This is a genomic window from Zhihengliuella sp. (assembly GCF_031178195.1).
In the GTDB taxonomy this organism is placed as follows: Bacteria; Actinomycetota; Actinomycetes; order Actinomycetales; family Micrococcaceae; genus Zhihengliuella.
Genome location: NZ_JAPSJL010000004.1, coordinates 57052 through 112968 on the forward strand (window position 1 = coordinate 57052; position 55917 = coordinate 112968).

The 55917-nt window shown below is 70.1% G+C and carries 54 protein-coding genes and 1 pseudogene (2 of these 55 cut by a window edge); 30 read left to right on the forward strand and 25 right to left on the reverse strand.

Annotation, left to right across the window (positions count from 1 at the left end; all coding sequences use genetic code 11):
* The 3 genes from RIN46_RS07595 to RIN46_RS07605 all read right to left on the reverse strand — a co-directional run.
* Window positions 1-320, reverse strand: partial view of a heavy metal translocating P-type ATPase gene (locus tag RIN46_RS07595; protein ID WP_309081524.1) — the 5' end (the start) only. 2083 nt of this gene lie to the left of the window's left edge; 320 of the gene's 2403 nt are visible here — the first part of the coding sequence; it begins with the start codon at window positions 318-320; its stop codon lies off the left edge, out of view.
* 166 nt (window positions 321-486) lie between these two features.
* Window positions 487-717 (reverse strand): heavy-metal-associated domain-containing protein, encoded by a 231-nt coding sequence (locus RIN46_RS07600; RefSeq protein ID WP_309081525.1) that lies wholly within the window; start codon window positions 715-717, stop codon window positions 487-489.
* A gap of 43 nt (window positions 718-760) precedes the next feature.
* On the reverse strand, window positions 761-1111 hold the full coding sequence (locus tag RIN46_RS07605) for a metal-sensitive transcriptional regulator (protein WP_309081526.1): 351 nt from the start codon (window positions 1109-1111) through the stop codon (window positions 761-763).
* A 162-nt stretch (window positions 1112-1273) separates the two neighbouring features.
* Between RIN46_RS07605 and map the strand changes: the two genes are divergently transcribed.
* Complete coding sequence (gene map / locus RIN46_RS07610) at window positions 1274-2059, forward strand: type I methionyl aminopeptidase (RefSeq protein WP_309081527.1); 786 nt, start codon at window positions 1274-1276, stop codon at window positions 2057-2059.
* Window positions 2060-2068: 9 nt separating this feature from the next.
* Here the strand turns inward: map and RIN46_RS07615 are convergent, their stop codons facing one another.
* From RIN46_RS07615 to RIN46_RS07625, 3 genes are read right to left on the reverse strand one after another with little or no spacing between them, the layout of a single operon-like run.
* A complete protein-coding gene (locus tag RIN46_RS07615; RefSeq protein ID WP_309081528.1) occupies window positions 2069-3130 on the reverse strand; it encodes a low specificity L-threonine aldolase in 1062 nt (353 codons plus the stop codon).
* The gene (locus RIN46_RS07620) at window positions 3127-3855 is read right to left on the reverse strand and encodes an SDR family NAD(P)-dependent oxidoreductase (RefSeq protein WP_309081529.1); all 729 of its coding nucleotides are present in this window, start codon (window positions 3853-3855) and stop codon (window positions 3127-3129) included. Before RIN46_RS07620 ends, RIN46_RS07615 begins: the two co-directional genes overlap by 4 nt.
* Window positions 3852-5252, reverse strand: coding sequence for a DUF6421 family protein (locus tag RIN46_RS07625; protein ID WP_309081530.1), 1401 nt, complete (start codon window positions 5250-5252; stop codon window positions 3852-3854). The genes RIN46_RS07620 and RIN46_RS07625 overlap by 4 nt, the downstream gene beginning before the upstream one ends.
* A 150-nt stretch (window positions 5253-5402) precedes the next feature.
* On the opposite strand from RIN46_RS07625, the gene RIN46_RS07630 reads away from it, so the two are divergent.
* Genes RIN46_RS07630 through RIN46_RS07650 form a run of 5 tightly spaced genes read left to right on the forward strand, consistent with a single transcriptional unit; the run spans window position 5403 to window position 9392 of the window.
* Window positions 5403-6566, forward strand: coding sequence for a peptidoglycan bridge formation glycyltransferase FemA/FemB family protein (locus tag RIN46_RS07630; RefSeq protein ID WP_309081531.1), 1164 nt, complete (start codon window positions 5403-5405; stop codon window positions 6564-6566).
* Window positions 6567-6625: 59 nt separating this feature from the next.
* Window positions 6626-7504, forward strand: a complete 879-nt coding sequence (locus RIN46_RS07635; RefSeq protein WP_309081532.1) for a class I SAM-dependent methyltransferase — start codon at window positions 6626-6628, stop codon at window positions 7502-7504.
* A 20-nt stretch (window positions 7505-7524) separates the two neighbouring features.
* Entirely contained in the window at window positions 7525-8331 is an 807-nt protein-coding gene (locus RIN46_RS07640) for a class I SAM-dependent methyltransferase (RefSeq protein ID WP_309081533.1), read from the forward strand.
* Between the two features lie 31 nt (window positions 8332-8362).
* Window positions 8363-8917 (forward strand): helix-turn-helix domain-containing protein, encoded by a 555-nt coding sequence (locus RIN46_RS07645; protein WP_309081534.1) that lies wholly within the window; start codon window positions 8363-8365, stop codon window positions 8915-8917.
* Window positions 8901-9392: an FBP domain-containing protein gene (locus tag RIN46_RS07650; protein ID WP_309081535.1), complete on the forward strand. Its 492-nt coding sequence runs from the start codon at window positions 8901-8903 to the stop codon at window positions 9390-9392. The genes RIN46_RS07645 and RIN46_RS07650 overlap by 17 nt, the downstream gene beginning before the upstream one ends.
* 193 nt (window positions 9393-9585) lie before the next feature.
* Here the strand turns inward: RIN46_RS07650 and RIN46_RS07655 are convergent, their stop codons facing one another.
* The 3 genes from RIN46_RS07655 to RIN46_RS07665 are packed head-to-tail and all read right to left on the reverse strand — an operon-like array spanning window position 9586 to window position 11927.
* The gene (locus RIN46_RS07655; protein WP_309081536.1) at window positions 9586-10017 is read right to left on the reverse strand and encodes a VOC family protein; all 432 of its coding nucleotides are present in this window, start codon (window positions 10015-10017) and stop codon (window positions 9586-9588) included.
* A 20-nt stretch (window positions 10018-10037) separates the two neighbouring features.
* Entirely contained in the window at window positions 10038-10529 is a 492-nt protein-coding gene (locus tag RIN46_RS07660; RefSeq protein ID WP_309081537.1) for a hypothetical protein, read from the reverse strand.
* 27 nt (window positions 10530-10556) lie between these two features.
* Entirely contained in the window at window positions 10557-11927 is a 1371-nt protein-coding gene (locus RIN46_RS07665) for an FAD-dependent oxidoreductase (RefSeq protein WP_309081538.1), read from the reverse strand.
* A gap of 623 nt (window positions 11928-12550) precedes the next feature.
* On the opposite strand from RIN46_RS07665, the gene RIN46_RS07670 reads away from it, so the two are divergent.
* Both RIN46_RS07670 and RIN46_RS07675 read left to right on the forward strand, forming a co-directional pair.
* Window positions 12551-18721: an SdrD B-like domain-containing protein gene (locus tag RIN46_RS07670; protein WP_309081539.1), complete on the forward strand. Its 6171-nt coding sequence runs from the start codon at window positions 12551-12553 to the stop codon at window positions 18719-18721.
* Between the two features lie 182 nt (window positions 18722-18903).
* On the forward strand, window positions 18904-20271 hold the full coding sequence (locus RIN46_RS07675) for a copper amine oxidase (RefSeq protein ID WP_309081540.1): 1368 nt from the start codon (window positions 18904-18906) through the stop codon (window positions 20269-20271).
* Window positions 20272-20300: 29 nt separating this feature from the next.
* Here RIN46_RS07675 and RIN46_RS07680 read toward each other — a convergent pair whose 3' ends face one another.
* Both RIN46_RS07680 and RIN46_RS07685 read right to left on the reverse strand, forming a co-directional pair.
* The gene (locus RIN46_RS07680) at window positions 20301-20936 is read right to left on the reverse strand and encodes an ATP-binding cassette domain-containing protein (RefSeq protein ID WP_309081541.1); all 636 of its coding nucleotides are present in this window, start codon (window positions 20934-20936) and stop codon (window positions 20301-20303) included.
* Complete coding sequence (locus tag RIN46_RS07685) at window positions 20933-22975, reverse strand: hypothetical protein (RefSeq protein ID WP_309081542.1); 2043 nt, start codon at window positions 22973-22975, stop codon at window positions 20933-20935. Before RIN46_RS07685 ends, RIN46_RS07680 begins: the two co-directional genes overlap by 4 nt.
* Window positions 22976-23128: 153 nt before the next feature.
* Between RIN46_RS07685 and RIN46_RS07690 the strand changes: the two genes are divergently transcribed.
* The 4 genes from RIN46_RS07690 to RIN46_RS07705 all read left to right on the forward strand — a co-directional run bounded on the left by RIN46_RS07690 (window position 23129) and on the right by RIN46_RS07705 (window position 26933).
* The gene (locus RIN46_RS07690) at window positions 23129-23443 is read left to right on the forward strand and encodes a CHY zinc finger protein (protein WP_309081543.1); all 315 of its coding nucleotides are present in this window, start codon (window positions 23129-23131) and stop codon (window positions 23441-23443) included.
* 70 nt (window positions 23444-23513) lie between these two features.
* Window positions 23514-24869, forward strand: coding sequence for a GAF domain-containing protein (locus RIN46_RS07695; protein ID WP_309081544.1), 1356 nt, complete (start codon window positions 23514-23516; stop codon window positions 24867-24869).
* 106 nt (window positions 24870-24975) lie between these two features.
* Window positions 24976-26499 carry an aldehyde dehydrogenase gene (gene adh, locus RIN46_RS07700; RefSeq protein WP_309081545.1) on the forward strand — a complete coding sequence of 508 codons (1524 nt, stop codon included), beginning with the start codon at window positions 24976-24978 and terminating at the stop codon, window positions 26497-26499.
* Window positions 26500-26501: 2 nt separating this feature from the next.
* The gene (locus RIN46_RS07705) at window positions 26502-26933 is read left to right on the forward strand and encodes a DUF779 domain-containing protein (RefSeq protein WP_309081546.1); all 432 of its coding nucleotides are present in this window, start codon (window positions 26502-26504) and stop codon (window positions 26931-26933) included.
* Window positions 26934-26940: 7 nt separating this feature from the next.
* Here RIN46_RS07705 and RIN46_RS07710 read toward each other — a convergent pair whose 3' ends face one another.
* On the reverse strand, window positions 26941-27696 hold the full coding sequence (locus tag RIN46_RS07710; RefSeq protein ID WP_309081547.1) for a VOC family protein: 756 nt from the start codon (window positions 27694-27696) through the stop codon (window positions 26941-26943).
* Window positions 27697-27946: 250 nt separating this feature from the next.
* On the opposite strand from RIN46_RS07710, the gene RIN46_RS07715 reads away from it, so the two are divergent.
* The 6 genes from RIN46_RS07715 (at window position 27947) to RIN46_RS07740 (ending at window position 33216) form a co-directional block, all read left to right on the forward strand.
* Window positions 27947-28876 (forward strand): carbohydrate kinase, encoded by a 930-nt coding sequence (locus tag RIN46_RS07715; protein WP_309081548.1) that lies wholly within the window; start codon window positions 27947-27949, stop codon window positions 28874-28876.
* A gap of 207 nt (window positions 28877-29083) precedes the next feature.
* A complete protein-coding gene (locus RIN46_RS07720) occupies window positions 29084-29281 on the forward strand; it encodes a helix-turn-helix domain-containing protein (protein ID WP_309081549.1) in 198 nt (65 codons plus the stop codon).
* On the forward strand, window positions 29278-30489 hold the full coding sequence (locus RIN46_RS07725; RefSeq protein WP_309081550.1) for a HipA domain-containing protein: 1212 nt from the start codon (window positions 29278-29280) through the stop codon (window positions 30487-30489). The genes RIN46_RS07720 and RIN46_RS07725 overlap by 4 nt, the downstream gene beginning before the upstream one ends.
* Window positions 30490-30543: 54 nt before the next feature.
* A complete protein-coding gene (locus RIN46_RS07730; protein ID WP_309081551.1) occupies window positions 30544-31422 on the forward strand; it encodes a sulfurtransferase in 879 nt (292 codons plus the stop codon).
* Window positions 31419-31976 carry an isopentenyl-diphosphate Delta-isomerase gene (idi, locus tag RIN46_RS07735; protein ID WP_309081552.1) on the forward strand — a complete coding sequence of 186 codons (558 nt, stop codon included), beginning with the start codon at window positions 31419-31421 and terminating at the stop codon, window positions 31974-31976. Before RIN46_RS07730 ends, idi begins: the two co-directional genes overlap by 4 nt.
* A gap of 88 nt (window positions 31977-32064) precedes the next feature.
* Window positions 32065-33216, forward strand: coding sequence for a hypothetical protein (locus RIN46_RS07740; protein ID WP_309081553.1), 1152 nt, complete (start codon window positions 32065-32067; stop codon window positions 33214-33216).
* A 13-nt stretch (window positions 33217-33229) separates the two neighbouring features.
* Here the strand turns inward: RIN46_RS07740 and RIN46_RS07745 are convergent, their stop codons facing one another.
* The 7 genes from RIN46_RS07745 to RIN46_RS07775 all read right to left on the reverse strand — a co-directional run bounded on the left by RIN46_RS07745 (window position 33230) and on the right by RIN46_RS07775 (window position 38528).
* On the reverse strand, window positions 33230-33874 hold the full coding sequence (locus RIN46_RS07745; protein WP_309081554.1) for a deaminase: 645 nt from the start codon (window positions 33872-33874) through the stop codon (window positions 33230-33232).
* 180 nt (window positions 33875-34054) lie between these two features.
* Window positions 34055-35170, reverse strand: coding sequence for a hypothetical protein (locus RIN46_RS07750; RefSeq protein WP_309081555.1), 1116 nt, complete (start codon window positions 35168-35170; stop codon window positions 34055-34057).
* Between the two features lie 25 nt (window positions 35171-35195).
* Complete coding sequence (locus RIN46_RS07755; protein WP_309081556.1) at window positions 35196-35825, reverse strand: ATP-binding cassette domain-containing protein; 630 nt, start codon at window positions 35823-35825, stop codon at window positions 35196-35198.
* On the reverse strand, window positions 35822-36889 hold the full coding sequence (locus RIN46_RS07760; protein WP_309081557.1) for a hypothetical protein: 1068 nt from the start codon (window positions 36887-36889) through the stop codon (window positions 35822-35824). Before RIN46_RS07760 ends, RIN46_RS07755 begins: the two co-directional genes overlap by 4 nt.
* Window positions 36889-37458 (reverse strand): hypothetical protein, encoded by a 570-nt coding sequence (locus tag RIN46_RS07765; protein WP_309081558.1) that lies wholly within the window; start codon window positions 37456-37458, stop codon window positions 36889-36891. Before RIN46_RS07765 ends, RIN46_RS07760 begins: the two co-directional genes overlap by 1 nt.
* Window positions 37458-38024, reverse strand: coding sequence for a hypothetical protein (locus tag RIN46_RS07770; protein WP_309081559.1), 567 nt, complete (start codon window positions 38022-38024; stop codon window positions 37458-37460). Before RIN46_RS07770 ends, RIN46_RS07765 begins: the two co-directional genes overlap by 1 nt.
* Window positions 38025-38099: 75 nt before the next feature.
* Entirely contained in the window at window positions 38100-38528 is a 429-nt protein-coding gene (locus RIN46_RS07775) for a hypothetical protein (RefSeq protein ID WP_309081560.1), read from the reverse strand.
* A 332-nt stretch (window positions 38529-38860) separates the two neighbouring features.
* On the opposite strand from RIN46_RS07775, the gene RIN46_RS07780 reads away from it, so the two are divergent.
* Window positions 38861-39316 carry an Hsp20/alpha crystallin family protein gene (locus RIN46_RS07780; RefSeq protein ID WP_309081561.1) on the forward strand — a complete coding sequence of 152 codons (456 nt, stop codon included), beginning with the start codon at window positions 38861-38863 and terminating at the stop codon, window positions 39314-39316.
* 81 nt (window positions 39317-39397) lie between these two features.
* Here RIN46_RS07780 and RIN46_RS07785 read toward each other — a convergent pair whose 3' ends face one another.
* Window positions 39398-40603, reverse strand: coding sequence for a Fic/DOC family N-terminal domain-containing protein (locus RIN46_RS07785; protein ID WP_309081562.1), 1206 nt, complete (start codon window positions 40601-40603; stop codon window positions 39398-39400).
* 229 nt (window positions 40604-40832) lie between these two features.
* On the opposite strand from RIN46_RS07785, the gene rlmN reads away from it, so the two are divergent.
* Window positions 40833-42056, forward strand: coding sequence for a 23S rRNA (adenine(2503)-C(2))-methyltransferase RlmN (rlmN, locus tag RIN46_RS07790; protein ID WP_309081563.1), 1224 nt, complete (start codon window positions 40833-40835; stop codon window positions 42054-42056).
* Between the two features lie 63 nt (window positions 42057-42119).
* Here the strand turns inward: rlmN and RIN46_RS07795 are convergent, their stop codons facing one another.
* The 3 genes from RIN46_RS07795 to RIN46_RS07805 form a co-directional block, all read right to left on the reverse strand.
* Window positions 42120-42335 (reverse strand): hypothetical protein, encoded by a 216-nt coding sequence (locus tag RIN46_RS07795; RefSeq protein ID WP_309081564.1) that lies wholly within the window; start codon window positions 42333-42335, stop codon window positions 42120-42122.
* Between the two features lie 613 nt (window positions 42336-42948).
* Window positions 42949-43278 (reverse strand): AzlD domain-containing protein, encoded by a 330-nt coding sequence (locus RIN46_RS07800; protein WP_309081565.1) that lies wholly within the window; start codon window positions 43276-43278, stop codon window positions 42949-42951.
* Window positions 43271-44002, reverse strand: a complete 732-nt coding sequence (locus RIN46_RS07805; protein ID WP_375141877.1) for an AzlC family ABC transporter permease — start codon at window positions 44000-44002, stop codon at window positions 43271-43273. The genes RIN46_RS07800 and RIN46_RS07805 overlap by 8 nt, the downstream gene beginning before the upstream one ends.
* A 62-nt stretch (window positions 44003-44064) precedes the next feature.
* Here RIN46_RS07805 and RIN46_RS07810 point away from each other — a divergent pair.
* Window positions 44065-44211, forward strand: a pseudogene (locus RIN46_RS07810) (Lrp/AsnC family transcriptional regulator); the annotation flags it as partial.
* 6 nt (window positions 44212-44217) lie between these two features.
* Window positions 44218-44523, forward strand: coding sequence for an Lrp/AsnC family transcriptional regulator (locus tag RIN46_RS07815; protein ID WP_309081678.1), 306 nt, complete (start codon window positions 44218-44220; stop codon window positions 44521-44523).
* A gap of 108 nt (window positions 44524-44631) precedes the next feature.
* On the opposite strand, the gene RIN46_RS07820 is transcribed toward RIN46_RS07815, so the two are convergent.
* Window positions 44632-45567, reverse strand: coding sequence for a sugar phosphate isomerase/epimerase (locus RIN46_RS07820; RefSeq protein ID WP_309081566.1), 936 nt, complete (start codon window positions 45565-45567; stop codon window positions 44632-44634).
* Window positions 45568-45709: 142 nt separating this feature from the next.
* Entirely contained in the window at window positions 45710-46915 is a 1206-nt protein-coding gene (locus RIN46_RS07825) for an ROK family transcriptional regulator (RefSeq protein ID WP_309081567.1), read from the reverse strand.
* 331 nt (window positions 46916-47246) lie between these two features.
* On the opposite strand from RIN46_RS07825, the gene RIN46_RS07830 reads away from it, so the two are divergent.
* The 8 genes from RIN46_RS07830 to RIN46_RS07865 form a co-directional block, all read left to right on the forward strand.
* Window positions 47247-48200 carry a sugar phosphate isomerase/epimerase gene (locus RIN46_RS07830; protein WP_309081568.1) on the forward strand — a complete coding sequence of 318 codons (954 nt, stop codon included), beginning with the start codon at window positions 47247-47249 and terminating at the stop codon, window positions 48198-48200.
* Between the two features lie 64 nt (window positions 48201-48264).
* Window positions 48265-49536: an inositol-3-phosphate synthase gene (locus RIN46_RS07835; RefSeq protein ID WP_309081569.1), complete on the forward strand. Its 1272-nt coding sequence runs from the start codon at window positions 48265-48267 to the stop codon at window positions 49534-49536.
* Entirely contained in the window at window positions 49533-50438 is a 906-nt protein-coding gene (locus tag RIN46_RS07840; RefSeq protein WP_309081570.1) for an SCO3242 family prenyltransferase, read from the forward strand. Before RIN46_RS07835 ends, RIN46_RS07840 begins: the two co-directional genes overlap by 4 nt.
* A complete protein-coding gene (locus tag RIN46_RS07845) occupies window positions 50435-52003 on the forward strand; it encodes an EboA domain-containing protein (RefSeq protein ID WP_309081571.1) in 1569 nt (522 codons plus the stop codon). Before RIN46_RS07840 ends, RIN46_RS07845 begins: the two co-directional genes overlap by 4 nt.
* 11 nt (window positions 52004-52014) lie before the next feature.
* Window positions 52015-52893: a TatD family hydrolase gene (locus tag RIN46_RS07850; RefSeq protein ID WP_309081572.1), complete on the forward strand. Its 879-nt coding sequence runs from the start codon at window positions 52015-52017 to the stop codon at window positions 52891-52893.
* Entirely contained in the window at window positions 52893-54026 is a 1134-nt protein-coding gene (gene eboE / locus RIN46_RS07855) for a metabolite traffic protein EboE (protein ID WP_309081573.1), read from the forward strand. Before RIN46_RS07850 ends, eboE begins: the two co-directional genes overlap by 1 nt.
* 59 nt (window positions 54027-54085) lie before the next feature.
* Window positions 54086-55513, forward strand: a complete 1428-nt coding sequence (locus RIN46_RS07860) for an alkaline phosphatase family protein (protein ID WP_309081574.1) — start codon at window positions 54086-54088, stop codon at window positions 55511-55513.
* A 235-nt stretch (window positions 55514-55748) separates the two neighbouring features.
* On the forward strand, window positions 55749-55917 hold the beginning of the coding sequence (locus RIN46_RS07865) for a PQQ-dependent sugar dehydrogenase (RefSeq protein WP_309081575.1). Its footprint extends 2030 nt past the window's final position; 169 of the gene's 2199 nt are visible here — the first part of the coding sequence; it begins with the start codon at window positions 55749-55751; its stop codon lies off the right edge, out of view.

Genomic DNA, 55917 nt, shown 5'->3' on the forward strand with positions numbered 1-55917 from the left:
AGGACGTCGGCGGGGAGGTCCTCGTGCTGGTGGCCGTGGCCGTGCTCGTGCTTGACCTCCTCGGCCTGGTAGCCGGCCGATTCGACGGCGCGGATGAGCTCGTCGGTGCTCATGCCGGCGGGGGCGGTCACCCGCGCGGATTCGAGAGGCAGGTTGACGGTGGCCTCGACGCCGTCGAGCTTCCCGAGCTTCCGCTCCACGCGGCGTACGCAGGAGGCGCAGGTCATCCCGTCGATCGAGAGCTCGACGACGCGGGTCTCGGCGCCGTGCGCGGAGTGGTCGGCAGCGGGGCTGCCGTGGGCGGTGTGGTGGCTGGTCATGATGGCTCCCGAATGGGCAGAGGGGTATCCACGAGCGGAGGGGTGGAGCGGTGCGGACCGACGGCGAGCCGGCCCGCACCGTGCGAGCGGAGCCGGGGGCTCCGGCCCGATGGAGGGGGAGGCGGTGGCCGGACGGTGCCCGAACGGCGCCGGCCGGCCCCCGCGGTCAGCCGTTGTTGCTGACCAGGGTGTAGCCGGCCTCGGCGACGGCCTCCCCGACCTGGGCCTCAGTGAGCTCGCGGGCAGAGGTGATGCGGGCCGTGGACACGCCGCCGGCGTTGAGGTCGATGTCGACGGACTCGACGCCGGCGATCGACTCGATCTCCTCCGTCACGGAGGCGACGCAGTGGCCGCAGGTCATGCCGGCGATGTCGACGGTGAGGGTGGTGGTGCTCATAGGGTTCTCCTCGGGGGTGGTGGTGTCGGTGGTTCGGAGCGGGTCAGCGCAGGAGACGGCCGATGGCCGCGGAGGCCTCCTTGACCTTCGCGTCGACGATGCTGGGGTCGCCGGTGGCCTGCGAGCGCTCGGCGGCGCCCACCACGCAGTGGCCGATGTGGTCCTCGACGAGGTTCAGCGACACCTTGTGCAGGGCGGCGTTGACCGCGGCGACCTGGGTGAGGACGTCGATGCAGTACGTGTCCTCCTCGACCATGCGTGCGATCCCGCGCACCTGCCCCTCGATGCGGCGCAGCCGCTTGAGCAGCGCCTCCTTGTCGGCCGAGTAGCCGTGAGGTCCGGTGTCCGGGGCCGTGCCGTGGGGTGCGGTGGGGTGCGGGCTCGTCGTCTCCATGACCGCAAACATACCCCTCAGGGGTATCGCCGTCAAGTACCCCCTGGGGGTATTTTTCGTCGGTCTGCGCGAGCCGTCGAGCCGAGCGGCAGCCTGGCAGAGGGAATCCCGGGGGAAGATAGGCTGGCGGGGACCGAAGGCCGCCTGTTGGAGGAGCACTGCGTGATCGAGATCCTGAACCCCGCCGAGCTGGCGCGCGCCCGGGTCACCGGCCGCCTCGTCGCCGACATCCTGCAGTCCGTGCGGGACCGGGCGGCGGTGGGCACCAATCTCCTGGAGATCGACCGCTGGGTGAAGGACATGATCGTCGCCGCCGACGCGCGCTCCTGCTACGTGGACTACGAGCCGTCCTTCGGCCGGGGGCCGTTCGGCCACTACGTCTGCACCGCCGTGAACGACGCCGTGCTGCACGGCCTGCCGCACGACTACGCCCTCGCCGACGGCGACCTGCTGACGCTCGACCTCGCGGTGGTGCTGGACGGGGTCGCGGCGGACTCCGCCATCAGCTTCTTGGTGGGGGAGGCGCGACCGCCGGAGAGCGTGGCCCTGATCGAGGCGACCGAGCGCGCGCTGGAGGCGGGCATCGCGGCCGCGCGGCCCGGAGCCCGGATCGGCGACATCTCCCACGCGATCGGCACGGTCCTCGGCGACGCCGGCTACCCGGTCAACACCGAGTTCGGCGGCCACGGCATCGGCTCCACCATGCACCAGGACCCGCACGTGCCGAACACCGGCCGCCCCGGCCGGGGCTACACGCTCCGGCCCGGACTGATGCTCGCCCTCGAGCCCTGGGCCATGGTGGACACGGCCCGGCTCGTCACCGACCCCGACGGCTGGACGCTGCGCAGCGCCACCGGCTGCCGGACCGCGCACAGCGAGCACACGGTCGCCATCACGGACGACGGCGCCGAGATCCTCACGATCCCGACGCCGCCGACCATGGCCTAGGGCGGTTCGCTAACCGGCGACGGCCGCCCTCACGGCGGCGATCAGGCCGTCGATGTCCTCCTCGGTGGTGTCCCAGGAGCACATGAGGCGGACCTCCCCGGTGGCCTGGTCCCAGTCGTAGAACCGGTACGACTCGCGCACGCGGTCCGCGGCGCCGTCGGGCAGGACGGCGAAGACGCCGTTGGACTGGGTCGGCTGCGTCAGCGTGACGGCGTCGAGGCCCGCCAGGCCCTCGCGGAGCCGCTGCGCCATCCGGTTCGCGTGCCCGGCCGAGCGCAGCCACAGGTCGCCCTCGTACAGGGCGATCAGCTGGGCCGAGAGGAAGCGCATCTTCGAGGCGAGCTGCATGTCCATCTTGCGCAGGTACTGCAGGCCCGGGTCATCCTCCCCGAGCCAGACCACGGCCTCGCCGAACAGCATGCCGTTCTTGGTCCCGCCCATGCTCACGACGTCGACCCCGGCGTCCGTGGTGAACGCGCGCAGCGGCACGCCCAGGTGGGCCGCCGCATTGGACAGGCGCGCACCGTCCAGGTGCAGGCGCATGCCGCGGGCGTGCACGTGGTCCGCGATCGCGCGGATCTCCTCCGGCGTGTAGCAGGTGCCGAGCTCAGTGGTCTGCGTGATGGACACGGCCAGCGGCTGGGCGCGGTGCTCGTCGCCCCAGCCCCAGGCCTCGCGGTCGATCAGGTCCGGCGTGAGCTTGCCGTCCGGGGTCGGCACGGACAGCAGCTTCATGCCGCCCATGCGCTCCGGCGCGCCGTTCTCGTCCACGTTGATGTGGGCGGTGGTGGCGCAGACGACGGCGCCCCAGCGGGGCAGCAGCGCCTGCAGCGAGAGGACGTTGGCGCCGGTGCCGTTGAAGACCGGGAAGGCCTGCGCCCGCTCGCCGAAGTGGCCGCGGACCACGTCCTGCAGGCGGGCCGTCCAGCCGTCCTCGCCGTAGGCGGTCGCGTGGCCCGAGTTCGCCGCGGCGACGGCCGCGAGGACCTCCGGGTGGGCACCGGCGTAGTTGTCGGAGGCGAACCCGCGCGGCTGGGCGAGCACGGCGGGTTCCGTGGCGGTCGAGGTCATGCGAAGACTCCTGTCTCGGAAGGGTGGTCCGTCGACAACGATGTTCCCAGACGCAGGCGCCGTCCGTTGATCTCGGCGGCGTCGCGCTCGAACAGCTGCACCGCTGCCGCGCCGAGGACCTCGACGTCGGTGAAGCCGGGGAAGCGCCGCTCCGGCTGGGCCGCGCGCATGCCCGCGTCCACCAGCGCCTTGACCACCAGGACGACGGCGGCCGCGCGCCCGCCGTCGTACCCCTGGGCCATCGCGAGGGTCCAGGTCTCCGCGGCGGCCTTCACGGCGGCGTAGTTCGCCCCGCCCGCGGTGGGCGCGGCGGCGGACTCGGCGGAGACGATCGCCGCCCGGCCGGCCTCGGAGGCGGCGAGGTCGGCGTCGAACGCGCGCGTGGTGTTGCGCAGCGTGGTCAGCACGCGGCGGTGCAGGAAGTCCCAGTCCTCGTCCGACTGGTCCGCCAGCGTCTTGCCGCCCCGCCAGCCGCCCACCAGGTGGATCAGCCCGTCGACGGGCCCGAGGTCGGCGCGCACGGCGTCGGCCAGGCCGGCGACGGCGTCGCGGTCGGCGAGGTCGCACGCGTACCCGGTGATCTGCGGGTGCAGGGCCGCGACGGGCTCGACCCGCTCGGCGCTGCTGCCCACCGCCGCCACACGCATCCCGGCCTCGGCCAGGGCGGTGGCGACGGCGACGCCGGAGGCGCTGGTCGCGCCCGCGACCACCACGGTGCGGCTCACGCGGACTCCTTCGCTGCGTCGTCGTCCAGCTCCGGGGACGCACCGGTGATGCCGGACGTGGACTCGATGACCGGGCGGATTTTGCGCTCCAGCGCCTCGTAGAACATGGAGAGCGGGAACTCGTCGTCGAGCACCTGGTCGGTGAGGCCGCGCGGAGGGCCGTCCAGCGGGAGGGCGTCGGGGCCCTTCGCCCAGACCGACGCCGGGTTCGGGGCCAGGGTCTCGGAGATCATCTCGTAGGCGGCGAGCCAGTGGGCCGTCTTGGGGCGGTCGATCGAGCGCCAGTACAGGTCCTCGATCCGGGCGCCGAGCTCGACGACGACGCCGGCCGCCTCGTCCCAGTCGATGCTCAGCTTGCCGTCGGTCCAGTGCAGGACGTGGTGCTGGTGCATCCACGCGAACAGCAGCTGCCCGCCCAGGCCGTCGTAGTTGCGCACCCGGCTGCCGGTGACGGCGAAGCGGAAGATGCGGTCGAAGATCACCGCGTACTGCACCAGCTTGGCGTAGCGGCGCGTGGCGTCGTCGCGCTTCTCGTCGTGCTCGATCCGGACCGACTCGCGGAACGCGGTCAGGTCGCAGCGGAGCTCCTCGAGCGAGTACAGGAAGTACGGCATGCGCTGCTTGATCATGAACGGGTCGAACGGCAGGTCGCCGCGCATGTGGGTGCGGTCGTGGATCAGGTCCCACATGACGAACGTCTTCTCCGCCAGGTGCTGGTCCTCGGCGAGCTCGTCCGCGCCCGGCGGCAGCTCCAGGGACGTGATGTCCGCGGCGGCCTTGAGCACGCGGCGGAAGCGGGCGGCCTCGCGGTCGGCGAAGATGCCGCCCCAGGTGAACGCCGGGGTGCTGCGGACGGCGACGCTCTCGGGGAACAGGACGGCCGAATTGGTGTCGTAGCCGGGTGTGAAGTCGAGGAACCGGATCGGCACGAACAGCTTGTTCGAGTAGTCGCCGGCCTCCAGGTCGGCGATGAACTCCGGCCAGATGACCTGCACCAGGACCGCCTCGACGAAGCGGTTGGTGCTGCCGTTCTGCGTGTACATCGGGAAGAGGACCAGGTGCGGCAGGCCGTCCACGCGGGCCTGCTCCGGGTGGAACGCCACCAGCGAGTCGAGGAAGTCGGGGACGCCGAAGCCGTCCTGCTCCCAGCGGCGCAGGTCCTGCTGCACCAGCCGCAGGTACTCGTCGTCGTGCGGCAGGTGGGTGCGCAGCTCCTCGAGCGACTCGACGATCGTCTCGACGCAGGCCCGGGCGGTGGCGTGGTCCGCGGCCTCCGGGATGGAGCCGTCCTTGATCTGGACCTGCTGCAGGGCGGTGGCCGCCGTCTTGAGGTCCTTCCAGGCCGGCAGCGCCGGCAGTTCCTGGGCGGGGATGCGGGTGGTGTCCGTGGTCAACATCGTTGTTCCCTTCGGGTCGTATCGTCGCGGCTTCGCGGTGGACGCTGCGTCCGAGGTGCTAGTGCAACCTTTTACACCAGCGTAGCTACTTCAGTGCACTAAGGCTAGGGGGTCCCGGCCGGAAGTTGTGCCCGGGCTATGCTGAATGCCGTGCCTGCCACCCAGCTCTCCGTCCGTCCGATCACCGCCGACGAGCACCGCGCATTCCTCGCCGAACGGCCCGGGGCCAGCTTCCTGCAGCTGCCGGCGTGGGCGCGTGTGAAGCGCGAGTGGCGGCCCGAGTACCTCGGCTGGTTCGCGTCCGGGCAGCAGGTCGGCAGCGCCCAGGTGCTGCACCGCCCCCTGCCCGTCCTCAAGCGCACGCTCGCCTATCTCCCCGAGGGGCCCGTCCTCGACTGGGCCGCCCACACGACGGCGGAGGTCACGGAGCCGCTGCTGGCGCACCTCAGGCGCCACGGCGCATTCCTGGTCCGCATGGGCGTCCCCGGCGTCCGCAACGTGTGGCGCGCCGCCGACGTCCGCAAGGCCCTCTCCGGCAAGAAGGGCGAGGACGGCCCCGCCCACGCCCTCATGAGCGACCTGCCGCCGCTCCGGAGCGACCAGCAGGCGGAGTTCACCGCCTCCCGGCTGGCCGCCGCCGGCTGGACCAAGCCCGAGGTCAGCGAGGACTTCACCGCCGGCCAGCCCGAGTTCCAGGCCCGGATCCCGCTGCGCGACGCCGCCGGCGAGCCGCTCGACGTCGACGGGGTCCTCGCCAGCATGAACCAGAACGCCCGCCGCGAGACCCGCAAGGCGGCCTCGGGGCCCCTGGAGGTCCAGGTGGGCGGGGCGGACGACGTCGACCGCTTCCACGCGCTGTACCGGGAGACGGCCGAGCGGGACGGCTTCACCGGCCGTCCGGCACAGTACTTCACCACCATGTACAACGAGCTGAACGCCCACGCCCCGGGCACCTGCACCCTGTACTTCGCGGTGCACGAGGGGCGCGACCTCGCCTCCGCGATCCGCGTGCAGTCCGGCGAGGGGTCCTGGTACGTCTACGGGGCGTCCTCGTCGCAGGAGCGGAAACTGTTCGCGCCCAAGGCGCTCATCCACCGCATGATCGTCGACTCCCTGGCCGCGGGGTGCGCGTTCCTCGACCACGGCGGCGTCTCCGCCACCCTGGACAGGGAGCACCATCTGGCCGGGCTGACGCTCTTCAAGACCACGCTGGGGTGCGACGTCGTGCAGACCCTCGGCGAGTGGGACTACCCGCTGAACAAGCCGCTCGCCAAGGCCTTCGACCTCTACATGAAGGCGCGCGACCGACACTAGACGGCACAGGCACAGGCACAGGCGCGAGGCCGCAGACGCCGGCCGGGCAGGAGCATTCGATGGGCATCGACTTCGCAGACCCGGGGAACCGGCGCACCTATGCCGCGCGGAGGGCCAACACGGCCTGGGCTGACTTCGTCGGCGGCCTGGTGGAGCTGCCCGGCGCGCGCGTGGCGGACATCGGCTGCGGCGGGGGCATCTACTCCACGGCGCTGCTCGATGCCGGGGCCGCTGCGGTCGTCGGGGTCGATGGCTCGGCGGGCATGGTCTCCGGCGCCCGCGAGCGCGCGGCAGGCCGCGGCCTGCGGGCCGGGCGCGGCGGGACCCTCGACTTCGCCGTCGCGGATGCCGCGGACACCGGACTGGAGGCCGGCTCCTTCGACGTGGTGCTCCAGCGCGCGCTCATCCACCACGTGGAGGACCTGCGGGCGGTCTTCGTCGAGGCCCGGCGGATCCTCCGGCCGGACGGGATGCTGATCGTCCAGGATCGGACCATGGACGACGTCGCCCGGCCGGGGTCGCCCGAGCACCCGCGCGGCTACTTCTTCGAGCGCTACCCGCGACTGCTGGAGGTCGAGCGGGCGCGGCGCCCGGCCCCGGGCGAGGTGGAGGCCGCCCTCTCCGCGGCCGGATTCGACGACGTCCTGGCGCGCCCGTTCCAGGAGGTCCGCCGGGAGTACGCGTCCGTGGCGGAACTGGCTGCGGACCTCCGGTCCCGGACCGGGCGGTCGATCCTCCACGAGCTCGACGACGCCGAGCTGGACGACCTGGTCGATTTCATCGCTGCGGAGTACGGGGAGGCCGGCCGTCCCGGCGGGGCGGGCCGCCCGAGCCGGGCTCCGATCTCCGAGCAGGACCACTGGACCGTCTGGACGGCGTGCAACCTCGCGCCCGAGGCCGCCTCGGGGGCGGGCGACGCCGGGCCGGGCCACGCGTAGCGGGCGACGAGGAGCACACGATGGCTGGACGGAACTGGTTCGAGACCGGCGGCGAGGCGTACGCGGCCTACCGCCCCGAGTACCCGCAGGCGCTCGCCGACTGGCTGGCCGAGTCGACGGCGGACGCCGGGGGCGCCCGCGAGCTCGCCGTCGACGTCGGCTGCGGCAGCGGGCAGCTGACCGCGCTGCTGGCCGAGCGGTTCGAGCGGGTGATCGGCGTCGACCCGAGCTCCGGCCAGATCGCCAGCGCTCGCCGGCGGGAGGGGGTGGAGTACCGCGTGGGGCCGGCGGAAGCGCTGCCGGTGCCGGACGGGGCCGCCGGCCTCATCACGGCGGCCCAGGCGGCGCATTGGTTCGACCTGGACCGGTTCTACGCGGAAGCCCGGCGCATCGCCGCACCGGGCGCGCTGGTGGCGCTGATCGGGTACGGCCTCATGCGCTTCGACCACGACGGGGACGATCCCGCCGCGCCGGACGCGGTGGAACGACGCCTGGCCGAGCGGTTCGACCGCTTCTACGCCGAGGAGATGGGTCCGTATTGGCCGCCGGAGCGGAGAATCGTGGAGGCCGGTTACACCACCGTCGACTTCCCCTTCCAGGAGATCGACGGGCCACGACTGCGGATCGAGCTGCGCGTCGCCCTGGACGCCTTCCTCGGCTACCTCTCCACGTGGTCCGCGGTCGCCCGCGCCCGCGAGGCGGGTGAGGAGGATCTGCTGGCGGCGTTCCGCGGAGAGCTCGCCGAACTCTGGGGCGAGCGCGCCCGGACGCGGCCGATCTCGTGGCCGCTGCACCTGCGCGTCGGGAGCGTCGGCTCCGGATCCTGAGCCTCTTTGATTATCAGCTACGATAATCAACATGCAGGAGCGAACGAGTCCCACGGAACTGGTCATGCACCCCGTCCGCCTCCAGATCCTGCGGTCCTTCCTGGGTGGTCGCGAGCTCACGACGGGCGAGCTGCGTGCGCGGCTGCCGGACGTGCCGCCGGCGAGCCTCTACCGGCACGTGGCGGCCCTGCACGACGGCGGAGCGCTGGCCGTCGCCCGAGAGCGCCCCGTCCGCGGAGGGGTCGAACGGACCTATCGTCTGGGCCCCGAGGCCGCGCTCCTCTCGGAGGACGGCATGCGCGGCCTGCAGCCCGGCCAGCGGCGCGCGCTCTTCACGGCATTCCTCGCCGACGTGGCGGCGCGTGTGGACGACCGGATCGAGCACCTGGACGCCGACGAGGTCAGCTTCGGGCACGTCGCCTTCCGGGCCACGGACGAGGAGCTGCGCGAGCTCAGTCGGCGGATCCAGGCGCTGATCGCGGAGGTCGACGACCGGTCCGCTGGCACCGCGCGCCCCCGCAGGTCGCTGGCGACCGTCCTCTACACCGATCCGCTCGAGGAGAGCACCGATGAATCCGCTCAGTGATCACGAGATCCGTACCTCCTTCGTTAACTGCTCGCGCAAGGACGCGGCCAGGCTCTCGCTGCCGCCCGGGCTGCGGCAGTTGGACTGGTCTCGCCGGGAGTACCTTGGCTGGAGGGATCGCCAGGATCCCCGGCGCGGCTTCGCCGTCGTCCCCACGCCCGACGGGCCCGTGGGCTTCGTCCTGCAGACGGGAGCGGTGCCCGGAGGCAGCCCCCGGGCGGCGATGTGCGCGTGGTGCGAGGACGTCTACCTGGCGGACCCCGCCGTCCTGTACGTGGCACGACGAGCCGGTCAGGCGGGTCGCGATGGCTCCACCGTGGGCACGCTGATCTGCGAGAACTTCCAGTGCTCGGCCAACGTGCGGAAACGGCCGCCGCTGCCCTACAAGGGCTTCGACCTGGACGCCTTCGTCGCGGAGCGCGTCGAGGGACTCCGGCACCGGGTCGCCGGCTTCGCCGCCTCCGTGCTCCGATGACCGGGGCCTGGCCCGATGCGGAGGGCGCGGCCCGGCGGACGACGGCGGGCGGGGCCTGACAGTGGGAGGCGCCGCTGAGAGCATGACGAAGGCCCCCAGCCGATGGCTGGGGGCCTTCACTCATCACTCGCACCTTCATGAGGTGTCTACGACTCTAGGCGGTGATGCTGGGACCGAGCTGGGGCTCGGGTGCTCATTGGCTGTCCGTCTGGCCGGCCTGCATCGCGGCCATATCCATCCACGCCAGTTCCCACACGTGCCCGTCCGGATCGGCGAACGCCGCCCCGTACATCCCGGGGATCTCCTCGGTGGCCGGCCGGTACACCGACCCGCCGCCGTTCACGGCACGGGCGACGGTCTCGTCCACGTCCTCGCGGCTCTCGGCGGAGAGCGCGGTCAGGACCTGCTGGTGGCCCTCTCCGCTGCCCGGCTTGTCCCCGTTGCGCAGGAACGTGGCGAAGTAGTTCTCCTTGAGGACCATCAGGAAGATGTTCTCGTCGATGATCCACCCGCTGGCGTTCTCGTCAGAGAAGTCGGTGTTCTTGGTGAGGCCGAGCGTCTCGTAGAAGTGGTCCGAGCGGGCGAGGTCGGCGGTCGGCAGATTGACAAAGATCATGCGGCTCATGGGGGCTACTATGGCACCGGTCATGCGCTCCCGCTAGACCTTCCGGCGGACTCGTCCTCCGGTGGCAGGGCCTCGTGGTGCCGCCGTCCGTGCGTCCGGCGCGCCTCCTTCATCTCCGCCTCGTACAGGTGCCGCTTGCCGTCCGCCAGCTCCTGGCGCGCATCCCGCTCCACCGCCTTGAACGCCGCATAGTAGTTGTCGTCGTAGTCCTCGACGATCTGGAAGGTCCACCGCCCGCGGATGACGTTGCGCCCCAGCACCTCCGTCTCCACGCGCTCGGCCATCTCGTGGTGGCCGGCCTCCCGGAACAGCCGGACGGCGTCGTCCAGTGCCAGGTCGGCCGTCCCGGTGAGCCGGTGGAACCCGTACAGGAGGCCCCGGGCATGCTCCACGACCTCCAGCGCCTCGGAGAGCTTCCCGAGCGCCTCCACGGTCGCGTCGTCGACCCCGGCTCCGCGTCGGTGCTGCTCGTCCGGCCCGTGGTCCGTCCTGGGTGTGCTCTGCTCTGCCATGGGGAGATCATCGCAGGATTCCCGCGATTAGTGACCCCCTGCCGGACCACCCATCGTGTCCGGCCCGGCCGCCGCCCCGTCGGCGGGCCCGTGGTCCGCGCCCGGGGGTTCGGCGGCGTGCCGTGCCCGACGGCCGCCCGGCCGCGGCGGTCGTCGCCGCGTCACCGGCGGCGCGTGCTCGGGGCGCAGCCCCACCGCGATCGCCCAAGCGGGCAGCAGCGACAGCGCCGGGAAGGCGCGGAGGACCCGGGCCGCCGTCGTCGGCAGGGCGAAGTCCCGGCCGCGCCCGAGCGCCGCGTCGAACCCCCGGTGCATCGCCCGCTGGATACCCTGGGTGAAGACGGTCGGAGGAGTGCGACGGCGTTGCACGGCCGCCACATGGGCGTCGCCGAGGCGGCCCTGGAGCAGGGGGCGCGCGAGCAGGCGCGCCGCGGCCACGCCGTCCTGGATCGCGAGGTTGATCCCCACGCCGCCGATCGGCGACATCGCGTGGGCGGCGTCGCCGATGCAGAGCAGGCCCGGTCGGTGCCAGCGCTCGAGCCGGTTCAGCCGCACGTCGAGGACCTTCACGTCGTCGAGCTCCAACCCGTCCACGGCGCCGGCCAGCTCGGGCACGGTCGCCGCGAGGTCGGCCCGCACCCGTTCGACGCCCTGCGCGCGGAGCCGGGCGTCGGCGCCCTTCGGGATGAGCCGGGCGACCTGCGCGTAGCCGCGGCGGGGGATGACCACGTAGAAGTTGCCGTTGGAGTTGCGCGGCATGAGCCGGCTGCCGAGTGCGGCCGAGGTCGCCGCGTCGGTGGGGACCCGGAACCACCAGGCGTCGACCCCCACCGGGAACTCGCGCACCGGCAGCTCCGCAGCAGCGCGCGCCACGGAGGTGCGCCCGTCCGCGGCGAGGGTGAGCAGGGCACGCAGCTCGTGCCCTTGGCCCGTCGCCCGGTCCCGGTAGCGGACGCCCACCACCTGCCCGTCCTCCCAGGCCAGGCCGGTGACCTCGGTCTCCGTGCGCAGCTCGAAGTTCGGCTCGCGCTCGCCGGCGGCTGCCAGCAGGTTCAGGAAGTCCCACTGCGGCGCGATCGCGATGTAGGGGTGGGGGAGTGGCAGACGCCGGAGGTCCGCGAGGCGGACGGTGGTGCCGTCCCGCACGGGCAGGCGGGCCTCCTCGATCCGGCTGTGCGGCAGCGCGGCGAACTCGGGGAAGAGGCCCAACTCGTCGAGCAGCGTCAGCGTGGTCGGGTGGACGGTGTCACCCCGGAAGTCGCGGAGGAAGTCGGCATGCTTCTCCAGAACGGTGACCCGCACGCCCGAGCGCGCCAGGAGCAGACCGGCGACCAGCCCGGCGGGACCGCCGCCGATGACGAGGCAGTCGGGGGTCTGCGATGTCGGGGTGTCCTCCACGTCGTCACTATCGCATCGGTCGCAGGAGGCGTAAAGAAAGCACGTCACAGAACACTATTCAGCCGCACCTTCTTAACGGCCTCGCGTTCCTTATTGACGGCGTTCAACGACAAGGAGGCGCGCAGGTTAAATCTCTGTGCACGCACATCCCTTGACGAGCCCAAAGGTCCATGGTATTGGCGGACGTCCATTCGCTTTAGTTTTCATGTGAAGAGGGATGACTCCCTGTCGAGGTGATGCAGTGCCAGCATGCCACCCAGTCACGGCGTCCTGACGAAACCCCTTGTCAGAAGCCCAGGTCTGCCCCGATCGTCGTTTCGCGCGCGTCGCCCCTCGACTTCACGTGAAGCTTCAATTCTTCTGCGCGAATATTCAGCTTGTTTTGAGCGACCCCTTGAAATCTGTGAACGAGCTGTATTGAGTAGTGCGCGGGTGGCTTGTGCCACCGGCACGTTCAGCCACCCCGGCATTCCTAGAAAGAGGGGAACAAACTAGTGAGTGAGAACCAACCACGCTCGCACCGGAAAGGTGTGGGGCTCAAGAAAGGGTTAAGGAGGTCGCTCGCCATCGGCGTCGCTTCGACGCTTGCGATAGCGGGATACGGCCTTCCAGCCTCCGCAGACGTGAACACGGCTCCCGAGGAGCCGGCGGAGTCTGCGGCGAGCATCATCGATTCGAGTCTGTTCGAACAGGCCCTCGTGGGGGGCGGGCAGTCGCGCGCGACCTTCCCGTCCAACCCCGGCCCGGACAATCAGGCCCTCGATGCCGCGGCACTCGGCAGCGAGGTCGTCTCCCTCGGCAACATCGACATTCCGCTGACCGACTTCCTGGACTTCGGCGAAGCCGGCGTCCTGCAGTCCCAGTCTGAGGCGACCTCGCCGAAGGATGCCCGGGCCATCACCTCGGTGGCCGGCGCGGATGGCTCGCTCACGCTGGACAGCATCGACGGCGCGTCCATGGGCAACGCCCGGCTGGACGTGCTGCAGCTGGCCAACTCCCTCGGATTCGGCGACGTCGCAGCCCTCATGGACGAGGCCTACCTGGAGATCGGCGCGCTCGGCGCCGAGGTCGAGGCAGTGGACGGGGTCTTCCAGGATCCCGACGGCGTCGGCGGACAGGGCCAGTACAAGGTCGGCGACCTGATCCTCGCCCTCCGTTCCCAGCAGGTCGCGGACGCCGCGGCCCAGCTGGTCGACACGACGTCGCAGGTCGACGGCGCCATCGAGGATTCCGTCAACGGCATCGTCGAGTCGGCGAACCTCCTCGACCCGATCCTCGCCGCGCTGCCGGCCAACGTGTCGGTGACGCCGCGCATCGAGTCGAATGTCTCCGGTGCCATCCGCGACGCCCTGCTGGCCGAGCCGATCACCACGGAGACCAGCATCATCGATCTCGATCTGGCCACGGGGACCATGTACATCGACATGGCCAAGTTCATGGGCAATGACGAGGGCGCCGGCACCAACGCCGAGGGCCTGAACAGCCAGAACCCGAACACCGAGCTGATCGACTCGAACCTGTACCCGATGATCGCCGACTCGATCCACGACGTGATCGAAGAGGTCATCCACATCGCGTTCCGCACGTTCAACGCGTCGCTGGGCAGCGTCACGGTGCACCTGGACGCGCACGCCGAGTCGACCGATCCGATCACGGGCACCAGCACCGCGGACAAGACGTTCTCGGCGAGCCTGGATGGGACCTACACGTCGACGCCGTGTGCATCGACGGGTGCTGCCGGCACGCTCCTGTGCACCACGCTCGACGGGCTCGAGACGGTCATCGAGCCGCTGGCGACCACGCTGGCGACCACCGTGCGGGACACCCTGCTGGCCAACGACGGACAGATCCTCTACGACCTGTTCACGCTGATCAAGACGGACACCATCACCGCTCCGGCGCGTGCCGTCGTCCAGCCGTTCCTCGAGCAGATCGCAGCGAACGTCCTGTCCGTGCAGCTCAACCGGCAGACCACCGAGGTCTGCGCCCTGCCGGCGGGCGGTGAGACGACCGGAAGCCTCGAGGTCTCGGCCCTGAGCATCGGCGCCGCACCGGCGATCGGCGGAGCACGCCTGAACTTCGGCACCGCCGGTGCCCGCGTCGACGCCTGCGACCAGTTCGCAGCCATCGACCCGGCCATCACCGTCGACCCCACCGAGGTTCCGGCCGGCGACTCGACGACCGTCTCCGGTACGGGCTTCACCCCGAACAATGAGGCGAGCGTTCAGCTGACCGATGCCGACGGCAACCCGGTCGGCGAGGCAGTGACGGTTCCCACCGATGAGAACGGCGACTTCACCACCGATCTCCCGGTTCCCGCGGACGCCGCTCCGGGCGATTACATCGTCCAGGCGACCGATGTCGCCACGGAGACCCCGGCCGAGGCACCGCTGACGGTGACCCAGCCCGACGTCCAGGAGCTGAACATCGGCCTGGATCCACCGACGGTTCCCGCCGGTGAATCCACGACGGCGAACGGTTCGGGCTACACGCCGGACTCGACTGCCACGGTGCAGCTGACCAGCCCGGCTGGTGAGCCGGTTGGCGACCCGATCCAGGTCACGACCGACCCGGCGGGTGCTTTCACCACTGAGGTTCCGGTTCCCGCTGATGCGGCTCCGGGCGACTACACGGTCGTCGGCACCGACGACACCACCGGCAACGACGCTTCGGCGGCGCTGACGGTCACCGAGCCGGGCACGGTTGCTCCGGCGATCACGGTGGATCCGGCGACGGTTCCGGCCGGTACGCCGACCACGGCTGATGGTTCGGGCTACACGCCGGACTCGACTGCCACGGTGCAGCTGACCAGCCCGGCTGGTGAGCCGGTTGGCGACCCGATCCAGGTCACGACGGACCCGGCGGGTGCTTTCACCACTGAGGTTCCGGTTCCCGCTGATGCGGCTCCGGGCGATTACACGGTCGTCGGCACCGATGACACCACCGGCAACGACGCTTCGGCGGCGCTGACGGTCACCGAGCCGGGCACGGTGGCTCCGGCGATCACGGTGGATCCGGCGACGGTTCCGGCCGGTACGCCGACCACGGCTGATGGTTCGGGCTACACGCCGGACTCGACTGCCACGGTGCAGCTGACCAGCCCGGCTGGTGAGCCGGTTGGCGACCCGATCCAGGTCACGACGGACCCGGCGGGTGCTTTCACCACCGAGGTTCCGGTTCCCGCTGATGCGGCTTCGGGCGATTACACGGTCGTCGGCACCGATGACACCACCGGCAACGACGCTTCGGCGGCGCTGACGGTCACCGAGGCCGGCACCACGACGCCGACGGTTGCTGTTGATCCGGCTGCTGTCGAGCCGGGCGATTCCACCCAGGTGACCGGTTCGGACTTCGCTCCGAACGACGAGGTCGAGGTCCAGCTGGTCGACTCCGAGGGCAACCCCGTGGGCGATCCGGTGACGGTTCCGACCGATGAGAACGGCGGCTTCGTCGCCGAGCTCCCGGTTCCCGAGGGAACCGAGCCGGGCGATTACACGGTCGAGGCCGTGGACGGCCAGGGCAACGAGGGCAGCGCGCCGCTCGTGGTCCTCGAGCCGGGCACGGGCCCGGGCCAGCTCGGTGACTTCGTCTGGGACGATGCGAATGCTGATGGCGTGCAGGACGAGGGCGAGGCCGGCGTTGCCGGTGTGACCGTCAACCTGCTCGATGCCGAGGGCAACGCCGTGACGGATACCGAGGGCAACCCGGTGACCGCTGCGACGGACGAGAACGGTATCTACACGTTCTCGGGTCTGGAGCTGGGCGACTACGTCGTCGAGTTCGCCGATCTGGCGGCGGGCAAGGCCTTCTCGCCGCAGGACGCCTCCGGTGTGGACGCGACGGACTCGGATGCTGATCCGAACAACGGGCGCACCGGCGTGGTGACCCTGACGTCGGAGGCGCCGGTCATGCTCACGATCGACGCGGGTCTGATCGATGACGCTGCCGCCGGCGACCCGACGGTTGCTGTCGATCCGGCTGCTGTCGAGCCGGGCGACTCCACCCAGGTGACCGGTTCGGACTTCGCTCCGAACGACGAGGTCGAGGTCCAGCTGGTCGACTCCGAGGGCAACCCCGTGGGCGATCCGGTGACGGTCCCGACCGACGAGAACGGTGACTTCACCGCCGAGCTCCCGGTTCCCGCTGACGCGGCTCCGGGCGACTACACGGTCGAGGCCGTGGACGGCCAGGGCAACGAGGGCAGCGCGCCCCTCGAGGTCCTCGAGCCGGGCACGGTCGACCCGACGATCGCTGCCGACCCCGCGGCTGCTGCCCCGGGTGACACCACGGCGATCACCGGAGAGGGCTACACACCCAACGGTGACGTGACGGTCGAACTGGTCAACGCCGACGGCGACGTGATCGCCACGGTCCCGGCCACGGCCGATGAGAACGGTGCACTCGCCACGGACCTCACGGTCCCGGCAGACGCCACCGAAGGTGCTGACTACGTGATCCGCGGTACCGACGACGCCACCGAGAGCACGGCCGGGACCCCGTTCGAGGTCCTGCCGCTCGCCGCCGGTGAGCTGGCGATCTCCGCAGATCCGGTGGCAGCCGCTCCGGAGGACTCGACCGCCGTCACCGGCGCCGGGTACTCCCCGAACGGTGCCGTCACGGTCGAGCTGCTCGACGCCGACGGCAACGTGGTCGAGACCCTCGAGGTCACGGCCGACGAGAACGGCGGGTTCACCACGGACCTGACGGTCCCGGAGGGCACCGAGGCAGGGGCTGATTACCTGATCCGCGGTACCGACGCCGAGACCACGAACTCCGCGGAGACGCCGTTCGAGGTCCTCGAGCCCGGAGCGTCGATCATGACGCTCAACGCGAACCCGACGTCGGGCGAGCCGGGCGACACCACGAGCGTGACCGGCACGGGCTTCACCCCGGGCGAGACGGCCACGGTCGAACTGGTGGACCCCGAGGGCAATGTTGTGGCAACGGTTGAGGCACCTGTCGACGAGAACGGCGAGATCGCCGTCGACGTCGTCGTCCCCGGGGACGCGGTGGCCAGCCCGGACTACACGATCCAGGCGACCGACCCCGCAACGGAGCGTTCCATCGACGTTCCCTTCGAGGTCCTCGAGCCGGGCACGGGCACGGGCGAGATCACCCTGGTGATCGACACCTCCTGCCTCGCCCCGAACGAGCAGCCGACCGCCGAGGGTGCGAACTACACCGCTGACGGCGAGGTCGTCCTCGAGGTCAAGAACCCGGCCGGCGAGGTCGTCAAGACCGTCGAGACCACGGCGGACGCCGAGGGCAACATCGCCGCCGAGGTGGAGATGCCGGACGACGCCCTGGTCAACGCCGGTTACACCGTTCAGGCAACCGACGTCGCGACGGGCGCAACCGTCACCGTGGACGTCACCGCGATGGAGTGCGTGCTCGCCATCGCCGCCGATCCGGCTGCGGTTCCGGCCGGAGGCACCACCACGGTGACCGGTGAGGGCTTCACGCCCGAGGGCGCTGTGACGGTCGAGCTGGTGGATGCCGACGGCAACGTCGTCACCACCGTCGAGACCACCGCCGACGAGAACGGCGACATCCAGACGGACCTGACGGTTCCGGAGGATGCCGCGATGGGCGCGGACTACACGATCCGCGGCACCGACGTCGAGACCGAGGGCACGGCGGAGACGCCGTTCGAGGTCCTGGAGGCGTCGGCCACCGAGCTGACGATCGCCGCCGATCCCGCTGCTGCGCAGCCGGGTGACACGACGAGCGTCTCCGGTGAGGGCTACACGCCCGAGGGCGCTGTGACGGTCGAGCTGGTGGACGCCGACGGCAACGTCGTCGCCACCGTCGAGACCATGGCCGACGAGAACGGTGCGATCCTGACGGATCTCACGGTTCCGGCGGACGCGGTGGCCGGTGCGGATTACACGATCCGCGGCACGGACGTCGAGACCGAGGGCACGGCGGAGACGCCGTTCGAGGTTCTGGCGCTCCAGGCAGGCGAGCTCGCACTCACCGTCGACCCGATCGAGGGTCTCCCGGGCGAGGCCACCACGGCGACCGGCGCGGGCTTCACCCCGGGCGGCGACGTGACGGTCGAGCTGGTGGACGCAGACGGCAACGTCGTCGCGACCTTCGAGACGACGGCCGACGAGAACGGCGCCATCGAGGTCGAGGTCGAGGTCCCGGGCGATGCTGCTCCGGGCGAGTACACGGTGCTCGGCACCGATCTCGAGACCGAGCGCACGGCTGAGGCCGCGTACCGGGTCCTCGAGGAAGGCGTCTCCGGCACCTGCGGCGTCGAGCCGGAGATCACCGTGGATCCGTCCACGGCGACCGTCGGCGGCACCGTGACGGTCTCGGGCGTCGGCTTCGCTGCCGGCTCCGAGGTGGAGATCCAGATCGCCAACGCTGACGGGGTGTTCATCTTCACCTCCGCTGCCGGCGTCGCGGCCTCGGCCGCACCGGTCGCGACCGTGGGCGATGACTGCACCTTCACCATCGACGTCAAGCTCCCGGCATCGGCCGGCCCCGGTGACTACACCGTGACCGCGACCGACGACGAGGGCAACACCGACGAGGCCGACCTGGTCATCGAAGCCGACGGCGCCGGTAACGGCGGCAACGGTGGAAATGGCGGCAACGGTGGCAACGGCGGTGACGGTGGCAACGGCGGTTCCGGCAAGACCGGGAACGGCAACGGCAACGGTGGCGGTCTCGCCAACACCGGTGCCACGACGGCCGTCCTGTCGCTGCTGGCGCTGATGCTGCTGGCCGGTGGCGCGCTGCTGGTTCGCCACAGCCGCCGCAAGAACGGCATCGGCGAAGCGTAACCCTGTGAAGGATGACGCTCCGCTCTAGCCGAGCGGTTCGGAGCGAGGGCCGTCCTCCCCACCCGGGGAGGGCGGCCCTCGTGCGTCGTCAGTGGCGGCGCAATCTCGACAGCAGGACAAGCAGGACAAGCAGGACAAGCAGGACAGCGGGTTGCGCCATGTCCCTCGATAAGGTGGAAACGATGAGAGCACAGCAGCGGATTCTGGTCGGCACGGCGTCAGTCGCGCTTCTTTCGATGCTTGTGGCCTGCGGCGGCACCGCAGTGGACGGCGCAAACCAGAACGAGACTCCCGCGGCTACCCCGGAATGCGCCGCCGGCGAACCCCTGATCCACGAGTTCGAGAACGGCGCCGCCTGGACGATGTGCTGGAGCGTCGACGCCGACCGCGGCCTCGTCCTGTCCGACGTCGTCTACTCCTCGCCCGACCAGGGTGCCCAGAGGATCATCGACTCCATCGCCCTCGGGCAGCTCGAGGTCCCGTACGACAGCGGGGAGCGGCTCACGAGCGACATCACCGACGCCGGGTTCGGCGGCACCCGAATGAAGACGCTCACCGAGGAGGAGTGCGCCGGCGAGCGGCACGCCACGGCGATCCCGAACATCGGCGACGGAGAGTACGGGCCGTCGCCGGAGCGGGAGGTCCTCTGCTCCGCCAGTGCGGAGGCGGGCCTCGGGTACCGCTCGTTCGAGAACGGGACCTTGACCACCGCCCAGACGAGCGAGTGGAACGTCTACGCCATCTCCAAGGTGGGTTGGTACGAGTACATCAGCCAGTACACCTTCACCGCCTCTGGTGCCATCCGCCCGCAGCTCGGCGCCACCGGCGATCTCTCTCCGGTGGACTACGCCGACGAGGAGCACGGCTGGGCCGTGGGCGAAGGCGAGGCTGACTACGCGGCGAGCCACTCGCACAACGCGGTGTGGCGCGTCGACTGGGGGCTCGGCGACGGCCCGCAGGCCGTCGAGCAGTACGACGCCGTCGACACCGGCGAGGAGGGCGACGAGTCCCGGGTCGTGGAGGGGACGCTGGCCCGCATCGAGCACCCGGCCGTGGCCAGGAAGGCCGACCGCCGCTGGTGGCGGGTCCTGTCCCCGGAGACGCTCAACGCGGACGGACATCCGATCTCCTACGAGATCGGCCTGGAGAAGACGGACTCCTTCACCGCGCTGCGCGACGAGCACCACCACGGTCCCGACGCGGGCTACGACGTCGCGTTCACCAACGCGAAGGACTGCGAGCTCTACGCGACCTACAACCCCGCCGACTGCGGCCGCGGCGTTCTGGACTTCATCGAGAACGGCAAGGACGAGCCGCTCCAGGACGTGGTGTCCTGGGTCGCCGTCGGGTTCCACCACGTCCCCCGGGACGAGGACCAGTCGCCGATGGAGATGCACTGGCAGGGCTTCTCCCTCACCCCGCGGGACGTGTTCGCCCAGCGGCCCGGCGTCCCGGACGGGCGCGAGGGTCTCAACGGACAGCCGGAGACGTGGCAGGGCGAGGACGTGGATGACCTCGTCGAGCGCGACGCCGGCCAGTTCGGCGGGTAGCCGTACCTCCCGGACGGCGGTCTGGACGCCTACGACAAGCTGACGACGGCGGCGCAGGCGTGCGCGACGTCCCTCGAATGCGTCGCCACGACGACGGCAGCCCCCTCGGAGGCGATCCGCTCGAGTTCACGGAGCACCATGGCCGTGTTGCCTCGATCCAGCGCTCCCGTGGGCTCGTCGGCGAGCACCACAGCGGGGCGCTTGACGATGAGTCGTGCCAAAGCGACGCGCTGCTGCTCGCCGCCTGAGAGCGTGTAGACCGGCTCACGTCCCCGGCCTGCGAGGCCCACTCGGTCGAGGGCGCCATCGAAGTCGGCGGTCGCGAGAGCTGCGGACCCTCGGGCGGCCAGGGCCACCTCTAGATTCTCGCGCACCGAGGCGTTCTCGATCAGCGCGTAGTTCTGGAACATGTACCCCAGCGAATCGCGCCGGAATCGGCGCCTGCGTTCGGGGCCGAAGCGGCTGATGTCCCGACCTCCGACTTCGATCGAACCGCGGTCCAGCTTCTCCATCAGCCCGATGCAGTTCAGAAGGGTCGACTTGCCCGAACCGGAACGCCCCGTCAAGGCGGTCATCTGGCCGGCAGGGGCGTCCAGATCCAGACCGTTGAGAATCGCGCGGCGACCGAAGGATTTGGCGGCGCCGGTGACGACGATGTTGCTCATGCTGTCTCCTCGGAGTGGGTGCGGACCATCGACCGGGTCCTGAAGAATACGCAGGCGGTCAGCAGACCGACGTTGAGAATAGCGACGATCAGGACGGCCCAGGGCTGCCAGACGGCGACGGCCAAGTCCGCGCCCCGGAGCACGTCGGCCGCGGAGTGCTCTCGGATCGCCAGAGTGGACGCTCGGACCAACGCCCAGCATGTGACGATGCCGAGGAGTGCGAGCTCCGCGGCGAGCAACCAGCGGTGCGTGCGGATGAAGGTCCACCCGTGGAGATGCCGCACGAGGATCGTCTGGGCGTTGCCGCGGACGTGCATCTGGGCCAAGCCGATGGCCGTCGCGAGCAGAACACCCAGAGCAACGATGGCGGTCGCGGCCTCTACGCGCAGGGTCGCTACCTTCGCGGCGTACTCGTCTGCCGCTGACTGGGCCACGGGGATGTACGCGGAGATCCACTGTCCCATCAGCTCGGGCGGGGTGTTCCGCACTGCCTCCGCAGCGTCGGTCACCAGCACGCGACCTTGGCTGGCGTATGCCATGTAGTCGTCATCTCGGATGAGCCCGGACTCCGGACCCGCGACAACCACCGCCACGTCGCTGAGGCTGACGGGTCGCTGCCGGGCATCCGGTCGTGGCTCGTACAGGAAGTGCGACTGCCCGGGGCGGATCGTCTGAATCTCTAGCGAAAGGCGTGTATCGCCTCGACCGAGTGACTCCGGCAAGGCGTTCTCGATGTTCTCCACCGACGTGGACGAACCCGCGGGAACCAGGACCTTGGCGGCCTCGGATCCCGCTCCCGCGACCGGCACTCCATCCACATCCAGCACGGGGTTCAGTTCGAGGTACTTGTTATTGACGAGAAGCACATCGCCTTCAGCTTGAGCGCCCTCTCCGTCCAACGAGAGCGGGATGGCTGCGATCGTCCGCCCGGCCAGGTCCTCCTCCTTGAGCCAGGCACCGGACTCGTAAGCCAGCCGGTCCATTTCTTCCGGCGGCACGCTGGCTTCGAAAGTCATGGTGGCGGCATTGCCAGCCGCCGCCAGATCGGCGCGCGCCTGACCGGCCTCCAGAGCAGCACCGGCTGCTGCGAAGGCGCCGGTGACGAGCGAAACCGCCAGGAAGAGGCCGGGAAGCCTGATGAAATACGCGCCTGGAACCGCGACGCGAAAGCCGAGGCGACCCTTGATCCCTTCGAGCAGTCGTGTGTCCCAGACGATCACGACAGTGGCGACATGGACGACGATCGCCAGCAGCGCGGCTGCAACGAAGATCGCTCCACTGACTCGGATGAACATGCCGAATTGATTGAGTCCGTTGTACCACCAGAGGCAACCCCAGCTGATCGTGCCGACGCAGATGACGGCCAGCAAGGAGAATGGGGCCAAGCGCCGGAGATCGCGGCAAATTGCCGTTCGCTTTCGGAATCCGTGCAGTCGTTGGATCGCATATGACTTGACTGACGAGATGACGGAAACGCCGGCCAGGAGCGCGATCAGGAGAACGGCGACCAGTGTCGCGGAGCCCGCGGGCCCACCGACGAACCAGGCGATGGCCTGGCCGATCGATGCATCGCCATTGTCGCTCGTCGTCGTATAGCCGAGCGACTGGAAGGTCGACTCCACGGCCGCGATGCTCTCCCGGCCTCCGAGTACGTAGTAGGTACCCCGGGGGTCCAAGCCTTCGAGGTCAGCAGCGGGGTGGACTAGCGTCTCGATGCCGGAGGTGAACGACGGGTATCTGTCGGTCAACCAACGCGCCTCCGCGCGTGCCGCATCGTCGAGGACGACGTAGAAGTGCCTCGTCCGCGCATCATGCAGGTCGCGTCGGCGTTTGACGATGGTCGCCTCGGAGTCGTCCGAGAGATTCTGGATGAGCTGTGTCAGGCCGACGCCGCCGGTTGTCGCCGACTCGCCGCTGACTTCCACTCGGGCGGCTCCGGGAATCGTGGACTCGTCGGCCATGCTCGTGAACATGAAACCTGCGAAGGCCGCGTAGAGCCCAGCCACCACCATCGCCAGGCGGAATCCGGTATTGCGCATGACGACCCTTTCCGCTCACGACGCCGGGGCCGATTGCAGGCACCCCTCTCACTGCGCTGATCGGGCGCACCGCCCTACCGATAGTACGGCCGGGGAGGGGGAGCGCCTGCGTAGAATCGCCCCAACAGTTTGGGGCGACGCGAAGGGGAGCCGATGCCGGAGGTTCTCGGCAGCACGGTGGACGGGCAGACGCGGTGCGTCCACTACCGCTCGGTGCTCGACGTCGTCGCGATCAAGTTCCACTGCTGCCGCGCGTACTATCCGTGCCACCTCTGCCATGAGGAGCATGCCGACCACGCGGCCGTTCCGTGGCCGCCGGAGGAACGCGACGTTGCGGCCGTCCTCTGCGGCGTCTGCCGCGCGGAACTGACCATCGCCGACTATCTGGCGATCGAGTCCTGCCCGCGCTGCGGTGCCGATTTCAATCCCGGCTGCCGGCTGCACTCCTCGCTCTACTTCGCCGACTGACCCGAGGCTGGACTGGGCTAGACTGCCAGCACCGAAAGGTGATGTCCGTCATACGACGAGGGGGTGCGCCATGTCCGTGGCGACGCCGGCCCAGCCGGCCCTCCAGCGCTCTGCCCTCGCGGCACACGACGTCCTCGGCTCCGCTGCCGGGGGAGCGTTCGAGCTGCTCCGCCCCGTCGTGGGCGAATCCTGGCGCCGTTCCCTCGGCTTCCTGACCCCTGGCCGGATCGAGCCCTCCGTCGCACTCCAGTCCGCGGATCTCTCCGCGTACCGTCGTGACCACCCGCTCGCCGCCGTCCTGCCCGTTATCACTCGTCTGCTGGTGGAGCCCGCTCGGGACACCGGCCTGCTCATCGCCGTGGGAGACGCTGAGGGCCGGCTCCTCTGCGTCGAGGGCGACGACGACGCCGTCCGCCGCGCCGAGGGCATGGCCTTCGTCCCCGGCGCGGACTGGTCCGAGCGCTCCGTCGGCACCTCGGCGCCCGGCACCGCCCTGGCCACGGGCCAGGGTGTTCAGGTCAGCGGGGCCGAGCACTTCAGCGAGATCGCCCACCGGTTCAGCTGCACCGCGTCTCCGATCCACGCTCCGGACGGCCAACTCCTCGGTGTCGTCGACCTCACCGGCGGCTCGGAGGCGGTGGCGGCCCACTCGATGGGGATGGTGCGCGCTGCCGTCGCCGCGGCGGAGGCGGAGCTCCGCCTGCAAGGCCTCCAGCTGGCCGCTTCGACGGGGACCGTCGGCCGGCGCCCCACCCACGCTCGCCGACCGGCGTCCCCGGCGACCTCCCGTGACGCTCGACCGTCGGGCCGATCGGTGCTGCGCATTCTGGGGTCCGACGAGGCGGTGCTCGACTGCGCCGCCGGCACGGTCCGGTTCGGCGGCCGCCATGGCGAGATCCTCGCGCTGCTGGCCTGGCACGGGGAGGCGGGACTGACGGCGGACCGGCTCGCCGTCGAGCTCTTCGGGGATGACGCGCGGACCGTCACGCTCCGGGCCGAACTCGTCCGGCTGCGCCAGGCCCTCCGTGCGGCACTCCCCGCCGATGCGGCCGAGGGAGCCGCCGTCGGGCTCGTCTCGCGCCCGTACCGGTTCGAGCCCACCCCGGACTGCGACGCGCGCCGGGTCCTGGAGCTCATCGGCCGCGGGCACTACCGGCGTGCGCTCGAGACCTACGCCGGCCAGGTCCTCCCGCGGTCCGCCGCACCCGGCGTCGTCGCGATCCGTGCTGAGCTCTCGGGTGCGCTGCGCGAGGCCATGCTGTCCGACGCCGGACCGGAGGCGCTGATGCAGTACCTGGAGCTGCCCGAGGCCGCTGAGGACGTCGAGGCGCTGCGGACGGCGCTGCGCATCCTGCCCCCCAGGTCTCCGCGCCGCGCCGTCATCGTCTCCCGGTTGGAGCGGCTGGACACCGCCGACGGGGCCTGACCGAGCTCGGAGCGTCATCGTTGCAACGTTGTTGCAACCTGCCCGGGCGTAGCTTCGTCTCCATGGGGCCGTGATGCACGGCACACCAATCGACGAAGGAGTTGCCATGACCGTCTACGCCAACCCCGGCACCGAGGGATCGCTCGTCACCTTCAAGCCGCGGTACGACCACTACATCGGCGGCGAGTGGAAGGCCCCCATCAAGGGCGAGTACTTCGAGAACGTCACGCCCGTGACCGGGCAGGGTTTCTGCGAGGTCGGCCGCGGCACGGCCGAGGACATCGAGGCTGCCCTCGACGCCGCCCACGCGGCCGCACCGGCGTGGGGGAAGACGAGCGCGGCCGAGCGCGCCCTGATCCTCCACCGCATCGCGGACCGGATGGAGGAGAACCTCGAGATGCTCGCCGTCGCCGAGACCTGGGACAACGGCAAGGCCGTCCGCGAGACGCTCAACGCCGATCTGCCCCTGGCCGTGGACCACTTCCGCTACTACGCCGGGGCGATTCGAGCGCAGGAGGGACGCCTGTCCCAGATCGACGACGACACCACGGCCTACCACTTCCACGAGCCGCTCGGCGTGGTCGGACAGATCATCCCCTGGAACTTCCCGATCCTGATGGCTGTCTGGAAGCTGGCGCCGGCGCTCGCCGCCGGCAACGCCGTCGTTCTCAAGCCCGCGGAGCAGACACCGACGTCGATCCTCGCCCTGGCCGAGCTGATCGGCGATCTGCTGCCGGCCGGCGTGCTGAACATCGTCAATGGGTTCGGTCTCGAGGCGGGCAAGCCGCTGGCGGCCAACAAGCGCATCCGGAAGATCGCGTTCACCGGCGAGACCACCACGGGCCGGCTGATCATGCAGTATGCCTCGGAGAACCTCATCCCCGTCACGCTGGAGCTCGGCGGCAAGAGCCCGAACGTCTTCTTCGAGGACATCGCCGCCGCCGACGACGCGTTCTACGACAAGGCGCAGGAGGGGTTCACGCTGTTCGCCCTCAACCAGGGCGAGGTCTGCACGTGCCCGTCACGTGCCCTGGTTCAGGAGTCGATCTACGACAAGTTCCTCGGCGACGTGGTGCCGCGCACCCAGGCGATTGTCCAGGGCAACCCGCTGGACACGGACACGATGATGGGCGCGCAGGCCTCCAACGACCAGCTGGAGAAGATCCTCAGCTACATCGACATCGGCCGGCAGGAGGGCGCCAAGGTCCTCACCGGCGGCGGCCGCGCCGACCTCGGCGGCGAGCTGTCGGAGGGGTTCTACGTCCAGCCGACGATTTTCGAGGGACAGAACTCCATGCGGATCTTCCAGGAGGAGATCTTCGGCCCCGTGGTCTCGGTGGCCAGGTTCACGGACTACGACGATGCACTCGCCCTCGCGAACGACACCCTCTACGGGCTCGGTGCCGGCGTGTGGTCGCGCGACGGGTCCGTCGCCTACCGGGCCGGCCGCGACATCCAGGCCGGGCGCGTCTGGGTGAACAACTACCACGCCTACCCGGCGCACGCCGCGTTCGGCGGGTACAAGTCCTCGGGCATCGGCCGCGAGACGCACCTGATGATGCTGGAGCACTACCAGCAGACCAAGAATCTGCTGGTCAGCTACAACCACAACAAGCTCGGCTTCTTCTAGACATGGGAGCGCACGAGGGCGGATCCGGGGCCGGCGGCGCGCGCCTCGAAGCGCGCCCGCGGATCGAGGGGGAGGAGGCCTCCCGCGTGGCCCTGAGTCCAGTAGCCGTGGAACTGCTGCGGAGGCTCTGGGCCCGGCACGGACCTCTGATGTTCCATCAGTCCGGCGGGTGCTGCGACGGCTCGTCGCCGATGTGTTTCCCGGCGGGGGACTTCAGGACCGGCGACGCGGACGTGCTGCTCGGGACCTTCGAACTGCCGGACGACGACGGCCGGGTGCTGGGCGAGCTGGACTTCTGGATGTCCGTGGAGCAGTTCGCCTACTGGAAGCACACCCACCTGACGGTGGACGTGGTCGACGGCCGCGGAGCCGGTTTTTCGGTCGAGGCACCGGAGGGCAAGCGGTTCCTCATCCGCAGCGAACTATTGAGTTGACCAGGAACTAGGCCTCTGACGGCATGATCATCTGGAAGGACACGCCGCTCGGGTCGGCGACGGTCGCGAGCCGCCCGAACGGCGAGTCCTGCGGGCCGTCGAGCACCCGGCCGCCGAGCTCCAGGAGCCGGGCGACGGCGTCGTCCGTGTTGTCCACGCGGAAGTAGACGCGCCAATAGGACGGTGTGCCGGCGGGCAGGAACTCTGCCGCGTCGCAGATGCCGGCCGTCGCGGCCTCGCCCGGCCGGTTGGTGGAGTAGCGGACGCCGTCCATCGCGGCCGGCTCCCAGCCCAGGGCCTTCGCGTAGAACTTCAGATCGGCGTCGTAGTCCCCGGACATCGTCTCGAACCACACGGGGTGTCCGGAGGCGTCGACGGCATCGAACCCGTCGAACGTCTTCGGCTCCCACAGTCCGAAGGCGGCGCCGGACGGCGCGGTGGCGATGGCCATGGTGCCGAGCTCGCCGGTCGGCATGGCGTCGAAGAGGACCGTGCCGCCGGCCTCCTTGGCGCGCTCCAGTGTGCCGGTGAGGTCGTCGGTCGCCAGGTAGACCGTCCAGGCGGGCGGGGTCGGGTCGTCCGGCGCAGCGGCCATGGCGCCGCCGAGCACGCGCCCGTCCTCGGCCTTGATCATGTGGTAGTGGCCGTACTCCTCGCCCTGGTCCTCGAAGGTCCAGCCGAAGAGGGACGAGTAGAAGTCCTGGGAGGAGCCGACGTCCGGGAGGGAGACATCGACCCAGGTGGGATTGCCGTTGGCTGCCATGGTGCCTGTCCTTGCGTCGCGGGGAGGTCCTCGGGGGTCCGTCAGTCCCCATGATGCCCCTGAACGGTCCCGCCGACCAGAGGTCTGCGGACGGTGACCGGGGCCGGTGCCAGCCCGGGTCTCGGCCCGTCCCGGAGTGCGACCGGCCGACGAAACGAACCATGACACTCCGGCCGGGGCCGACTAGGCTTCGTGCCGAGCCTGTCCCGGCCCCGAGCCGGCGATCCCTGCACCAATCCCCGGAGGTCCCATGTCCCGTTTCCTCGTGGTCGGCGAAGCGCTGATCGACGTCGTCCGCTCCACCGACGGTCGCAGCGCCGAGCACCCCGGCGGCAGCCCGGCGAACGTGGCGCTCGGCCTCGGCCGCCTCGGGCAGCGGGTCGAGTTGGTCACCTGGATCGGCGAGGACGCGCGCGGCCAGGCGATCCGCGCCCACCTGGAGGAGTCCGGGGTGGGCGTGCACCCGGCGTCGTACTCCTCGGAGTCCACCTCGGTGGCGATCGCCACCCTGAACGACGGCGGCGCGGCCGACTACGAGTTCGACGTGCGGTACCAGCTGCCGCGGGTCGAGATCGGGAACGACGTCGGCTGGGTGCACACCGGGTCGATCGCCGCGGTGGACGGCCCCAGCTTCGAGGCGACGGCGGACCTGCTGGAGCGAGCCCAGGTCGCCGGCGCCGTCATCACGTACGACCCGAACCTGCGGCCCAGCCTCATGGGCGAGCCCGCGGACGTGCGGCCGCGCGTCGAGCGGCTGGTGGGGATCGCGGACGTGGTGAAGGTCAGCGACGAGGACCTCGAGTGGCTGCGCCCCGGGCAGGACCCGGCGGCGGTGGCGGCCGAGTGGGCCGACGGCGGGCGGATCGTGGTGGTCACGCGCGGCGGCGACGGCGTGCTGGCGGTGCACCGCGACGGGACCCGGCTGGAGGTCCCGGCGCCGCGGGTCGACGTGGTGGACACGGTCGGTGCCGGCGACTCCTTCATGGGCGGGCTGCTGGACGGCTTGGCCCGGCACGCCGGTGTGCGGGCCGGCGAGGGGGAGGCCGAGGCGCGGTCGGCGCTGGAGCGCCTGGGCGTCGACGACCTGCGGGCCATTCTGGAGCGCTGCGTCCGCATCGCTGCGATCACCGTGAGCCGGGCCGGCGCGAACCCGCCGGGGCTGGGCGAGCTCGAGGGTTGAGCGCCCTCGGGGCTGAGTGACGGGCGGGGCGAGGGCCCGAACCGGCAGTATTGTGTCGATTCCTCCTCAAGGGAGACGCTGGATCCGCCCAAGCGAACCGAATCGGCAGGATCTTGCCGGAAGGCGATCTCTAGAGCAGAATTGCCTCGGGGAGAACTGGAATCGGCAGGATCCTGCCGATCCGTCGGACGAGGGCGGGGAGTCTCGATGGACGATATGCAGCGCATCGGAGACCGGATCCGTCACGCCCGGAAGGGCTACGGTTTGACCCAGCGCGACCTGGCCGAGCTGATCGGCGCCTCGGAGCGCACCGTGCGCGAGATCGAACGGGGGACCGGCGGACAGGCGCTCCGGATCGTCGTCGCGGCGGCCAATGCCGTCGGGTTGAACGTGGTGGCGTCGTGACCCGGACGGCTGCCTCCCTCTCCGGCCTCCGGCAGGTCGAGGCCGCGGACGTCTACAAGGGAGACACCCCCGCAGCCCGTCTGGAACGTGCGGACAACGGTGCCGTTTCCTTCGAGTACCTCCCGAAGTACGCGGGACCGCCGATCGCCACGACTCTTCCGCTCGGGGAGGAGCCCGTCCGCACCCCGGGCGGAGGACTGCCGGCCTTCTTCGCCGGACTTCTGCCCGAGGGGCACCGGCTCACGGTCCTCCGGCGCGCGGCACGCACCAGCCTGGACGACGAATTGACCCTGCTGCTGGCCGTTGGCGCCGATACGCCGGGTGATGTGCGGGTGGTCCCGGCCGGCGAGGCCCCCGAAGCTCCTCCCTCCGCGGCGTCCGGGCCGATCGGGGAGCTCGACTTCGCCGATCTGGCCGACGCCGTCGACCTCCACGCCCTGCCCGGTGTGCAGCGCAAGGCGAGCGCGGTGATGCTCACGCGACCGCTCCGGCTGGGCGAGCGGGACGCGATCCTCAAGATGGATCCGCCCGAGTACCCCGGCCTGGTCCGCAACGAGGCAGCCCACCTGCTGGCGGCACGGTCCCTGAAGGTGCCGACCGCCCACGCGGAGGTCGTCCGGGATCGGCACGGAACGGACGGGCTCCTGGTCGAGCGCTTCGACCGGGCCACGGCGGACGGCCGCCCCGTGCGCCGGGCCATGGAGGACGCGGCGCAGCTGCTCGGTATCCTGCCGGCGGCGAAGTACCGGGTGACCGCGGAGGAGATCGCCTCGTCTGTGGCGGAGGTCTGCCGGGCGAGACCGGTGGCGGCCCGCAACGTCTTCCTGCAGTTCCTCTTCGCCTGGCTCACCGGCAATGGCGACCTCCACGCCAAGAACATCTCGGTGCTCGACGACGGCGAGGGCGTCTGGCGGGTGGCGCCCCTCTACGACGTCCTGTCGACCGCGCCCTACCCGGACCTCGACCTCGATCTGGCGGTGCCGGTCTCCGGCAGGACGAGTAGGCTGCGCTGGCGTCACTGGACCGAGTTCGCCGACGCGATCGGCCTTCCGGAGACCGCTGTGCCGGCTGCGGCACGCGCGGCCGCAACGGCCGCCGGCAGCATCGATCTGGCGGCACTCGGTTACACGGGGTCGCCGCTCAACCGGGCGGAGCGCGAGCTGCGGCACCGGCGTTCTGAGCTCCCGGACCACATCGCAGGCAGCTGACCTCGGCGTCCCCTCTCCGGGCCAGTTCCGACTTTTCGTGAGTAGGATCGGCCCATGGTGACCGAGTCCACTACGCAGCAGTCCGAAGCAACTCCGACCCTCCCCGGCCCGCTCGTCGACACCGACTGGCTCGCCGCCCACCTGGGCAGCGTCGTGGTGCTCGACGCCTCCATCGCCCCGCACCTGCCCGACGGCGAGGCCATCCCCGGCGCGCGCCCCTTCGACCTCGACGGCGCCTTCTCCGCGCCCGGCGACCTCCCGCACACCATGCCCGGGGCCGAGCAGTTCTCCGAGGCGCTGCGCTCGCTGGGCATCGACGACGGCGACGCGCTGGTGGTGTACGACGCCGCCGGCCTCTACTCCGCGCCGCGCGCCTGGTGGATGCTGCGCGCCGCAGGTCTCGCCGTGGCCGTGCTCGACGGCGGTCTGCCCGCCTGGAAGACCGCCGGGCACCCCGTCCAGGACACGGCGCCGACCTACGACGGCCCGTCCGGCAATGTGAGCGTCGAGCTCGACCCCGACGCCTTCGTCGATGCCGACACCGTGGCAATGCTCCTCGCCGACCCGGGCACCGCCGTTGTGGACGCCCGCAGCCGCGACCGGTTCGCCGGCGAGGCGCCCGAGCCGCGTCCCGGCCTGCGCGCCGGCCACATGCCCGGCTCGCGGAATCTCCCGTTCACCGAGCTCCAGCGCGACGGCCGGTTCCTGCCGGTCGAGGAGCTCCGCCGGGTGTTCGACGCCGAGATCGGCGACCGTCGCCTGGTCACCAGCTGCGGCTCCGGCGTGACCGCGAGCGTGGTGGCGCTGGCCGCGACCCTCACCGGGAATCGCGAGGTGGCGGTCTACGACGGCTCCTGGGCTGAGTGGGGCCGCCCAGATGCGCCTGAAGTCGAGAGGCCGGTCGAGACCGGTGCGGAGGGAACGGGCGCATGACGGAGCTGGTGGTCCTGCTGGACCAGGACGGGACGCCCACCGGGACATACCCCAAGGCGCTGGTGCACGGTCAGGACACCCCGCTGCACCAGGCGTTCTCCTGCCACGTGTTCGACGCCGACGGCCGCGTCCTGATGACCCGCCGGTCCCTGGACAAGGTTGCCTGGCCTGGCGTCTGGACCAACGCGTTCTGCGGGCACCCCGGGCCCGGGGAGCCGTTCGAGGACGCGCTGGCGCGCCGTGCGGAGTACGAGCTCGGCCTGGAGCTCGGGGCGATCGAGCCCGTGCTGCCCGACTTCCGCTACTGGGCCCGCGACGCCAGTGGGATCGTGGAGAACGAGGTCTGCCCGGTGTTCACCGCCGTCGCGGCCCGCGACCCGGAACCGCGCCCGGACGAGGTGGCCGAGTGGTCCTGGGTGGCCCCGGCCGAGGCCCGCCGCGCCGTGCTCGCCGCCCCCTTCGCTTTCAGCCCGTGGCTGGTCCTGCAGGTCCGGCAGGGCGTCTGGGGCGCCCCGGAGACGCAGGACGACGGCGGTGCCGGGGTGCCGTCGTGAGTGGGGCGCCGTCGTGAGCGGCACGCCGTCGTCGGCTGGGCCGTCGCCGTCAGCTGAGCCGCCGAGCGGGGCGGGTGGTCCCACCCGTTTGGATGCCGAGGCGCTGCTCGCCGGCCCGCGCGGGCGACGGTTCGTGATGGAGGCGGTCCTGCGCGCCGGAATTCCGGCCGAGCCCGAGGCGCCGGGCGGGCCAGAGGCCGCGCCGGCGACGTTCGGGTGGCAGCTCGGACCGCTCGAGCCGTTCGCCGGCCGCCCGGCGACCGCGAAGCCCGCCGCCCTGCGCGGCCTGTCTGAGGCGGACGTGATGGGCAGCCTCGTGGACTCGGTGTTCTCGGCGATGTACTGGCAGCCGCCGCACCCGGAGGACGTGCTCCTCGCCGAGCCGGGCAAGGCTGATGAGCTGCGTCCGGCCGCCGAGGCGCTGCTGGAGCATCCGTTCCTCGCTGCCCTGGACCGGCCGTTGCTCGCCGGGCCCGGGCGGTTGACCTACCCGGCCGCGCACATCGACTGGATCGATGAGCTCAATCCCGAACGTCGCGTCCCTCCGCACCTGTCCCGCACCGACGCGCAGGGCCGGGACAAGCTCGAGCGCTGGCGGCGCCACGTGGACGCGGACGTGCGCCGCGCCCGCAATGACCGGCCCCGGGACGTGTGTGCGAACTTCGGCGGCGACTGGTGGGCGACACCGGCGATGGTCGATCTGCTGGTGACGACTCCGCTGCCCGGTGCCGACGCGCTCGCGCCGGGCGCCGAGATCGGCATCCCCCTGCTGCTGCACGGCATCGAGGACTCCTTCGAACTGACGGCGGGCACGGTCACCGTTCTGGATCTGGCACCCGCGGCGGCCCCGCGGGTCTACGAGATCGACTCGCCGGACGCGTGGGCGCGCCTGGTCGCGGCGTTCCCGCTCGACGTCACGCCGGCCCGCCGCCACGAGTACTACCAGGTCACCGGGCTCGATGTCGCGTGGTTCATGCCCGACTGGCAGCAGGTGGCCGATCAGTACGACGCCGTGCATGTCACCGTGGGCGGGTACCTCGCCACGGCGACGCACCCGATCCCGCTCGCCGGCCACGGGCTGCCCGGTGCCCACACCATGCTGGCGGGCTGGGACCCGGACCAGACGTACTGGTTCGACGCACCGCTGCGGCTGATCGACCGGTTCGAGGTCGAGCTCTTCGAGCGCGGCCCGGATGGCGACCCCGCGCTCGAGGACGTCTGGCGGCGCGCGGCGACCTGACGTCGTCGTATCTCTACTTCCGCCAGAAGAGGTGGTGGACGATCCCGCTGGGGCTCGGCACGACCTCGAGGTGGAAGCGGTCGGTGAGCTCCTCCGGGCTGCGCCAGAGCCGTTCGCCGCGCTCGAGCTCGACCGGCGCCATCGCCACGTGCATGGTGTCGACGAGGTCAGCGTCGAGGAACTCCAGGACGGTCGCGACGCCGCCGCCGATGCGCACGTCTTGGCCATCCGCCGCCTGGAAGGCCTCCTCCAGCACCTCCTGTGGTGAGCCGTCCCGGAAGTGGAAGGTCGTGTCGGAGAGGGAGAAGGACGGCCGCGGGTAGTGCGTCAGGACGAAGACCGGCGTGCGGAAGGGCGGATCGTCGCCCCACCAGCCCTGCCAGTCCTCGTTCTCCCACGGGCCGCGCTGCGGGCCGAACTTGTTGCGGCCCATGATCTCGGCGCCGATGTTGTTGTGGAAGTCGCGCGTGAAGTAGTCGTCGAGGCCGTAGGTCCCGCCAGGGTCGGTCCGATTCGGCCAGTGCGCGGTGGCGCCGGCCCAGGAAGCGAGCTGCGCCGGGGCCGCGTGGCCGAAGGGGCGCTCGAGGCTCTGACCCTCGCCGGAGCCGAAGCCGTCGCGGGAGAGCATGAAGTTCTGGACGCGCACCAGTTGAGGCATCGCCGGTCCTTCCCATCCGAGTCGGTACGGCGGAATCTACCGCTCGATGGGCAGGGGGTAAATGGCGTCCAGAACCACGGAGCGCGCCGCGTTGGCCAGCTGTCGGGGCAAAGGATCGTGGACGACCCCTCTCGCCTCGCGGCCACATCGAGCGTGCCGGCCTATTTTTTGACCGGTTAGCTATCGCTCCCTGAAGTATGCGTAGAGGTCGCTTTCACGAATGGTGGCGGCGCGCGTAGCGGCTCCGAGGAGAACACCGGCGACCAATGCGGTGGCAGCCTTGATCCCCTTCAGGACTGGTAACGCGGTCGAGGGGTCAGGCACGCCGTCGAATGCGAGATAGATGACGACGGGGGCAGCGAGAATAGCTCCGAGGACCATAATGGTGGCCGCTTCGATGAGGTGCTGCTGGATTAGATCCGGGCGGCGGACTCCCGAGTGCAGCGCTGAGGCGAGCTCGAGTCGCCGCGTGTGGACCATGCCCGCGCCTACAGTCACCCCGACGACGAAGGCGAGAAGCAGCAGCCCGGCGCTGGCTGCATAACTGGTCTTGTGGGGCCCGGGCGCGGCGTCTCCGAGCCGACCGTTCAACTGGCTGATCTGACTCTGTCCTGCGTCCAGTCCGAGGAGTGCAGTCCGGGCGAGCGCCAGCACCGGGGAGTTCGGGTGCGCGGCTGCGGTCCTCACTCGTAGCCAGCAGGCATCGAACGTTCCGCTGGACGGAACGGTGCTGATGGCTGCATAGCCGAGGACGGGTACTGAGGAGCCGTCTGGGAAGTCGTAGACCTGGTCGACGGTGATCGTCCGGATGGTGCCGTCCGAGTTGACCACATCAAGATGATCCCCGCTGTCGAGTCCGAGGGTCAGGGCTGCGTCAGCAGAGAGGGCGAACCCGCTCGGTCGGCGCGCCGACTCGGAATCGAGCGCGCCCGGGGAGCCGAATATGTCGACGAAACCTGGACCGGCCTCGAACGCTGGAAGCGGGGTCGAGGGCAGGAATCGCGCACGGACTCCGTCGGCACGGTCGCGGAGAGCTGACGAAGCGACGACGTCGGGGTGAGTCGCCAGTGCCCGGCAAGCCGTTCCGCTGACCGCCCCCTCGGCTTCAAGGACGTACGTGGCCCCACCGTCGCGGACGAACGCGTCGGCGGCCCGGAGTTGTGCTGCCGATTGGTGGGCTGCATAGCCTGCCAGGACTGCGATGAGAGCTGCGGCGAGGAGTGACCATGCAGCGAGCCGGCTCGTGCCGCCCACCAGATTGCGAGTCGCTTCGCCGCAGATCGAGCTGAACTTCATTCCTGAGGGCTGTGGGCCCGTTTGCTCACGAGGTGCCATCGCGCTCCCCGAGGATGAGACGCTGTGTGGCCCGGTCGGCGACCCGTGGATCATGCGTCGCGATGAGGACCGTGCGGTCCTCGCCCGCGAGTTCCTGCAGGACATCGATGACCATGGTGGCATTGACGGGATCGAGCTGCGAGGTGGGTTCGTCGACGAGGATCAGCGTCGGCTCAGCCGCCAGTGCGCGGGCCAGCATGAGGCGTTGCGCCTGCCCGCCGGAGAGCGTGCGGAACGGGGTCGCTGAGGACTCTGAAAGATTGAACCTCTCGAGCAGCCGTTGCACCTCTGGTTCTGCCTCGGCACGGCTCATGCCGCGTGCGAGGAATGGCAGGGCGACGTGGTCGGCAGCGCTTCGATGCGCGCTCCCATAGGGGTTCTGGAAGATCCACTGCAGGCGGCCCCTGCTGCGCTCGATCGTTCCCTCGGTAGGCGCCCCTCCGGCGACAAGGGAGAGGAGAGTGCTCTTTCCACTACCGGAAGGACCGGTGACGGCGACCAGATCGCCGGCAACGAACGTGCTGTCGACCCCGCGGAACAGCCAGGGGCCCTCCCCGAAACGATGCCCGACACCCCGGAGCGAGATCTGGATCGTCGAATGATCCCCCGCGGTCATCCCTGGCATGGCGTTCTGGGATCCGGTTCGGTCCGCACAGCCGTCGGGGCTGGCTCCGAGAAGGTCACATAGGTGCGTCCGAGCTCGGAACTGAGGACATCGACAGCATGTGCAGCCCCGTCCGGGTCGATGACGCAGGTAGACCCGCCGTCGCCAAGAAGGGCCGAAGGTGGGAGCGGCGCGGCTCGAACAGGCTCCGCCAACCGCCAAGTCACGGTGAGGGGAACGCCAGCTTCCGAGTCTAGCGCCGCCTTGACCACGGGCGCGTCGCGCAGTTCAGCGATCTGCTCGGCATTGGGCTTCAAGCTCCCGTCCGGGCTTGCAGGGATCTCGAGATCGCCGAGGACGGCGACGCGTTCACCGGGGACGCCGTCCTCAGGGACCGCAGCGAGATTCAGATTCTCGAGCGTATCGGGCGACACAGCGAGCGGTTCGCCGGCCGTGACGCGCTGTCCGGTCTGAGCTGGGCACTCCGATATGGGGGTGTCCGGTTCGGAGAGCCAGATAGAGGTTTGCGGATCGAGGGTCCCTGTAGTCTGCGCGTTCGCGTTGGCCTGCACCTGAGAGAGCGCGCCCGCAGACTTCTCCGTGAAGAGCGGTCCCTCCGGTGGCTCGGTGCCCAGTCGGCGCAGCTCTGCGTGCAGCGCCTCGACGTCTGCGCCCGTTGTCCCGGGTGAGATGCTGCGGTAGGGCGGAACGCTCGTGGATAGAGCGAGCAGGGGAGATCCGTCGATAGCGACTGGCGCCCTCCCGGAGGTCCACGTCCCGCCTGGAGCACAGTCGATCCGCGTGATCGTCCCGTCGATCGGCGAACGTACGATCTGGCCGGGCAGCCTGGTGACTTCCACGCGTAGCTCGCGAGCGTCGTCGAACGGTTCCGCCACGACGTCGATGGTGGGATCGACGCTCTGCTTGAACCCGTTCGGCAAGGGCGCCGGGGCGAAGGCGAATCCCAGAAGGGCGCCGAGCACCAGGGACACGACGATGCAGAGGGCCCAGATCGATCTGGATCCCGGTGAGGGCAGTGCCTCGCGGAATCGATGTGAGGGCTGCGGGTCCGTCATCAGCCAGTGGCCGCGCTGTCGGTATTCAGGGGGTCCTCGCTACAGGCTCGTTGGGCGGGATCGTCGTAGTCCCACTCCCAATTGGACATGTCTTCAACAGTCATGGATTCCTCAACGACCCCGCTCGCTTGCAGGCATTCCAGATAGGCCTCGTCCCAGGGAACGTTCTCTGGATTGGCGAGGGGATCGAGGTAGAGCGCCTCAACATAGTCCAATGTCTCGGCGCTGCACGACTCCGCTATCGACTCGCCCTCCTGCTGGTTCGGGTGGCTGAAAGAGAATCCACCTTCTTGGTGAGTCTTCACTTCGAGGCCAGACGCGGCGGCGCATTCTCGGAATCGTTGCTGTGCCTCCGCGTACTCGGCCGGCGAGACCTCCCCGTTCGACAGGACTTCGCGCTGAAAATCAGAGGAGACGGAGTCCAGTGCCTGCTCGAACTCCTGAGCCCAAGGGCCCTCCAGCTCCGAAGCAGCGGGGGGCGTGCACCCGACGAGGACCGGAGTGCAAGCCATGAGGGCGAGGAGAGGCGCGCGAGTAACGATCACTGCGCATCGGTTTGTTTCTGCCATTAATGGTCAGTTCTCACGCGCTGGACGGAGCCCGCCTTGGTGCCGTCGGGAAAGGACGACATGCCCCGGGAGTCTCCTGTCCTTGTGCCCGCCCCCAAATATCTAGAGAGAAACGTCGCGAGGATCAGCGACAGGGGTGCGAGTATTCCTAGCTGAAGCGCAAGCACAGGCTCGTGGGATAACCAGAATGCCGCCGAGGGGGCACCGAAATTGAAGACGGCGGCAATCGCGAGAAGCGCTGATCTGAAGAGGAACGCCCACAGGATCAGAGATAGCCCGAAGAACGCGCTGTAGACAACGAAGCCGCCCGCCTCGAAGACTCCACACAGTGCGGCGATCAGCAGGCTCCCCAAGGCGCCGATTCGAGCCTTTTTAGAGCCGTTGATGTAGAGAAGCAGCAGTGCGGAGACGGCCACGGAAACGCCCATGAGTAGGGGCCACCAGCCGGTAAGTGAGAAGACGGTCGGGCGTATCGATTGAAACTCGATCAGCCAGATTGCGTAGGCGATGAGAGCACCGATCGCGTGAATGAAGCCTACACGCGAAATTGTGTTCTGTTGGCTCATGGCTGACCCCGAGAGGACTGTCGTTCCCATAATGACACCCTAGCTTATGTGGTTTAGATCGCTACCCCACACGGGTTATGAATTGTGGATACGACTAGCGGTTGCGATTGAGCTCCGGCGCCGGAGGAGTACCCCTCCCAGGAGAGCCCCGAGGAGGACTGTCGGGAGAGGGGTCCAAGCCCCGTATCCGAGCAGATTGCCCGTGTCGAGGAGAACATTGCCGGCGACCGGCGAAACTTCGGTCGAGAGGCCGACAGCCATGAGGAGGAGCAAGGCCGCTGCGCAGGCAGCCGCCGCGGAGATGGCATGTCCGGCCAAGTAGACGAGCGCTGCGACCAGACCCAATAGCAACATCGACGCCGCGACCCGCATCCAGACCAGAGAGGAGCCGGAGATCCAGAGGAACATCTGGTTCCCCAGCCAGAAAGCGATGACTCCCGACACCAGGCCCACGGGAATCGCTGTGATCGACTTCGGGGAAGAGAGCACACCGTTCGCTGTCATTGAACTCACTACAACTCCCTGCTCTTCGAAGTAGGCCGGTAGTGGCCCTGAGGCCTCTCGCTTGCTTTGGAGGCTACGCCCTTGACCTCCGGGTGACTAGGAGTGCCGCTTGCGGCGCCACGTGCGAGCGTCCAAAAGAGTGCTTGCAGGACTTGGCTGTCAGCAGTTCAGAACCTGTATGCACAGGCGGTCGCCCCCGACTGAAAACTTGAGCGGAAGATACTCAAGTCCGGGAATAGGAGCCGCGCAGGAGCCGTTCGAATAATCGACTGCGCAAGGACCGCGCAGGTCGCCCGAAACGAGAATCGTCGAAGATGACGGAGGTGGAAATCATGGCACTGCCCGTACTGCGATCCAACAGCACGCCGGAGCGCTGGGATCCGTTCCGTGAGATCGAGGACCTCTACACCCAGATGGGTCACTGGATGGACTCGACCTTCGGCCGTTCGGACCAGTCGACGGCCGGCTGGGCCCCGCTGGCGGATGTCAGCGAGACCGACGACGCCTACCTGGTCGAGGTCGAGCTCCCCGGAGTGAAGCGCGAGGATGTCTCGATCGAGCTGTCCGGCCCGGATCTGGTGGTCGCCGGCGAGTTGAAGGAGCAGGAGCGTGAGGGGACGCTCCGGCACCGCACGCGCCGCACCGGCCGCTTCAGCTACCGGGTCCGTCTGGCCGAGGCCGTGGACGCCGACGCAGTGAGTGCCACACTGAACGACGGCGTGCTGCGGATCCGCGTGCCGAAGAGCGAGGCGGTCAAGCCGCGCCGCATCGCGATCACGGAGGGATAGGGCACTTTCCCGGGGAGGCCCCGGCTCGCGATCGCGCGGGCCGGGGCCTCCCCTGCTGTCGTGCGACGCCTCCCGTCAAGGTCACCTGGTATTGATGATCACGTCAACTACTTCGGGAGCGAAGAAGCGTCGTGTTGGACCGCCGGAAAACGATTCACTCAGGATGCCCAGATCGACCAATTGCTGCACCAGAGTATTGGCCCTGCCGTAGGAAACTTCGAGAGCCGATTCGACCTGACGCACAGAGAACGACGTGTTCGCGACCGCGAAATCGACTAGCAGGTGCGCAGTGTCAGCCCGGAGTTTCGAAGCACGAACACGTTCTCGGAAGGAGTTCTGGAGCTCGACGAGCGCCAGCATCTGTCGGTGGGTGAGGTCTGCCGATTCCCGTATGCCTGTGGCGAAGAAAGCCACGTAGTCGTCCCAATTTCCCCCGCAACTGACATCGAGCAACCGGTCATAGTAGATCTTTCGACGGGACTCGAACCAGGGTGAAACGGTCAGAGTTGGTTCACTGAGAACGCCGTGTAGATACAACTGCAGAACTATCAGCAACCGGCCAAGTCGACCGTTCCCATCGTGGAAGGGGTGAAGGGTTTCGAACTGATAGTGAGCCATAGCCGCGGCTACTACGGGGTCGATGGCGTCAGAGTGATCCGCCGTGAGCCAATCGACGAAGTCCCGCACGTTGGCTTCTAGGTCCTGACCTGGTGGAGAGGGTATAAATCGGGCGGCCCGAACCGGGAGCTCATCGAAACTGGCTTCTGCTCGGCGCCCGACTGCAACTTGTGTCCTACGGATCCGACCCGTCTCCGGACCTTCATTTTTGGTACCGAGTACGAGTGTCCGTTGCATGTCGCAGAGGAAGCCCACGGTGAGTGGCCATCCGCTGTCGGTCCTCGAGAACGCCAGACTCGCCATGGAAACGTAGTTGAGGATTTCACGCATGTTGGAGCCATATGGCTGGTCGTCAGCCGCGGTGAGTACTTCCGCGAGTGGTGCGTAAGTTCCTTCGAGGGCGGACGTGCTCTGCGCTTCGCGCTGGAGGGTCGGGCGCCGGAGAAGCTGGGGGTTGGGCAGTTGTCGAGCAGTTGCGTCGAGAGCGGCAAGAGCAGCCCGCGCATTCGCGACGGCGAGGTAGGTCTTGCCGGAGAGGGCCGGGGGCCCGATTTCAGTGAGGGGAGCAGGCACGAACGCCATGTGCTCCCAGGGGCCGGCCTTGGGATCGGTTCCCTGGATCGGTACGACCGAACCAGTACTGGCGTTTACGAACATGTCCACGTCCATGATTTCAGTCTAGGGGCTGTTGACTGAAATCGCACTGAGTCGCATTGCATAAGACTGACATGACTTGTCGGGCCGTCTCCCTGAACTGCCCGGACACTGAAAGGGGGCCCTGCAGCCGTGGCGGTGAACAAGCCTCGTCCAAGCGTGGTGACACGCCTACCACGGCGTCGCACTGGATGTCGGGGAGAACACGTGGGATGTGCTAAGGATGCGTGGGACAATGAGAAGGATGACTTCTCAAACCCCCTCCACGGCCGGACCCAACCGCGCCCGTCCGCAGGTCCGCCCCACCCCCGAGGGGTGGAAGCAGCCAATGGGTCCCGACGGGCGCCCGCAGCTGCAGTTCGCCCAGAAGCCGCGCGTCTCCCAGCCGCCCGTGCACCTGGCCGACCTGACGCTGGCCGAGCGGCAGGAGAAGCTCAAGGGAATGGGCCTGCAGGGCTTCCGCGCCAAGCAGCTCTCCGTGCACTACTTCCAGCACTTCACCACGGACCCGGCGAAGATGACGGACCTCCCGGCGGCGCAGCGCGAGGAGCTGGCCGAGGCCATGTTCCCGACCCTTCTGACCGAGGTGAAGCGCCTGGTCACGGACAACGGCGACACCATCAAGTTCCTCTGGCGCCTGTTCGACGGCTCGCTGGTCGAGTCCGTGCTGATGCGCTACCCGGGGCGCGTGACCCTGTGCGTGTCCAGTCAGTGCGGCTGCGGCATGAACTGCCCGTTCTGCGCCACGGGCCAGAACGGCCTCACCCGCAACATGTCCGCCGCGGAGATCCTGGACCAGATTGTCCAGGCCAACCGCGTGATCGCCGAGGGCGGGCTCAAGGGCAGCGGCCGCGACGGGGTGCACGACGCCGAGCGCGTCACCAACATCGTCTTCATGGGCATGGGCGAGCCGCTGGCCAACTACAAGCGCGTCATGAGCGCCGTGCACCGCATGATCGACGAGGCGCCCGAGGGCCTGGGCATGAGCGCCCGTGGCATCACCGTCTCCACGGTCGGACTGGTGCCGGCGATCAACAAGCTCGCCGACGAGGACATCCCGATCACGTTCGCGCTGTCCCTGCACGCGCCGGACGACGAGCTGCGCGACGATCTCATCCCGGTCAACTCCCGCTGGAAGGCGGACGAGGCGATCGACGCCGCGTACAACTACTACCGGAAGACCGGGCGCCGCGTCTCGATCGAGTACGCGCTGATCAAGGACATGAACGACCACCCCTGGCGCGCCGCCCTGCTGGCGAAGAAGCTCAACGCGCGCGGCCGCGGCTGGGTGCACGTGAACCCGATCCCGCTGAACCCGACGCCCGGGTCCATCTGGACATCGTCGGAGCCGGAGGTCATGCAGGAGTTCCTGGACATCCTGAACGACGCCGGCGTGCCCACCACCCTGCGCGACACCCGCGGCAAGGAGATCGACGGCGCCTGCGGTCAGCTCGCCGCCGCGGAGTAGTAGGCGCCGCGTCGCAGCCGGCGCGCGGCAGCCGTTGTAGGAGTTGCCGGGTGCACCCAGCGCCTATTCGTCGATAGCGCGGTGCCGTCCTTGTCGACCGCGCCACGTCGCCCAGAGGCCCGCCCGGTTCCCGAGTTCCTCCGCCAGTCGGGCCAGCCGGGTCTGCTCGGCGCGGTGCTCGTCCTGCAGCTGTCGAAGTAGCTCGCGGAGGGCGGTGGTGTACTCGTTGCGGTCGAACGTATACGGGCCCAACCCTTCGATGATGTCGTCCGTGTCCAAGGTCCACCCTTGGATCCTTCCCACTTCGGGGCCCAGATCATGGGCAAAGTCGTGCCACACGACACAGTCAGCGTGGAAGTCGATGGCAACGTTGGACCCGCCGCAGTCTTCGTCGCCACAGGCAGGGCAGAAGTAGAGCCACACTCGATCGGAATGAATTCCCCTGGCAATTCCTTGAGTAGCTGACGGGTCTGCTCCTCGCCCCGGGTCAGGGCATGCTGAACGCTCAACAGGGTTACGTCAGCGCCAGTCGCATCATCAGGACCGTAGATTTGCCCGCGAAGTCTGACGCCGTCGATCACGAAGTCGTAGGAGCCGCTGTCGTCGAGTTGCAGCGCGAAGCGGTTCACTTGATTCGACGGCCGGTCATCCATGGCATTCTTTCAATGGTTTCGGTCACCTGCGTTTGGCCCACCACATGGTCCGCCTTCCCCGCCGCCGACGTGTTGTTGTGGCGGTAGACAGAATTCTACGGCCAGGCTTCGTTCACACGCGCGGCCGTAGTGAACTGACGTCATCGTGCTGAGGTTGCCTGAGGGTACTTGGACGCCCCTACTCTGACTGGCCCATGGGGGTCACTTTTGATGGTTAGGTCGTCGTCTATCACGACGCCTCAGTGGGGCAACAACGATGCGATCAGGACGTGGACCGCGGTACCGCCGAGCACGCTCAACGTCGCGTTGCGCCTCCAGAGGTGGAGTCCGGTGGTGGCGATCAGCCCCGCTGTCACCGCGACTGTGGTGCTGGTGAGAGCGATAGGGGTCTCGCGCACCGTGTACAGGACAAGGATCGCGATGACGCCCGGGGGCATGTAGTCGTTCAAATATGGAAGCAATGCGCTGCGGCGCATGGGGCCCAGGAAGGCGAACGGCAGTGCCCGCAGGGCCCAGGTGATGCCGGAACTGATCAGGATCGCGGCGAGAATGTAGGGGGTTTCAGGCATCTGGCTGGGCTTTCCGGATGAAGTAGTAGTGGGCCAGCAGGAGGGCAACGTACAGGAGCATCCCGCCGACGAGCATCGCATCGCCCAGGAGGGAGCCGGCGGCGACCGCACATCCGAGAGCGACAAGTGGGAAACCGACGGTCCGGCGGGCGCGGCACATGTCGATGCACAGGACGAGGAAGAATGCCGTGAGCGCGAAGTCCAGGCCCACAACGCTGCTGGGGATCAACGTCCCGCCCAGGGCTCCGGCCGTTACGCTCCCCGCCCAGGCCACCTGGAAGCTAGCCTGAACGGCCAGAATGCGGCGACGGGACCAGCTCTGCGCCTCGGGAGACGCGGTCAGCGCCCACGCCGAATCCGTCAGCGTGAACGTGCTGTAGAGCTTCGCGCCGACCCCATGGACTCTGTGCATGGGAAACGTCAGAGCGTAGAACACGTGCCGGAAGTTCACGAGGACCGCGGCGAGCGCGACGGTCGCCAGCGGCGCCACCGCCAGGACCAGGCCGAGCAGAATGAATTCCAGCGAGCCCGCGAAGATGACTGTCGAGAACACCGGCGCCCACCACCACGCCAGCGGGGACTGTGCGACGGCGACGCCGAACGCCACGCCCATCGGCATGAGCCCGAGGACGGCGGGGAGGCAGAGGCGGATCGCGGAAGTGACCTCCCCGCGCGGCGCGGGCGGCCGTCCAGCTAATTTGGGTGGCGAACATTCGGAGCGCATAGGACAATGATATGAAAATAAGCGCGGAATATGATTGCCAGATACTGCTGAGACAGGACCTTATGAACAACAAACGCGCACTGGATGAGCTTGATCGAGAAATTTTATTCCAATTGAGTCAAGACGGCCGGTTGACCAACCTGGAGCTCGCCCGACGGGTGGGGCTCACGCCTGCGCCCTGCTTGCGGCGGGTCCAGCGACTCGAAGCTGAGGGAGTGATCGCCGGTTACCGAGCGGTCATCGACCCGAAGGCCGTCGGTCGCGGCTTCAGCGTGGTCATGAACGTCGAGATCACCATGACGGACCGGCAGACGGTAGAGGACTTCGAGACGGCCGTCGCAGCGCTCGAGGAAGTCACGGAGGTACGACGCGTCTACGGAGTCCCGGACTACATCATCCGAGTCGATGTCGCCGACGGCAACGAGTACGAACGGTTCCAGACCGAGAAGATGACGAAACTCCCTGGAGTGCGCCACATCGACTCGCGGCTCACGATGAAGCTCATTAAAAGCGCCCATTAGCGGCCGACTCGGCCCTGCGCGGCCGTGCCGCGTCGCCGGAACCATGAAGACGCCGGGCGTGCTCCTCGTGATGAGGAGCACGCCCGGCGTTCGGCGTCTCGAGAGGTCCTAGAAGCGCAGGTTCCGGAGGTAGTCGATTCCGACCTCCGCGGTCTGCAGCGGGGTGACGTCCGGCTGGTCGTTCTCCACGATGAACTCCTTGGGCCGGTGGGCCGCGAAGATCCGGGCGAAGTCGATGGTGCCGGTACCCAGGTCCGCGAAGTCGCCCGCGGCGTCGCGGTCCTTCACGTGGTACTGCAGCACCTTCTGGGGTGCCTGGAGGATGGTGTCGATCGCGAACTGCACCGGGTCGGCCGCACCGACGCCGACGCCGCCCGTGACCGCCCAGAAGAGGTCGATCTCGAAGTGCACGAGCTTCGGGTCCAGGCGCTCCGTGAAGATGTCCCACGGCGTGACGCCGCCGCCGAGGTCCGTCGTGAACTCGTGCGCGTGGTTGTGGTAGCCGTACTTGAGGCCGGCTGCCTGTGCGACGGCGGCCTCGGCGTTCATCTGGTCCGCCCACTGCCGCCAGTCGTCCGCGTTGCCCGAGTTCAGCCACGGGACGTTGATGTGCGTCTGGCCGAGGGTGAGGGCGTTGGCGATCTTCGTCTCCAGCGCCGCGGAGTCCCGGCTGATGCCCTCATGGCTCGACGACGGGCGGATGCCCAGCGAGTCGAGGGTCGCCCGCAGGCTCTCGGCGGTGCGGCCGTACAGCCCGGCCAGCTCGACCTTCTGGTAGCCGTACTCCGCCAGGCTGGCGAGCGTGGCGTCCACTCCCTCGCCCCGCATGATCGAGCGGAGCGTATAGAGCTGGATGCTGATCAATCCCGGGGGCACGGGCCGACCCGCGCCACCGGGGGCGGCGAAGGCCGCAGCGCCTCCGACCGTCGCGAGGCCGGCACCGAGGCCGAGGGCAGCGGCACCGCGCAGGAAGCCGCGCCGGTCGACGCCCTTCTGCTCGAGCGACTTGTTGAGGGCGGCGGGGGCGTTGAATCCGAAGCACATGGTGGTTGCCTTCCTGGCAATTCTGGAGAACGCCCGGCTCGGGAGAGCTCCGGCGTCCGGATGATGTGACCACCGTTACACTATTTGCGGCTTTTGTTGTCTGTCAAGCAAAACTCGTCGGCGATCCTCGAAAGGCCGTCGGTTACTTCGTCGCCCCGGAGAGGCCGTTGACCATCTCGTCGATCCGCTGCGGGGACATGGCGTGATGGATGGCCAGCATGCTCGCACCCAGGACGCCCGCGTCGAGGCCGGAGCCGGACTGGACGATGCGCAGGTGCTGGGTCGCCAGCGGAATGGTGCGTGAGTAGACCATCTCCCGGATCCCGGCGATGAAGTGCTCCCCGGTGAGCGTCATCGAGCCGCCCACCACGATCACCGAGGGGTTGATCAGGCTGACGCAGGCGGAGAGGACCTCGCCGACGTCGCGCCCGGCCTGGCGGACGGCGTGCACGGCGTCGGTGTTCCCGGCGCCCACGAGCCGGACCACGTCCTCGCCGGTCTGGGCGTCGAGGCCGAGAGCGCGCAGCTTGGTGGCGACCGCCGGGCCCGACGCCACGGCCTCGAGGCAGTCCTGATTCCCGCAGTGGCAGGGGACCCCGTTGCCGCTGTGCACCCGGATGTGCCCGATGTCGCCGGCGACGCCGTCGGCTCCGCGCTGCAGCATGCCGCTGGAGACGATGCCCGCACCGATGCCCGTGGCGATCTTGACGAAGAGCAGGTTGTCGACGTCGGGCCAGGCCACGTTGCGCTCGCCGAGCGCCATGATGTTGACGTCGTTGTCCACGAGGACGGGGACGTGGAAGTGGTCCTGCAGGAATCCCGGCACGTCGAAGCCGTTCCAGCCGGGCATGATCGGCGGGTTGATGGGCCGGCCCGTCCGGTGCTCGACGGGTCCGGGGACCCCGACGCCGATGGCGAGCAGGTCGTCGGTCGCGCGGTCGGACTCCTCCATCAGTTCATTGCACAACTCCACGACGGCCTTCAGCACGACCTCGGGTCCCTGGCTGACCTCCAGCGTCCTGCCGGCCTCGCGGAGGCGGTGGCCGGCGAGGTCCGTCAGGGCGACGCGCAGGTGGGAGGCTCCGATGTCCACGCCGAGGACCGCCTTGCTGCCGGCCCGGAGTGCGATCCGGGAGGAGGGTCGGCCGCCCGTGGAGACGGCCTCGTCGACGAAGCCCACGAGGCCCAGTTCCATGAGGGCCTCGATCCGGAGGGTCACGGTGGACCGGGCCAGGCCCATCTGCTCGGCCAGTTCTGTCCGGGTCCGGGGCCGTCCGTCGCGGAGGAGCTGGAAGAGTTCGCTGGCACCTGCGCCGCCGAGGCCGCTGAAATTGCTTATGTCACTCACCGACTCATTACAGCACAGGAATCGACGAAACACCCGTGGCTTTGGTTGACGTTCAGGAGCACCGGTGTCGAGGGCGTCGGCAGGGGCCGATTGAATCACAAGGATGCTCCTCGCCGGCGGGCTCATCGTTTCAATTCGCTGTAATCATGCGACGCTCCGGGCGCGAATATATCGCCGCATGCCGGAGATTCGTTGTTGGCCGTCATTACTCGTGCTACGTTCTGTGATCAACGTCTCGTTCCCTCGTGGGTTCTCCGGTGGACCGTTCACGCCGGGTGCCGTCCGATGCGGCCCCAGCCCAGCAGGGACGTACTTCGAGGAGGAAGTCTTGATGCACCACGCCAACCCCAGCACCGGGTCCGCACGCCGGCCGGCAGGCCGCCGGCTGGCGACTCTCGCCTCGCTCGCCCTGGTGGCCGGTGCCGCTCTCGCGGGTCAGCCAGCAGCAGCCGCGCCCGCGGCACCCGCCGGCGACGCGGCCGCGCAGTGCCCTGGCCGCGGCATCCCGGCCAGCAAGATCTCGATCCAGATGTTCAGCTACTTCGGCTGGACCCGCGAGGTCGGCACGGAGGCCGTTCTCGCCGAGCTGGCCGAGATCGGGTATCGGAACGTGGAGCCATTCGGCGGCACCTACGAGGCCCGCACGGCCGAGGAGTTCAGTGCTCTCCTGGACCAGTACGAGCTGAAGGCGCCGACCTCGCACGGCAGCACCGACGAGGAGCGCTTCGACGAGACGATCGCCTTCGCCAAGACGATCGGGCAGAAGTACATGGGCTCGGGCGGGTCGGCCTCCCCGGGGATCGGGAGCCTCGAGGACACGCTCGCCACGGCCGAGGCGCTTGACCGCCTCGGCGAGCGGTCGAAGAAGTCCGGCACCGGCAAGATCTTCGTGCACAACCACCAGAGCGAGTTCACCACCCAGTACGTCGACCCCGGCACGGGCGAGACCAAGAGCGCGTGGGAACTGCTCGTCGAGAACACCGACCCGCGCTACGTCACGTTCCAGCTGGACGTCCTCTGGGCCGCGGACGCCGGCATCGACGTCGCGCAGCTGATCGAGGAACACGGTGACCGCATCGAGCTCCTCCACGTGAAGGACGGATTCCTCAACGGCGACGAGCGCGCGACTCCGACCGATGTCGGGGAGGGCGAGCTCGACTGGGCGCCGATCCTCGACGCGGCCCAGGGCAAGGTCAAGTACTACGTCGTCGAACGGGACTGGGCGCCCGCCACCGCAGAGTTCGCACAGGACAGCTTCGACTTCCTGACCTGCTACACGTACTGACCCGCATCACGCACCGACCCCTGTTCCTCTGCAGGGCTCCACCCACCGCGAAAGGAAGAACCACGTGGGCATCACAGCCGAAGAGAGGCCCGGAGGGGCCGCGCCCGGAAGCGCGCTGGCGCCGGGGCGGACCGGCCTCTGGCTCATCGGCGCGAGGGGCTCCGTGGCGACGACCGCCACGGCGGGCCTCGCGGCGATCGCCGGCGGGCTGGCCCCTGCCACCGGGTGCGTCACGGAGCAGGGACTGCTCGGCGCGCTGCCGCTGCCCGCCTTCGGCGACCTCGTCGTCGGCGGGCACGACATCAGCGAGGTCTCCGTCGCCAAACGCGCGGAGCTCCTGGTGGAGGCGGGCATGCTGCCGCTGCGCCTGGTGGAGTCGGTCCGCGAGGAGCTGGACGAGGCGGACGCGCGCGTCCGCCCGGGCTACTACCCCGCAGCCCCGGGGACGGCGGAGGAACCCGCGGCCGCGACGGGCTCCCAGGCGGATGCCGCGCGCCGGCTCGCCCGGGACATCACCGCGTTCCGCGAGGCGCACGGCCTCGACCGCGTGGTCGTCATCGACGTCGCCTCCACGGAGCCACCCATCGAGGACCTGCCCGAGTTCGCCGACCCGGCGCTGCTCCTCGAGGCACTCGAGGACCCGACGCGGCGGGTCCTCCCGCCGAGTTCGATCGGCGCCTACGCCGCCATCCTGGCCGGGGCGCCGTACGCCTGCTTCACCCCGTCGACCGCCCTCGGCATCCCCGCCCTGCGCCAGCTCGCCGAGGAGCGGGGCCTCCCGACCGCCGGGCAGGACGGCAAGACCGGCCAGACCTGGCTTCGCTCCGTCCTCGCCCCGGCCTTCGCCGCGCGCGGGCTGCGCGTCCTGTCCTGGGCCGGCGCGAACCTCCTCGGCGGGGGCGACGGGGCCACCCTCGCCGACCCGCAGGCCGTGGCCGGAAAGCTGCAGTCCAAGAACCGCGGCCTGCAGCAGCTGACCGGCGGCGCCGCGACGCCCCTGCACATTGACAACGTCCAGGACCTCGGCGAGACCAAGGTCGCCTGGGACCACATCAACGTGGAGGGCTTCCTCGGCTCCCGGCTCTCCCTCCAGACCACCTGGACCGCGTTCGACTCCATGCTCGCCGCGCCCATGCTCCTGGACCTCGCCCGGCTCCTGGCCCTCGCCGACGCGGCGGGGGAGCGCGGCCATATCGCGCCGCTCGGCTTCTTCTTCAAGGATCCGTGGGGCAGCGACGAGCACTCGTTCGCCGAGCAGACCCGCCTCCTCGCCGAGTGGGCGGAGGCCGCCAGCGCCCGGGTCGCTGCCGGCGCCGGCGGCGGAGCCCATCCGTGAGCGGCGCCTCCGCGGGCACGCTGCGCGCCTACTTCGAGCTCGTGCGCGCCCCCGCGGTCCTCACGGTCCTCGGGGACACCCTGGCCGGCGGCGCGGCCGCCGGGCACCCGGTCGGCGGCCGCCGGCTCGCGCTGCCGCTGGCGAGCGCCTGCCTGTACGCCGGGGGCATGGCCCTGAACGACTACGCCGATCGCGGCATCGACGCCGTCGAGCGACCCGAGCGGCCCATCCCCTCCGGCCGCATCAGCCCCGAGCGGGCCCTGGGCGCGGCGGCCGCTCTGACCGTGCTCGGCCTCGCGCTGAGCGTCGTCGGCGGCGGCCGCCGGTCGCTCGCGGTGGGTGCGCCGCTCGCCGCGGCGATCTGGTCCTACGACCTCGCGGCCAAGCGGCACCCCGTCCCCGCGGTCCTGACGATGGGCGCCTGCCGGGCCCTCGACGTCCTCATGGGCGCCGGCACCGCAGACCTCCGCCGCGCGTTGCCCGCGGCGGCGGCCCTGGGGGGCCACACCGTGGCCGTCACGGCCCTGTCCCGCGGCGAGGTCAACGGCACCAGCACGACGACGGCGGCCGGCGCCGCGGCCGCGACCGCCCTGGTCTCGGCGTCGGTCCTGGCCGGAGCGCCTCGCTCCTGGCGGGGCGGGCTCCCGGTCCTGGCGGCCGTGGGGGCCTACGCCGCTCGCTGCGCACCCGCGCAGGTGGAGGCGGCGCTGGACCCCGCCGCGCGGAACGCCCTCGAGGCGACGAAACGCGGTATCCGCGCGATGGTGCCGCTCCAGGCGGCCCTCGCGTTCCGCCACGGCAGCACCGCGGCCGGGCTGGCGATCGCCGCCGTCGACGTGTTGGGGAAGGTCCTCCGCGCGCGTTCCGCCCGCGGCACCGAGAGGGAGATGAGCGAGTCGTGAGCACCGAGACGATCAACGGGGGAACCACCGCCGCGGCCACCCGCACGGGTGCCGACGACGCCTGGGCGGGCGGGACCGGCCTCCCCTTCGCCCTCGGGTACGGGACCAACGGGTTCACCGACCACTCGCTCCCGGTGGCGCTGGAGCTGCTGGCCGAGCAGGGGTACGACGCCGTGGCGCTGACCCTCGGCCACCCGCACCTGGACCCCTTCGCCGACGACCTCGACGCCCGGCTGCGGGATCTGCGGTCACGGCTCGACGAGCTCGGCCTCCGCGTGGTGGTCGAGACCGGCACCCGGTTCCTGCTCGACCCCCGGCGCAAGCACCGCCCGACGCTCGTGGACGAGCACGCCGACGCGCGCGTCGACTTCCTTCGCCGCGCCGTGGACGTCGCCCGCGCCCTCGACGCCGAGTGCGTCTCCTTCTTCTCGGGCGTCCTCCCCGAGGGCGTCTCCGCCGGGGCCGGCTGGGAGCGGCTGACCCGCCGCCTGCCCGCCGTCGTCGAGCACGCGCGCGCCAGCGGCGTGGTCCTCTCCCTCGAGCCCGAGCCGGGCATGCTCGTGGAGACCGTCGCCGACGCCCTGCGCCTGCGCGCGGCCCTCGGCGACCCCGACTGCCTGCGCCTGACCGTGGACATCGGCCACTGCGTGGTGGTGGAGCCGGGCGGGGTCCGCGGGGCGCTGCTGCAGGCCGGGGATCTGCTGGCCAACGTCCAACTGGACGACATGCGCCCCCATGCCCACGAGCACCTGCCCTTCGGCGAGGGCGTCGTGGACCTCCCGCTGGCGCTCGCCACGCTCGCGGAGCTCGACTTCCGGGGTGTGGCCGCCGTCGAGCTGCCCCGGCACTCGTTCGACGCGCCGGGCCTGGCCGAGCGCAGCCTGGCCGCGCTCCGCACCGCCTGGGCCGACGGTGCCCCGCAGCGCCGTTGCGCCCAGTGGGTGGGCGAGAGCGCCGCGGCCATCTCCGCCGACCCGTCCGTGCTGGCGCGGGTCTTCGCGTCCGCGGGGCGGAAGGTCGGCCGCTCGCCCCTGGACCCCGACGTCGACCCCGCCGGGGTCCTCCACGGCACGGCGGACGACCGCGCCCGGGCCGAGCTGATCCTCCGCCTCGGCGACACCCTGGCGCCCGCGGACCTCTCCGCGGCGCTGCAGGAGCTCTACACCCGCGGCGACTCGGCCGAGCGGCGCGGCGTCCTCCGCGGCCTCGGCGCACTCGCCGGGGCAGGCCGGACGCTGGACGACGCCGTCGTCGACGCCGGGCTCGCCGTCACCGCGGACGCACTGCGCACCAACGAGACGAGCCTGGTCGCCGCGGCCGTCGGACCCTTCGCCGCCGCCCACCTGGACCAGCACGCCTGGCGGCACGCGGTCCTCAAGCTCGTCTTCATGGGCGTCGGGCTCGAGGCCGTCGCCGGCCTCCGCGACCGGGCGGACGCCGAGCTCGCGCGGATGGCGGAGGATTTCGCGGCCGAGCGCCGCGCGGCCGGCCGCCCCGTCCCCGCGGACCTGGACCTGATCCGGCGGGCCGACGCCCGCCCCGCCGCCCGTACGACGTCGTCCTAGGAAGGACCACCATGCGCATCTTCGACCCGCACATCCACATGACCAGCCGCACCACGGGCGACTACGAGGCCATGTACGCCGCCGGCGTCCGCGCCCTCGTGGAGCCCGCGTTCTGGCTGGGCCAGCCGCGCACCAGCGTCGGCTCGTTCATCGACTACTTCGACGCCCTGCTGGGCTGGGAGCGCTTCCGGGCCGCGCAGTTCGGCATCCGCCACCACGCGACCATCGCCCTGAACCCCAAGGAGGCCAATGACCCGCGCTGCGTCCCGGTGCTCGACGAGCTGCCGCGCTACCTGGTCAAGGAGGGCGTGGTCGCCGTCGGCGAGATCGGCTACGACTCCATGACCCCCGCCGAGGACACGGCGTTCAGCCGCCAGCTCGAGCTGGCGCGCGAGTACGAGCTGCCCGTCATGGTCCACACCCCGCACCGCGAGAAGCTCGCCGGCACCCACCGGACCCTCGACGTCGTCCGCGAGTCCGGCATCGCCCCGGAGACCGTCCTGGTGGACCACCTCAACGAGACCAACATCGGGATCGTCAAGGACGCCGGCGCCTGGATGGGCTTCTCCATCTACCCGGACACCAAGATGGACGAGGACCGCATGGTCGCCCTGCTGCAGCAGTACGGGACCGAGCGGATCCTCGTGAACTCCGCGGCCGACTGGGGCCGCTCCGACCCGCTGAAGACCCGGCGCACCGCCGACGCCATGCTGGCCGCCGGCTTCTCCGACGACGACGTCGACCAGGTGCTCTGGCGGAACCCGGTGGAGTTCTACGGGCAGAGCGGCCAGCTGATCCTCGACCCGATCCCCGGCTTCGACGCCGCCGGCCACCCGGACCCGGCCGCCGGCTTCGAGGGAAACTCCGTCCTGCGCGGGGCGCGCGTCTGATGCTCCTGTCCTACTGCACCAACGTCCACCCCGCCGAGGATCTCGACGGCGTGGTCCGCCAGCTCCGCGAGTACGCCGGGCCGATCCGCCGCGCCGCGGGGCGGGAGACGCTCGGCGTCGGGCTCTGGCTCCCCGCCGGCCTCGCCGCCCGGCTCGCCGGCAGCCCCGAGGACCGGGCCGTGCTCCGCGGCGTGCTGGAGGAGGAGGGACTGGTCCTGGCCACGGTCAACGCGTTCCCCTACGGCGGCTTCCACGACGACGTCGTCAAGCACGCCGTCTATCGGCCCACGTGGGCCGAGCGGTCCCGACTCGAGTACACGCTGGACTGCGCCGCGGCCACCGCCGCGCTGCTGCCCGCGGGCGCCGCCGGGTCCATCTCCACCGTTCCGCTGGCGTGGCGGGAGCCGTGGACCGAGGACGACGACGCCGCGGCCACCGCCGCGTTCGCCGAGCTGTCCGCGGGGCTGCGCGCCCTGCGCGAGCGCACCGGGCGGACCGTCCGCGTGGCGGTCGAGCCCGAGCCCGGGTGCGTGCTGGACACGGTGTCCGACGTTGTCGGCTGGCTCGGCGCCCGCGTGGACCGCGGGATCGACCCCGAATTCGTGGGGCTCTGCGTGGATGCCTGCCACCTGGCCGTCTCCTTCGCCGACCCCGCGGAGGCCGTCGCGGAGATCGACGCCGCCGGACTGCGGATCGTCAAGGTGCAGGCCTCGGCCGCGCTGCACGTGGCCGACCCGCGCGACCCGGACGCCCGGTCCGCGCTCGAGCGGTTCGTGGAGCCCCGCTACCTGCACCAGGTACGGGAGTCCGGCGCGTCCGGCGTCCTCGCCGCCGACGACCTGGACGCGGCGCTCGCCGACCTCCCCGGGGCGGGACCGTGGCGGGTGCACTTCCACATCCCGCTGCACCACGTGCCGGCGGACCCGCTGGAGACCACCGCCGACGTGCTGCGCCGCACCGTCGCGGCTGTGGACCGGCTGCCCTACGCCGACGACGTCCACCTCGACGTCGAGACCTACACCTGGGGCGTCCTGCCCGGTGCCGCCGTCGGACTCGTCGACGGCGTCGCGGCGGAGCTGGAGTGGGCGCAGTCCCATCTGCTCGCCCCCGCACCCGCCCGTACCGCTCTCTGACCCGCCCGCCGACCCGCTCGCCCGCCGACCCGCTCGACCGCCGACCCCGGAGGAGATCCGTGAAACCCGTACTGCTGCTCAACGTCGTCGGGCTGACCGCCCGCGCCCTGACCTCGATGCCGCGGCTGTCCCGGGTCGCCGCCCAGGGCTGGTCCGCCGAGATGGCGACCGTCCTGCCGGCGGTGACGTGCTCGGTGCAGTCCACGATGCTCACCGGGCTGTCCCCGGCGCAGCACGGGATCGTCGGCAACGGCTGGTACTTCCGGGACCTGGGCGAGGTCTTCCTCTGGCGGCAGCACAACCGGCTGGTCGGCGGCGAGAAGCTCTGGGAGGCCGCCCGGAGCCAGGACCCCTCCTACCGCTCCGCCAACCTCTGCTGGTGGTACGCGATGGGCATGACTACCGACCTGACCGTCACGCCGCGGCCGATCTACCACGCGGACGGCCGCAAGTCCCCGGACGCCTACATGCGCCCGCCCGAGCTGCACGACGAGCTGGTGGGGCACTTCGGCGAGTTCCCGCTCTTCCAGTACTGGGGCCCCACCGCGGCCATCCGTTCCAGCCGGTGGATCGCCGAGTCCACCCGGCACGTCCTGCGGACGCAGGCCCCCGACCTGCTCATGGCCTACGTGCCGCACCTGGACTACGACCTGCAGCGATTCGGTCCCCGCTCGCCGCAGGCGACGCAGGCCGCCGCGGAGCTCGACGCCGCGCTGACGCCGCTGCTCGACGAGGCGGAGGCCCGCGGCTACGCCGTCGTCGCCGTCGCGGAGTACGGCATCGAGGACGCCCGGAGGCCCGTGGACGTCAACCGGGTCCTGCGGAGCGAGGGGCTGCTGGAGGTCTACGTCCAGGACGGGCGGGAGCAGCTGGACCCGTGGACCTCGCGCGCGTTCGCGGTCGCGGACCACCAGGTGGCCCACGTGTACGTTGCGGACCCGGCGGACGTGGACCGGGTGGCCGCGCTCCTGCGATCGGTCGACGGCGTGGACGAGGTCCTGGACCGTGAGGCGCAGGCCCGGTACGGGCTGGACCACGAGCGCTCGGGTGAGCTGGTGGTGGTGGCCGAGCCCGGCGCCTGGTTCACCTACTACTTCTGGCTCGACGACGACGCCGCGCCCGAGTACGCCCGCGGCGTCGACATCCACCGCAAGCCGGGCTACGACCCGGCCGAGCTGTTCTTCGATCCCGCGGACCGGCTCGCCAAGGCCAAGGCCGGGCTGAACCTGGTCAAGAAGAAGGCCGGGCTCCGCTACGCCATGAGCACTGTGCCGCTCGACCCCTCGCACGTGCGGGGCACCCACGGCCGGCTGCCCGACTCCGCCGAGGGCACGCCGCTGATCCTCGCCTCCGACCACCGCATCCCCGCCTCGGTCGCGGGGCTCGTCGAGGCCGGGCGCCAGGTCCCGGCGGCGGCCGTGAAGGGGCTCGTCCTCGAGACCCAGGGGCTCCTGGACTACTCCGGCAGGACCGGCGCGCACCTCTGAGTGCGTGTCGGTCGAGCCGTTTACGCGATTGAAACAACATATGGAGTGGGCGTGTTCCTGCGATGCACGCGCCCTCAAAGTCGCGCCTTTGGGCGACGGGCGGCGGGTGGCCCTCTGGTCACAAACCGAGTTTGTTCTGTGAAACCACTAGTAATTTGTGAGCTGCCCCACTAGCGTGACGAGTGGCCCCGAACCCGGCGAGACCGGGTCCTCGACGACGAGAAGGAAGCGAACGATGACAGTCAAGAGACAAGGGAAAGCAGAGTCCCGCCGGCATCGCACCGATGCCGCGGGCTCCACCAGGCGACGCGCGGTCCGGACGGGCGCCGGCCTGGCGATGGCGGCCCTGGTCGCCAGCACCTTCGCCGTCGTGCCCGCCCAGGCCCAGCCCGGCGCCGGCACGG

Coding starts and splice junctions, on each gene's coding strand:
- RIN46_RS07635 (WP_309081532.1), top strand. CDS start 6,626: ATGGGCATCGACTTCGCAGACCCGGGGAACCGGCGCACCTATGCCGCG.
- RIN46_RS07770 (WP_309081559.1), bottom strand. CDS start 38,024: ATGAGCCAACAGAACACAATTTCGCGTGTAGGCTTCATTCACGCGATC.
- RIN46_RS07705 (WP_309081546.1), top strand. CDS start 26,502: ATGGGAGCGCACGAGGGCGGATCCGGGGCCGGCGGCGCGCGCCTCGAA.
- RIN46_RS07640 (WP_309081533.1), top strand. CDS start 7,525: ATGGCTGGACGGAACTGGTTCGAGACCGGCGGCGAGGCGTACGCGGCC.
- RIN46_RS07745 (WP_309081554.1), bottom strand. CDS start 33,874: ATGCCTCAACTGGTGCGCGTCCAGAACTTCATGCTCTCCCGCGACGGC.
- RIN46_RS07750 (WP_309081555.1), bottom strand. CDS start 35,170: ATGAAGTTCAGCTCGATCTGCGGCGAAGCGACTCGCAATCTGGTGGGC.
- RIN46_RS07850 (WP_309081572.1), top strand. CDS start 52,015: ATGCGCATCTTCGACCCGCACATCCACATGACCAGCCGCACCACGGGC.
- RIN46_RS07805 (WP_375141877.1), bottom strand. CDS start 44,002: ATGCGCTCCGAATGTTCGCCACCCAAATTAGCTGGACGGCCGCCCGCG.
- RIN46_RS07785 (WP_309081562.1), bottom strand. CDS start 40,603: ATGGACGTGGACATGTTCGTAAACGCCAGTACTGGTTCGGTCGTACCG.
- RIN46_RS07615 (WP_309081528.1), bottom strand. CDS start 3,130: ATGACCTCGACCGCCACGGAACCCGCCGTGCTCGCCCAGCCGCGCGGG.
- RIN46_RS07730 (WP_309081551.1), top strand. CDS start 30,544: ATGGTGACCGAGTCCACTACGCAGCAGTCCGAAGCAACTCCGACCCTC.
- RIN46_RS07820 (WP_309081566.1), bottom strand. CDS start 45,567: ATGTGCTTCGGATTCAACGCCCCCGCCGCCCTCAACAAGTCGCTCGAG.
- RIN46_RS07600 (WP_309081525.1), bottom strand. CDS start 717: ATGAGCACCACCACCCTCACCGTCGACATCGCCGGCATGACCTGCGGC.
- rlmN (WP_309081563.1), top strand. CDS start 40,833: ATGACTTCTCAAACCCCCTCCACGGCCGGACCCAACCGCGCCCGTCCG.
- RIN46_RS07710 (WP_309081547.1), bottom strand. CDS start 27,696: ATGGCAGCCAACGGCAATCCCACCTGGGTCGATGTCTCCCTCCCGGAC.
- RIN46_RS07680 (WP_309081541.1), bottom strand. CDS start 20,936: ATGAGCAACATCGTCGTCACCGGCGCCGCCAAATCCTTCGGTCGCCGC.
- RIN46_RS07780 (WP_309081561.1), top strand. CDS start 38,861: ATGGCACTGCCCGTACTGCGATCCAACAGCACGCCGGAGCGCTGGGAT.
- RIN46_RS07800 (WP_309081565.1), bottom strand. CDS start 43,278: ATGCCTGAAACCCCCTACATTCTCGCCGCGATCCTGATCAGTTCCGGC.
- RIN46_RS07660 (WP_309081537.1), bottom strand. CDS start 10,529: ATGGCAGAGCAGAGCACACCCAGGACGGACCACGGGCCGGACGAGCAG.
- RIN46_RS07720 (WP_309081549.1), top strand. CDS start 29,084: ATGGACGATATGCAGCGCATCGGAGACCGGATCCGTCACGCCCGGAAG.
- RIN46_RS07605 (WP_309081526.1), bottom strand. CDS start 1,111: ATGGAGACGACGAGCCCGCACCCCACCGCACCCCACGGCACGGCCCCG.
- RIN46_RS07715 (WP_309081548.1), top strand. CDS start 27,947: ATGTCCCGTTTCCTCGTGGTCGGCGAAGCGCTGATCGACGTCGTCCGC.
- RIN46_RS07755 (WP_309081556.1), bottom strand. CDS start 35,825: ATGACCGCGGGGGATCATTCGACGATCCAGATCTCGCTCCGGGGTGTC.
- adh (WP_309081545.1), top strand. CDS start 24,976: ATGACCGTCTACGCCAACCCCGGCACCGAGGGATCGCTCGTCACCTTC.
- RIN46_RS07675 (WP_309081540.1), top strand. CDS start 18,904: ATGAGAGCACAGCAGCGGATTCTGGTCGGCACGGCGTCAGTCGCGCTT.
- RIN46_RS07625 (WP_309081530.1), bottom strand. CDS start 5,252: ATGTTGACCACGGACACCACCCGCATCCCCGCCCAGGAACTGCCGGCG.
- idi (WP_309081552.1), top strand. CDS start 31,419: ATGACGGAGCTGGTGGTCCTGCTGGACCAGGACGGGACGCCCACCGGG.
- RIN46_RS07760 (WP_309081557.1), bottom strand. CDS start 36,889: ATGACGGACCCGCAGCCCTCACATCGATTCCGCGAGGCACTGCCCTCA.
- RIN46_RS07685 (WP_309081542.1), bottom strand. CDS start 22,975: ATGCGCAATACCGGATTCCGCCTGGCGATGGTGGTGGCTGGGCTCTAC.
- RIN46_RS07830 (WP_309081568.1), top strand. CDS start 47,247: ATGCACCACGCCAACCCCAGCACCGGGTCCGCACGCCGGCCGGCAGGC.
- RIN46_RS07695 (WP_309081544.1), top strand. CDS start 23,514: ATGTCCGTGGCGACGCCGGCCCAGCCGGCCCTCCAGCGCTCTGCCCTC.
- RIN46_RS07775 (WP_309081560.1), bottom strand. CDS start 38,528: ATGACAGCGAACGGTGTGCTCTCTTCCCCGAAGTCGATCACAGCGATT.
- eboE (WP_309081573.1), top strand. CDS start 52,893: ATGCTCCTGTCCTACTGCACCAACGTCCACCCCGCCGAGGATCTCGAC.
- RIN46_RS07645 (WP_309081534.1), top strand. CDS start 8,363: ATGCAGGAGCGAACGAGTCCCACGGAACTGGTCATGCACCCCGTCCGC.
- RIN46_RS07655 (WP_309081536.1), bottom strand. CDS start 10,017: ATGAGCCGCATGATCTTTGTCAATCTGCCGACCGCCGACCTCGCCCGC.
- RIN46_RS07765 (WP_309081558.1), bottom strand. CDS start 37,458: ATGGCAGAAACAAACCGATGCGCAGTGATCGTTACTCGCGCGCCTCTC.
- RIN46_RS07690 (WP_309081543.1), top strand. CDS start 23,129: ATGCCGGAGGTTCTCGGCAGCACGGTGGACGGGCAGACGCGGTGCGTC.
- RIN46_RS07650 (WP_309081535.1), top strand. CDS start 8,901: ATGAATCCGCTCAGTGATCACGAGATCCGTACCTCCTTCGTTAACTGC.